The sequence below is a fragment of the Curtobacterium sp. MCLR17_039 genome, assembly GCF_003234745.1.
Taxonomy (GTDB): Bacteria; Actinomycetota; Actinomycetes; order Actinomycetales; family Microbacteriaceae; genus Curtobacterium; species Curtobacterium flaccumfaciens.
This window is the reverse complement of the sequence record NZ_QKTF01000015.1, coordinates 1-55,979: the sequence shown is the minus strand read 5'-3', so window position 1 is coordinate 55,979 and position 55,979 is coordinate 1. Positions and strand designations below refer to the sequence as shown.

Below are 55,979 nucleotides of genomic sequence, written 5' to 3'. Positions count from 1 at the left end.
TGGTGTTGGGGCCGGATCACCCGAGGGCGCCGCCCCAGAAGTTGCCACCGCCGAACACGACCTTCACCGGCACGGCCTGCGCTCGGTCGGTCACGTACCGGTACGCGCCGCCCGGACGTCCGAGCCACAGCACCTGCGCGGTCGTTGTGGTCGTCGCGACGGTCCGGAGCTCCACCACGTACTGCCCGGAGGGGATCTGGAACTGCGCCGTCTGCTCGCTGTCGAGCAGCGTCGAGAACCGGGTCGAGAACGACGCACCGGTCGTCGCGTTCGTCACCGTGACGGTCGCGCCGCTCAGTTGCACCGACGGGCTGCGGGACGCCGAGGCCGCGTAGACGACCAGGTCGTAGTCGCTGTGTGCGTAGTGCCGTGACAAGGTGACTCGGGAAGCCGGGAGCGTTCCTCGCTGCTGGTACACCCGGGTCTTCCAGACGGCGGGAGACGCCGTTCCGCTGGCGTAGGCCTCGATACGGTACTTCCCGGTGCTCAACCCGACGAACCGGTACTGGCCGGCGCTGTCCGAGGTCGTCCGGAACACCTGCGAGGTGTCCTCGTTCCAGGCGTACATCAGGCGCCCAGCGGCGGGTCCCGTGGGGCCGACCACACCGCCCTGCACGGTGGCGCCGATCACGAGCGGCACGGTGACCGCGACTGTGGAACCGCCACGGACGGCGATGCCCGAGCGGAGTCCGGGGGCGTAGGTCTCCGTTCCGTGCGGTGGGAGCTGCCGCGTCGTCACCGTGACGGTGTCCGGTGCGGGGATGCCGGTGAACGTCGCGGTGCCGTCATCGTCGGTAGTGGCGTTCCCGACGACGACGTCGGTGCCGATCGCTGCGAGTTCGACGTCCGCCAGCCGGATCGCGGTGCCGTCGGGCGTTGTGAGCTGCACGGTGATCGTTCCGGATCCGGCCGCAGTCGCTGGTGGCGCGAGGCCGATCAGCGCACCTGTTGCCAGCGCAACGGCCAGCGTCATCCTCGTGATCAGTCGCATCGCGTTCCCCGATGGTTGGCCAGCCGTGCGTTGCCAGGGACTGTACGCGCACGGCGGGCGAGCGGTGGGGCAGGCACATCGCAGCAGCGGTCACGCGGAAGCCGTCTCGGCTTCGACAGGCGTCACGAGGTGCGGGTCGCACCGATCGCCCAGACGCGGGGCGGTTCGGCACCGTTGACCGCGTGGTCACCGATGATCCGCGCCTTGAACACCCACGGGTTGTGGCTGCCGGCGGTGCGAGCGTTCCGCCAGTGCCGGTCGAGGTTCTTCGTCGTGCTCACCCCGGACGCCGCGAGCGCGTCGAACAGGTGCGAGGTCGCCGTCGTCGCCAGGGTGGTCAGCGCCACCTGGGCCTGCGCGGTCGCGAGTTCGGCGCGGTCGTTGCGGCGCTCGTCTTCGGCTGTGTCGAGCCCGGCTCCCTCGTACGCGCCCTGCAGGGCCGCGGCGGCCCGGTCGACGATCGCCGTGGCGGCGAACCCGGCCGCCGACACCTCGCCGACGACCTGCAGGATCTGCGGGTCTGCCGCGAACGTGTCGGCGTTGCCGTGGGAGAAGACGCGGGTGCGGTTGCGGACCTCGCGCGCGATCTCCCGCTCGGCTGCGAGGACGGACCCGGCGAGGACGCTCAACAGCACGCCCTGGTAGAACGCCGTCTGGTACTTGAACCGCTCGTCGAAGGGGATCACCGCGTCGGCCTGCACGACGGCGTCGTCGAAGGTGCTGGTGCCGGACCCGGTGGTGCGCTGCCCGAACCCGTCCCAGTCGTCGGTGTGGGTGACCCCGGGCTGGTGCGCGTCGACGATCGCGATGACCCGCTCGCCGGTGTCCGTGCGTTCGGCGTAGGTGTCGATCCAGTCGGCGAAGATGCTGCCGGTCGAGTAGTACTTCTGCCCGGTGATCCGGAACGTCCCGTCCGGCTGCGGGGTCACCTTCGTGATCACATCGCCCATCTGCACCGATCCGACCTCGGTCCACAAGTTGCCGGCGATCTCACCGCGGCCGAAGCGGTCCAACCACCCCTCACGTTCCCCGGACCGGGCGACCAAGCGGTCCTCCACCAGTGCGAAGTGGCCGCGGAGCGCCTGGGGGATGTTGCTGTCAGCGGCGGCGAGTTCGGTCAGCAGGCGGAACAGCTGGGGCAGGGTCGCCCCGGCTCCGCCGTGGGCGACGGGGACGCGGACGGCGCCGAATCCGGCGGCGGCGAGTTCGCCGATCTCCTCGAACGGGAGGCGGTGGTCGCGTTCGCGCTCAGAGGCGCCGGCAGCGATGCGGTCGAAGATCGGACGGAAACGGGCGAGGAGCTCGTCGTCGGCGCCCTCGTCGATCGTGCTGTCGGCGGTCTGGTTGCTGATGGTCACGAGGACTCCTTCGTGGTCTGGGCTGCTACCTGTCGCGTGGTGTCGCGTGGTGTGGCGTCGTCTGGTGTCGATTCGTCCGATGTGGGCGGACAACCCGACCAGATGTGCGCCATCGCGAGACTGTGGCATCGCCGAACGCCCGCGAGAAGGGTTGTGTCGATGTGTGTCGGAGGGTGACTTCCCATGACACGTGACCACGCTGCGATGAGGTGGGGGTTCGCAGCAGCCCTTTCGCGGTGCTGCGCGTGTGCGGTGGCCGCGGAGCCCGTCGGACGAAGACAGGCATGCTCCTCCGAGAAACCCGCGTCGGCCACGCTCACAGGAGCGCGAATCATCGAGGGAGCGCGCACCCGCCAGAGGACTGGCCACTGCCTGGCTTGGTGTGGGCGAAAGCCGTGGTCTCGGCGTCGTTCGCTCCGGTGACGTTCAGGCCGGCGGGGTCGTCCCTGCGCCTTCGGTGTCGTCCGCGCCCGCAAGACCTGTCCCAGCCTGGTCGAGGTTCTCGTGTGGGTCGCCCATGTCCCCGGTTGCAGCACCGGTGCGGGACAGCCCGAAGTGTTTGCGGACGGCGTTCGCCTCGGCGGGGGACAGGGTACGTCCGGCTCCGAGGGACGGCGCGTCCTTGATCGCGTCCTTCGTGTACCCGACGTGCACGTCCGTACCGTCGAACGTGGCGTCGTCGGCGGGGACGAGCGCCTGGAGTCGCCCGAGCAGGCCGGTTGCGACACAGACGTAGGCCGCACTGCCGTCCTCGTCGGAGGGGAACACCTGCACGACCTTGCCGACTGATACGCCGTTGCGATCCCGGACAGTCGCACTCTCGACCTGGTGGATGACGCCCTTGGTGATCATGAACGTAGTCAACGCCCTCGAGTTAGACGCTTCGCAGACGCCGTCCTCCAGGCCGGGGTGAGGACTTGTCCTTCGGGGTCCGAGGCCGCGGTGGTCCGGTCAGTTCCCTTGGGCGTTCGGCCGGCTACTGGGAAAGCTCGGTGTTGCGGACCTCGGGGCTGCCCAGTTGCGACCCGTGTCGCTGGCGAAGTCGAGTTGCCCGCAAAACGCACGCCGCGATCAAGAGCGCCATGACGACCCATCCGGTGATGGCGAGCGGCCCGACAAGGCGTTCGTCGAAAGGCGGGAAGAGGATGGACTGGTACGAGGCGAAGCTGTTGAGTGCCGCATGGGCGAGCACGCAGGGCAGAAGCGATCCACTCGCAAGCCGGAGCCAGCCGATCAGCACGCCCGCGCCGACACAGCCGATCATCATCATGATGACCCCGAGGGGATTGCGTTCCTCGTAGTTCAGGCCGAGCAGGATCGCGGGAGCGTGCCAGAGACCCCAGATCGCGCCGCTGACGCTCAGCGCCCATCCGGTGCCGAGTGGCAGCAGTTTCGGGAGGAGCCAGCCGCGCCAACCGACTTCTTCGCCGGTCGCAGCGATCGCGGTGATGGCAATCCCGATCGGGAGGTTCAGCAGCTGCAGCAGCGCCAGGAGTGCCATCGGCATCGGCGGTTGCTCGCCCGTGACTCGAACGATGAGTTCTTTCGCGACGGAGTGTTCGGGGTCGAGCTGCACCCACCCGAACAGCATCCCGAGGCCCCAGCTGCCGGAGATCAGCAGAGCAGCTCCGGCGATGCCTGCGAGAGCGAAGCGCCAGCCTTGACGCGTGAAGAACCCCGTCAGCCCGAGTGCAACCAGGATCGCCTTCCCGCGGCGGCCTTCGAGCGTGATCGCGACCAGCAACGCAGCCAAGCCCGGTGTGAACATCATGGCCACGGTTGCGATGTACGCACCGGGGTTCCCGGCTGGGTCTGAGAGGTCCGCGTTCACCTGGATCGCTGGCCAGAGCAGCGCCCACGCCGCACCGTACGCCAGCAGGACGAACATGCCGACCGCACTCCAGCGGACACCCCGCGGGCTTCCCAACATGTTCTCCCCCCCGTTCGCTTGAGTGGGCCGCGCATCACGGCAATCGGCTCCCTTGCCTAGGCGGAGGAACCTGAGTGCCTGCGGATCAACCTACTGAAACAATCACCTGGAAGGCAACATATCAAGCTTCGGACGCCCCTGAGGGTGGTGCGAGACGCGGTGTCGTTATCCGTCCCCTGGCGTCAACGGCGGGGTCGAGGGCCGCGCACGCGGAGGGCGCAACGTGACCGAGGGCTCTCTTTCACTCGGAAGAGAGTCGCCGGGGTGTACCGCGATGACCATGGGTCGACGGGAGCGCCGTGTCGACGATTTCAGCTCGCACGATGTCTTCTTCCGCAGATGGCGCGGGTGCACCTGGTGTTGCAACGATGCCCTCGAGGTCCCACTGTTGTGTGAAATACACGCTTCGGCGCTGCTTCGGGTAGAGTCAGCATTCGGACCGGGGTGGGCCTGAGGGGGACGTCATGGGGAAGATCGAGTTCGACGCGGCGGCGGCAGACGCCGTCGTCAGAGCGGCCACGTCGGCGAAGGACGAGCTCCGGGCTCAGTCTGGGGCTCGTCGGTCCGCCGTCGAGGAAGCAGCGGCTGACTTTTCCGGAGCCTACGCGGACCGGTTCACCGAGTCCGCCTCGACGGAGTCGACCGACCGGGGCAAGTTGGCGTCCGTCCTGGATGACCTCGTCGGTCAGGTGCGCGACGCCAAGTCCTCTGCGCAGGCTGAGGAGGAACGGCTGAACGCACTCGACGCTTGGAACGAAGCCGAACACGAACGCCAGCATGCCGCGGCGACGTCCCTGCTCACGACGACCACCCTGCCCCCAATCGCAATCCGTGCACCAAAACCGTCGGAGGTCGCGATCCGACCACCGTCGATCCATGCGGCGTTCACGCCCCGGGATCGCAGGCGGTCCGGAGAGGGCACAGGACACGGTCGAAGCTCGGCAGACCCGGCAAGGCTGCGCGACTTCAGCACCGTCAGCCGGGCGAACGACGAGACTGCGGAGGCGAAGGCCACAATGCTCGCCAGCGCATGGACGGCGTTCACCGCTTCGTGTTCCTGGGTGCTGATCGAGGGGTGCACCTTCGTGACTGGGTTCGATCGCTTCCTCGAGGAGAACCGAGCCGATGCCGCATGGATCGACCGCATCGCGGACGCGTTCGAGCAAGCCGGGAGCGGCGGATCGCTGGCGAACGCCAGGATCGACACGGCGACCGACGACGAGCTCGTCCGCGATGTTCAGCGGCTCTTCGCCGACGACTTGACCCCGACCCAGGTCGCGGCGATGTGGGCGGATCTCGGTCTGACGAGGGCGGACGCTGCGGACCTCGCACTCCTCCCGACCTCGGTGCTGACCGCTCTGGGGAATCTCGAAGGGGCGCCGTACTGGGCGCGCGGAGCTGCGAACGTCGCTGTACTCGACCGCCGGATCGCGTCCGCTGAGCAGTTCCTCGACGACCTCGGTCGTCCGGACCGCGTCTACAGCGCCGAAGGGCGCAAGAACGCGGAGGACCTCTCCGCACTCGAATCGATCAAGGCTTCTCTCAGCGCCGGCGGTCCGAGTGCACCGCGCACGCTCACCGTGCTCAGCGCTGACCACCCGCCCCTGGCTGCGGTGTCCATCGGTGATCTCGACGAAGCGACCAACGTCACGTGGGCGGTGCCCGGGATGGGGTCGAGCACGGGCAGCATGGTCGACTGGACGGATGCCGCGCAGAACGTCTACAGCGAGCAGGCGAAGACGGTCCCCTCTGGGCGCGGCACGACCAACGCTGTCGTGGCGTGGATGGGGTACGAAGCACCGCCCGTCCCGCCGGCGAGCACCGCCGTGTTCGGCAGCGATTACGCGAAGGCCGGCGGCGAGAAGCTGGCCGCGTCGATCAAGGGCCTCGATGCGACGAGAGCCGGTACGATGCCGACGGTCAACGTCCTCGGACACTCGTACGGCACCACGACCGCGTCCTACGCGCTCACGTCCGAGGGCGTGCACGTGGATTCGTTCACCACCATCGCGTCGGCCGGGATTCCGGACAGCATTCACGGAGCGGACGAGATCCACGCCGATGCGGTGTACGCCGGACAAGCGGAAGTGGCGAAGCCGATCATCGAACACTGGGGCGGCGACGAATGGGCCGCAGTCGGCCGGGACTTCAGTTCGGACCATCATCAGGACCCGACCGCACCTGGATTCGGTGCGACGAGCTTCGGCGCCGACGGAGCGCCAGGCCTCAAGCCCGTTCGCGATCATGGCGTGCACACCTCGTACGGCGGCGGTTACCTCGACGAGGACACACAGTCGCTGCAGAACGTCGCGTACGCCACGACCGGCCAGCCCGAACGATTGACGAACTGATCATGCCGATTTCGCAGAAGCGAAGTGGTCTGGAAGGAACTCCCAGATGAAGAAACCCTGGCGGAAAGCCGCCTCCGTTCTCCGGTCGACGGGAGCAGTCCTGCTCGCGGTCGCCGTTCTCACTGGTTGCAGCGAAGGGTCTGGCATGAACACGAAAGAAGCGAAGCAGTCGATCGTCACGTTCGTCGAGGGTTCGACGGACGTTGTCGGTGACGGTTGGGAACCCAACGACGGTCCACGGCTGGGGAAGTGTGGACTCGGCCTCGGGACGGGCGGCATCCAGTACGTCTACGCCATGGTCCGCTCCGCGAGCGCTGACCCGAAGGCCGACGTCGAGGCGGTGGAACAGCACTGGAAGGAGCTCGGGGTCACGACCGAGCGCTACCAGACCGGCGGCGACGACCCCATCCTCGGCGTCCGCGGCAGGGGCGGCCCGGTGAGCTCGTCCGACTTCCGCGCGGATCCCCGCGGCTACACGATCGACGGCAGCTCGCAGTGCGTCGCGGGGGACTTCGAGAAGATGAGCCTCGACAGTCAGGAGTGACGACCGCGACCTGACCACCGGAACCGAGCCGCGCCTCCAGCCCGGCCCGCGACCAGGGCGCCTGCCGGACGCGACACCAAGGACGGCCCGCCCCGTTGTCGAGGCGAGCCGTCCTGTGCAGCCGAGCCGCTAGCGCGATACCGGCACGGCGACGCTGGCGAGCTCGGCCCGCACGATGTCCGCACCAGCCGACAGCGCACCGAGCTTGTCCAGCGCCGCACCCCGCGCCAGGGGAGCCATCCCGCAGTTGGAGCTGGGAATGAGCTTGTCGGCATCGACGAACTCGAGCGCCCGACGGAGCACCTCCGCGACCTCCTCCGGGGTCTCCACGGTCTCGGTCGCGACGTCGATCGCCCCGAGCATGACCTTCTTGCCGCGGATCAGCTCGACGAGCTCGAGGGGAACGTGGGAGTGGATGCACTCGAGCGAGACGATGTCGATCGAGGACTGCTGCAGCAGGGGGAAGGACTGCTCGTACTGCCGCCACTCCGCGCCGAGCGTCTCCTTCCACTTGTTGTTCGCCTCGATGCCGTAGCCGTAACAGATGTGCACGGCGGTCTCAGCGTGCAGGCCCTCGGCCGCGCGTTCGAGCGCGGCCACGCCCCAGTCCTGCACCTCGTCGTGGAAGACCGTGAAGGCGGGCTCGTCGAACTGGATGATGTCGACGCCGGCGTCCTGCAGTTCGCGTGCCTCTTGGTTGAGGATGGTGGCGAACTCCCACGCCAGCTTCTCGCGGCTCTTGTAGTGCTGATCCGAGAGGGTGTCGATCATGGTCATCGGGCCGGGGAGCGCCCACTTGATGGGGCGATCGGTCTGAGCCCTCAGGAACGCAGCGTCCTCGACGAAGACCGGCTTCCGACGGCTCACGGCACCGACGACGGTCGGGACGGCCGCGTCGTACCGGTCGCGGATGCGGACGGTCTCCTTGCGGTCGAGGTCGACCCCGTCCAGGTGCTCGATGAACGTCGTGACGAAGTGCTGGCGGGTCTGCTCGCCGTCGCTGACGATGTCGATGCCGCGGCGCTCCTGCTCGTGCACGGCGGAGCGCAGGGCGTCCTGCTTGCCCTCGGTCAGGGCGGCACCCTCGAGCAGCCAGGGGGACCAGAGTCGCTCGGGCTCGGCGAGCCAGGACGGCTTCGGCAGGCTGCCGACGATCGAGGTGGGGAGGAGAGAACGCATGGGTGTGACGGTCCAGTCAGTCGAAGGGCAGAGGAAGTCAGCGCGCGAGGGCGGGGTCAGCCCACCGGGCGAGGAGTGCGTGGTGCGGCCGCACCAGGTGCTCCTCGGTCCACCGGCCCTGCGTGATCCCGAGGCGGCTTCGCTCCTCGCGGTCGTAGGTCACCGGGGTGGGCGTGAAGTCGGTGTGGTCGAGGGTGGGGCGGTAGGTGCTGCCGGCCGGGGTGTTCGCGGCGTAGACCTCCGGGCGGTAGATCTTCTGGAAGGTCTCCATGGTGGCGATCGTGCCGATGAGCTGGAGGTCCGTGTAGTCGCCGGTCAGGTCGCCGCGCGTGTAGAACGCGAGCGGGGCAGCCGCTCCGGCGGGCTGGAAGTACCGGACCCGCATGCCCATCCGGCCGAAGTAGTCGTCGGTGAGCGAGGAGTGCTCGTGCTCGTACTCGGCGCCGAGGACCGGGTGGACGTACCCGGTGCGGCGGTAGGTCTGGCTCGTCGAGACGCTGATGCAGACGACGGGCTCGGCACTGAAACTCGAGTGGAACGCGGATGACTCCAGGAAGCGCTGGAAGAGCGCCCCGTGCAGCTGTCCGAAGTCGGATGGGACGCCGGACGACGCCGAGGGCAGCAGGACGGAGAAGTCGTAGTCGCGCAGGTACGACGAGAAGTTGTTGCCGAGGATCCCCTGGTGGCGCTCGCCGGTGTGCTCGTCGAGGATCGTGACGTCGAGCATCTCGAGCAACGGGAACTCGGCGTCCGAACCACCGTCGGAGAACTCCAGCGCGACCGAGACGATGTCGAGCTGCAGACGGTAGCGGTCGTGTGCCGCGGCCAGCTCGTTCGCGCGCCCGTCGATCATCGCCAGCGCAGCACAGAGGTTCTGCTGACGGTGCTCGCCGCGCGCCAGGTTGGCGAAGTTCGTGGTCAGCCGGGAGCTGTCGGCGGGGGAGTAGTCCTCGTCGAACCGGGTCCGGGTGATGCTGAAGGTGAGGTCGTTCGCCATGGTCGGCAATCTGTTCGTCGAGCGGCCCGTGGGCACGATGGGCGGGATGCATCGATCATGGCGGGAATGGTGAGCCATCAGGTAATACCGAGACGCTATGCACCGGTATAGCCTCGGCCTATGGCCCGGGTCTCGAACGACATCACCCTGCAGCAACTCCGGTACTTCATCGAGGTGGCGACGGAGGGCTCGATCAGCGCAGCGGCCGATCTGCTCTACGTGTCCCAGCCGACGATGTCCGCGGCGATGAAGGACCTGGAGACGCGGATCGGGCGCCCGCTGTTCACCCGCTCGGCCCGAGGCGTCGTGCCCACCGTCGACGGCGTCGAGTTCCTCGGGTACGCCCGGCAGGTCGTCGAGCAGGTCTCCCTCCTCGAGCAGCGGTACGTCGGCGGCCAGCGGTCGCGTCGGCTGCTCGGGGTGTCCGCGCAGCACTACTCGTTCGCGGTGGAGGCCTTCGTCCGGATGGTCGAAGCGGCAGCTGCGGACGAGTACGAGTTCTCGCTGCGCGAGACGCGCACCTGGGACATCATCGAGGACGTCCGCACCCTGCGCAGCGAGGTGGGCATCCTCTACCGCAACGACTTCAACAAGCAGGTGCTCGGCAAGCTGCTGCGGGACGCCGGCGTCGTGTTCACACCGCTGTTCGTCGCACAGCCGCACATCTTCGTGGCGAAGCGGAACCCGCTCGCGTCACGGGAGCGTGCGACCCTCGAGGACCTCGCGGACCTGCCTCGGCTCACGTTCGACCAGGGTGCGAACAACTCCTTCTACCTGGCCGAGGAGATCCTGTCGACGATGTCGAGCAAGCGGGAGATCCGGGTGTCGGACCGGGCGACGATCTTCAACCTCATGATCGGCCTGGGTGGGTACACGATCTCGACCGGGCTGATCAGCGACGACCTCGACCCCGAGATCGTCGCCATCCCCCTCGACGTCGACGAGCGCATCGAGATCGGCTGGATCGCGCACGCTTCGGTTCCCCTCACCGTGCAGGCGCAGACGTACCTGGACGAGTTGCGCGCGGTGGTCAGCAGTTACGGCGTCGAACCGCTCGGGTAGGAAGGCTGCGATGACACCGCGGAATCACTCTTGACTACGTAGACAATCCCGTGGTTGTCTTGCTCCCACACCCGGCCCCGGCCGGTCCCACGGAGCAGCGAAGGAGCTGACGATGAGCGGCAACGCATCGGTTCATCGCCTCCGTCCGGCCTCCATGACCGACGTCGCGAGCCTGGCCGGCGTCTCCCAGAAGACCGTCTCCCGCGTGGTGAACGACGAACCGCACGTCACCGAGGCGGTCCGCGCCCGGGTCCTCGAAGCGATCGACGAACTGGGTTTCCGCCCGAACGCCGCTGCCCGCTCCCTCAAGTCGCAGCGCTCCCGCCGGATCGGTCTCATCACCATCGGCACGAACCTGTACGGCCCGACCGCCATGCTCACCGGCGTCGAGCAGGCGTGCCGCACGAACGGGTACAGCCTGGCCATCGTCCGGACCGTCGCTGCGACCGCATCCGAGCTCCAGCCGGCGGTCGACTCGCTCGTCGGCCAGGACGTCGAGGCGATCGTCTTCTCCGAACCGGTCGAGAACCAGATGGACCAGCTCCGCCTGCCCCAGGGCGTGACGGTGCTGACGCTCGGGCCGCCGGACGTCGCCGACCGAGAGAACACCCTGGCGGTCGGCCTGGACGAGAGCGGCGCTGCGTTCGCGGCCACCGATCACCTGCTGGCCCTCGGGCACGAGACCGTGTGGCACATCGCGGGTCCGGCGGACTGGACCTCGAGTTCGCGCCGGCTGGCGGGGTGGCGGGCGGCGCTGCAGGACGCCGGCGTCGCCGAGCACGCACCGGCCGAGGGGGACTGGTCGCCGCAGAGCGGCTACGAGGCCATGCGCTCGTTGCTCGGCCGCCCGGACCTGACGGCGGTCTTCGTCGCGAACGACCAGATGGCGATCGGCGCGATGTCCGCCATCCAGCAGCACGGGTTGTCCGTGCCGGGTGACGTCAGCATCGTCGGCTTCGACGACATGCCGATCTCGGCGTACCTGCCGACGCCGCTCACGACCATCCGTCAGGACTTCGACGAGGCCACCCGCCTCGCGATGCACCGCCTCTTCCGCACCCTCGACGGCCACCCGCCCGCCGAGCGCCACCGGATGCTGCCCGGCCAGCTGATCACGCGCGCCACCAGCGCGCCGCCGTCCGCTGAGCGGCGTCACCTCCGCCCCGCCGACTGAACCCCCGAACGGGAGGCGCGGTGTGCGTCCGTCCCGTGAGTGAGCGCTCACGCGCGCTCGCCGCCACTTCCGCACGCACCTCGACGACGACGTCAGGAGACCTCCGTGACCCCAGTACCCAGGCGACTTTCCCCACCTGCGCCACCCGTGCCTCCAGGCCGTGGGCCGAGCCGACGCGACCTGCTCCGGTGGGGCGCCGCCGCTGGCGGCAGCATCGCCCTCGGCGCGCTGCTCGCCGGCTGCTCCCCGCAGTCGACGGCCGCCGTCCGTTCCGGACGCGCCGACCTGTCCTTCTGGACCCACGACCCCGGCTACGAGAAGTTCTTCACCGAGGCGTTGCCGGTCGCCGACCGGAAGTCGGACTTCGACTTCGCGCTCGACATCACCACGATCGCAGCGGCGGACATCCCGACCAAGCTCATCGCGCAGGCCGTCGCCGGCACGGGGACGCCGGACGTCGCCGGGCTCGAGATCGGGGCGTTCTGCCGGATGCTCCGCGGGGACATCGCTGCCGAGCTGCTGAGCGACCTGTCGCCGTCGGTGGCGTCGCGCAAGGACGACCTGATCGCTGCACGACTCACGCCGTTCTCGAAGGACGGGCACCTCTACGCGCTCGACTCGGACACCCCGTTGTGCGTCTACTACCACCGCGCGGACCAGTTCGAGGCCCTCGGCATCCCCGACGACCTGACGACGTGGGAGGAGTACATGGACGTCGGCGCGAAGCTCAACAAGAGCAAGGGTGTCTCGCTGCACGCCGTGGCGGTCACCGATCCGGGCGGCACGCTGCAGAGCTACCAGATCCTGCTGCTCCAGCGGGGCGGCGACCTGTACGACGAGGACGGCGGCATCGCCATCCAGACGCCGGAGGCCGAACGCACCCTGCAGTTCCTGGTCGACGGTGTGCAGTCCGGGGCCATCGCCACGGTCGCCGACATGTACGGACCGAGCCTGCAGTCCGGGCTGAAGGGCGGCACGATCCTGGCCGTCGACATGCCCTCCTGGTACGCCAGCTACGGCATCAAGCCGAACGTGCCCGAGCAGAAGGGCAAGTGGAAGGTGCGGAACCTGCCCCGGTTCGCGGGTGGTGGCAGCACGACGAGCGTCGGCGGCGGCACCGGGTTCTCGGTGCTCCGCGACAAGCCGCTCACGAAGGCCGGGATCGACCTGGTGCTCGCCGCGTACCTCGACCCGGACCAGCAGGTGAAGCGCTACCAGGACCTCGGTTACCTGCCGACGCTCCGCTCGGTCTACGACGACCCGCGGCTCGCGGCGCTGAGCGACCCGTACTTCGGCGGACAGCAGCTGTTCGGCGTCTACAAGTCGGTCGTCGACGACGTGCCCTCGCAGCACCAGAGCGCCGATGCCTCGATCCTGCAGACCGTCCTGAGCGGCTACCTCATCAAGGCCTACAAGGGCCAGATCTCCCCGAAGCAGGCGCTCGACGCCGCTGCGGCCGACTTCCGCGGCCAGACCCGCGCCTGAGGAGGACGACGTTGTCCACATCAACCGCCACCGGCATCCCGGTGTCCGCCACCACGACCACCACCGATCCACCCGATCGCCGTCGCCGCCGCCTGAACACGAACGGTGGCAGCGCGCCGTACCTCTTCATCGCGCCGTTCTACGTGCTGTACGGCCTGTTCATGATCGTGCCGGTGCTCGCCGCCGTGTACCTGTCACTCACCGAGTGGGTCGGCCTCGGCACACCGAACTGGATCGGCCTGTCCAACTACGCGAACCTGTTCCGGGACACCAGCTTCGGCACAGCCCTGGTCAACTCGTTGATCTACACACTCATCGCCGTGTTCGTCATCGTGCCGTGCTCGCTCCTGGTCGCGCAGGCACTCAACGCCAAGGGACTCCGCGCCCGAGACCTGTTCCGGGTGACGTTCTTCATCCCGATGGTGCTGTCGCCGATCGTCATCGCGCTCATCTACAGCCTGGTGTTCGACACCAACTACGGCCTGCTCAACGCCACGCTCAAGGCGCTGTTCGGCCTGCCGAACACCGACTGGCTCGGCGACCCGACGCTCGCGAAGGTCGCCATCGGCTTCGTGCTCCTGTGGCGCACGGTCGGGTACCTGACGATCTTCTTCCTGGCAGCACTGCAGAACGTTTCGCCCGAGCAGTACGAGGCCGCGTCGCTCGACGGGGCAGGAACCTTCCGGAAGTTCACCAACGTGACGCTCCCGGCGATCCGACCGGTCACGGCGTTCGTCGTGGTGACGAGCTTCATCAGTGCCGCGCAGCTGTTCGACGAGCCCTACCTGCTCACCAAGGGCGGTCCGGGCGAAGCCACGCTCTCCGTCGCCATGTTCATCTACCGCGCCGCCTTCGAACGGCAGCAGTTCGGGTACGCGGCAGCCGCCGGTGTCGTGCTGTTCGTCGTCGTGTTCGGCGTCAGCCAGATCCTCAACCGCGCACTCGCCATCGGGAGGGACGCATGACCGCCACCACCGACCGCCCGGACACCCGGGCCGTCACGACCGCCGGAAGCCGGGCGCCCCGGTCCGGCCCGCCCCGCACCAGGGGCTGGATCGCTCGCCGCGGCCTGCTCTACGCCACACTCGTGGCGCTGCTGCTGGTGTTCGTGTTCCCGCTGCTCTGGGCGCTGTCCGGCTCGTTCAAGCAGCGTGGCGACATCTTCGCGACACCGCCCACGCTCATCCCGAGCCCGGCGACGGGGGAGAACTACACGAACCTGCTCGCCACCCAGCCGTTCTGGGCCTGGTTCGGCATCAGTGTCGGCACCGCCCTGATCGCGACCGTCGTGTCCGTGTTCGTCTGCGCGATGGCCGGGTACGGGTTCGCGAAGTTCCGGTTCCGGGGCAAGCGGATCCTGTTCGCGGTGATGTTCTCGTCGCTCTCGGTGCCGTTCGCGGTGATCCTCGTACCGCTCTTCATCCTGGTGGTGAAGTCCGGGCTGACGAACCCGTGGTTCTCGCTCGTCGTCCCGTGGGTGGCGCCGGCGTTCGGCATCTTCATGATGCAGCAGTTCATCGTGCAGGCGATCCCCGACGAACTCATCGAGGCGGCCCGCATCGACGGCAACTCCGAGTTCGGAACGTTCCGCCGGGTCGTGCTCCCGCTGCTCCGGCCGTCGCTCGGCGCCCTGGCGGTGTGGAGCTTCCTGCAGAGCTACAACTCGTTCCAGTGGCCGTTGGTCCTGCTGTCCGACTCGAGCCAGTACACGCTGCCCCTCGGCCTCAACGCGATCTTCGCGTCGGAGAACCGGTCGTACGACCTGGTGCTCGCCGGCGCCGTGCTGGCGAGCGTGCCGACGATCCTCGTGTTCCTGCTCCTCCGCAAGCAGCTGCTCGACGGGCTGACCGCGGGGGCGGTCAAGGGATGACCGACACCCGCACCCACCACCGATCCTTCTCGAACGGAGCACCCAGCACCATGCAGCACGACCGCGTCCTTTTCGGCGCCGCCTACTACCACGAGTACCAGCCGACCCCTCGACTCGACGAGGACATGCGCCTGATGCAGGAGGCCGGCTTCTCGGTCATCCGCGTCGGTGAGTCCGTCTGGAGCACCTGGGAGCCGGAGAACGGCCGCTTCGACCTGGAGTGGCTCGCACCGGTGCTCGACGCCGCCCACGAACACGGAATCCGGGTGATCCTCGGCACACCCACGTACGCCGTGCCGATGTGGCTCGCCCGCATCGTGCCGGAGATCAACGTCCGCCGCCGTACCGGCGGCGAGGCGATGGGCTGGGGTGCCCGGCAGGAGATCGACTACGCCCACCCGGCGTTCCTGTTCCACGCCGAGCGGGTCATCCGGAAGATCGTCGCCCGCTACGCCGAGCACCCCGCCGTGATCGGCTACCAGGTCGACAACGAGCCGGGCAACGAGCTCATCGCGAACCCCGAGGTGTTCCAGCGCTTCGTCGACCACCTGCGTCACACCTACGGCAGCGTCGAGCGGTTGAACGAGGAGTGGGGCCTGACCTACTGGTCCCACCGGCTGTCCACCTGGGCAGACCTGTGGACGCCGGACGGCAACGCGCAGCCGCAGTACGACCTGGCTTGGCGCCGGTTCCAGGCCTCGATCACGACGGACTTCATCGCCTGGCAGGCATCGGTCGTGCGGGAGTACTCGCGTCCGGACCAGTTCGTGACCACGTGCATCGCCTACGAGCGGCCGACCGTCGAGGACGAGGTGCTCACCCGGACGCTCGACGTCACCGCTGGCAACCCGTACTACCGGATGCAGGACGCCCTCGAGCTGCCGAGCGCCGAGGAGCCCGCACAGTTCTGGACCTCGTCCGGTGCCTGGTCGATCTTCGCCTCGGGCGACCGCATGTACGGGTCGAAGCAGGCACCGTTCCTGGTCACCGAGACCAACGCGCAGGCCATCGGGTTCTCGTGGATGAACGAACCGGCCTACGAAGGGCAGTGGCGACAGGCCGCCTGGGCCCTCGTGTCCCGAGGCGCGTCGATGATCGAGTACTGGCACTGGCACACGCTGCACTACGGCGTCGAGACGTACTGGGGTGGCGTCCTGCCGCACTCGCAGCAGCCCGGTCGCACCTACGAGGAGATCGCCCGGATCGGAGCGGAGTTCGCGCACGCCGGGGACCGGGTCGCCGGCCTCCGCCCGCACGCCGACGTCGCCCTGCTGTTCTCGAACGAGTCGAAGTGGGCGCTGAACGAGCACCCGGCGCTCGGCGACGGCATGGAGCCCGACCGGCGCTCGTGGCAGACGATCTACGACGCCTACGCCCGAGGCGTCTTCGATGCCGGACTGCAGGCGAACACGGTGCATCCGTCGCAGGTCTCCGACCGTGATCCGGCGTCCTTCGCCGCGGAGCGTCCGGTGCTCGTCGCTGCCGCGTTCACCATCGCGACCGACGCCCAGCTGCAGTGGCTCGCCGCCTACGCCGAGGCAGGCGGACACCTGGTCGTCGGCATCCGCACCGGGTACGAGGACGAAGAAGCCCGTGCGCGGCTCGAACGGAAGCCCGCGTTCCTCGACGTGCCCGCCGGCGTGCACTACGACGAGTTCAGCAACCTCGGCCGACGCATCCCGGTGTCCGCCGGGGCCGCTGCCGCTGAGCACGGGTTCACCGTGCCGGCCGGGGCGACGGCCACCCGGTGGGCGGACGGCCTGCTCGTCGACGACGCCGACGTGCTCGTCGGGTACGACCACCCGCACCACGGTCGGTTCGCAGCGGTGACCACACGGTCGCACGGAGCCGGTCGGGTCACCTACGTCGGGACCGTCCCGGATCCGGCGCTCGCCGCAGCGATCACGGAGTGGGCGGTCGCGCAGGGCAGCGGGTCGCCGAGCTGGCAGCCGCAGGCCGACACGCAGTCGGTCGCGAGCTCGGTCAACGGTCGCGGAGAAACGGTGCACGTCATCCACAACTGGTCGTGGGAACCGAGCACGTACGTGGTGCCGGTCGCCGCGGAGGACCTGTTCGAGGGCACGGCACTCGACGCGGACGCCGTGCTCGAGCTCGGGCCGTGGGACGTCCGGGTCGTCGTCGTCGCGTAGCGAGACCGGAGCAGGCGGGCCGTCGGGTCGGACGGTCCGCCTGCTCCTTCTGTGCAACGGTGGCACCCGGACAGCGGTCAGGCCGCGGCCCGGAACGCCTCCGTCGCCGCTCGGGCCTCCGCCGACGAGGCGAGCGAGACGGAGTGGCTGCCGATGCCCGTCGCCAGGGACAGTGCGACGGCGGCGGCACCGACCTCGGATGCCGAGACCCACTCCGGCTTGCCGCCGACGAACCGAGTCCGCACCGGCCCGAGCACGAGCGCGTGGACACGGTTGTCCGGCGACTCCGCCGAGAGGACCCGCTGCATCATGAGCACTGCGGCCTGCTCCATGCTCACGAGCCCGCTGCCCGGCACCGGGAACTCGGCCGACTGCCCGACGATCACCGTGTAGGCGCCGGCGCCACTGAGCCTCGGGACGATCGCCCGCGCCAGCGCCATGTGCGCCGTGGCGAGCCCGGTGAACGCTGCCGCCCAGTCGTCCTCACCGATGGTGGTCAGGGGCCCGCCCTGCCACCATCCGCCAACGGGGACGACCACGTCGTCGATGCCGCCGAGCCGCTCGGTCATCTCGGCACCGAGTGCTTCCGCCCCGGCGAAGGACGTGTAGTCGTGCGTCGGCAGGTGCAGCAGCTGGGACGTGCCGATCGTGCCGAGCGCGGCGCGGAGTTCCGACCCGCGCTCGTCGGAACGCGTGGGGACGACGACGTCGGCACCAGCGTCGAGCCAGGCGCGCACGACGCCTTCCCCGACACCGCCCGTGCCGCCCGGCACGAGGACTCGACGGCCTGAGAGGTCAGGGGTGATGGGATCTGCGGACATGTTCGACTCCTTGGTGGGACCAATGTTGGTTTAACCAACGATACGCATAAATGGTTGGTCGTGCCAACTGATAAGCTTTCGACATGTCCGACGAACCCACTCCGCCCAAGGCGCTCCGGACGCTCGTGAGCTGGCAGGTCGGGCGACTCGCGACGATCGGCGCACGCTTGACCGGCGCCCGGATGCCGCTCGAAGCGCGGTCCGACTTCGCGGTCCTGGCGTTGCTCGACGAGAACGGCGCACTGAGTCAGGCCGAGATCGGCCGGGTGCTGGGTCTGGACCGCAACAACGTCAACGGCATCGTCGTCCGGCTCGAGGGGGACGAGGCCGTGACTCGGGAGCCTGACCTGTCTGACCGCCGGCGGAACGTCGTCACGATCACGCCCGCCGGACGGCGCAGGCTCGCCGAGATCCAGGTGCTCGCGGATGCCGTACAGGACGAACTGCTCATTGCGTTGTCGACGAACGAGCGGAACGACCTCATCCACCTGCTCGACCGGGTCCTCGCCGGTCACGGAGGTCAGTCCGCCTGACCCACAGGCGACGCCGCAGGGCCGACCCAGGGGTGACGGCGGTGATCCGCGCTGCTATGTTTGCGCGCACAACAAATCCCAGACGACGATGTCGGAGGACGCGCGATGACGCACGCAACAGAGCACCGCTTCGGTGAGACGACCCTGACGGTCGTCGATGCCGAAGGCAATCCCATCCGCGATGCCGACATCACCGTCGAGCAGACCCGCCATGCCTTCGCCTTCGGCAACATCGCCTTCGACTTCATCGGACTCGCCAACGGCGAAGCGACCGGTGTGGCCAACGGCGAACCGACCGGCGAAGCCAACGCCGATGCGCAGGACGAAGCAGGCACCGAGCACCTCGCCGACCTCTACGCCGACGTCTTCAACACCGCGACGCTCCCGTTCTACTGGGGCCGCTTCGAGCCCGAGCGCGGAGCCCCGGACACCGCCAGACTCCTGACGACGGCGCAGTGGTTCCGCGACCGGGGCATCGCCCTCAAGGGCCACCCGCTCGTCTGGCACACCGTGCAGCCCGATTGGCTGCTGGGGCTCCCGCTGGACGAGGTCGAGCGGCTCCAACGGGAGCGCATCCGACGCGAGGTATCCGCCTTCGCCGGCACGATCGACACCTGGGACGCCATCAACGAGGTCGTCATCATGCCGGTGTTCGACAACGGCGACAACGCGATCACCCCGCTCGCCCGGGCCAAGGGCCGCATCCCGACGATCCGGATGGCCTTCGAGGAGGCCCGCGCCGCCAACCCGCACGCCACCCTGCTGCTCAACGACTTCGACCTGTCGAGTGCGTACGAGTGCCTGATCGAGGGCGTGCTCGAGGCCGGCGTGCAGATCGACGCCATCGGGCTGCAGACCCACATGCACCAGGGCTACTGGGGCGAGGACACGATGCTCGCGATGGTCGACCGGTTCGCCCGCTACGGCCTGCCGCTGCACCTGACCGAGACCTCGCTCGTCTCCGGTGACCTCATGCCCGCGCACATCGTCGACCTCAACGACCACCAGGTGGCCTCGTGGCCGTCGACGCCCGAGGGCGAGGCGCGCCAGGCCGACGACCTCGAACGGCACTACCGGAGCCTCGTGGGGCACCCCTCCGTCGAGGCGATCACCTACTGGGGGATCACCGACGCCGGCGCCTGGCTCGGCGCCCCGATCGGACTCGTCCGCGCCGACGGCGCCCCGAAGCCGTCGTACGACGCGCTCCGCCACCTGGTCAAGGAGGAGTGGTGGCTCGGCCCGACGGTGCTGCGCACCGACGACCGCGGTCAGGTGCAGATCCGCGGCTTCCGTGGCGACTACCGCGTCGACGTGCGTGGCGCGTCCACGGCGATCGCCGTCACCGACGTGCCCACGCAGGTGCAGATCGTCGCGTGACCACCTGACGGACTGGAGGCCCGGTGCGGCCCCGCCCCTCCCGTCCGTCACCTGGTCGCGCGTCGTGCGGCCTCCACGCCCCAGAGGGCTCCACCGACGAGGATCGCGGCGCACGCGACGAACGCGGGAACGTCGTCGGCGCGTCCGAGTGCGATGTAGACCAGGCTCACGACCACCGTCGCGCCGCCGGCGATGCTCGTCGGGACGACCGCTGCTCGGTGGCCGAGGATCCAGTTCTCGTCACTGCGCATCGTCGCCCGGGTGCGGATGCCCACGAGTCCGTTCCTGCCGATGAGGCCCCGCGCCGGCAGTGCGACGAGGACGATGGTCAGGACGGCGGCCGCCGTCTCGATCGCGATCACGTGGTCTCCTTCTGGGTCGGTCATCGCGCTCGTGCGCGCAGTGAGGCTGCGCGGAGCGTGTCAGACCGAACCTGCCGGTATCCGGTGAAATACGCAAGGGCAACAGGGCCCGCTACCGCCGCACGTACCGGTGCTCCGGCCGCCCCGCAGCCCCGTACCGCAACTGCATCGCCACCGTCCCGTCCGCCGTGAGCTGCGCCAGGTACCGCTGCGCCGTCGCCCGCGACACCCCGATCGTCGCAGCCACCTCGGCGGCGGATCGTTCCTCACCGGCGACGAGCTGCTCGAGCACCAGCGCCGCCGTGGCCGCCCGGGACGGCGACGCCCCAGCGCTGTCGCCGGCGTGCAGGATCCGGAACGCCCGCTCGACGGCCTCTTGATCGAGGGTCGACCGCTCGTCGAGCACGTTCCGCGACCGTGCGTACGCCTGCAGCCGCTCGGCCAGCACCCCGGCCGTGAACGGCTTGATCAGGTAGGCGAGTGCCCCGCTGCGCATCGCCCGCCGAACGGTGCCCGAGTCCGACGCAGCACTCAGCACGAAGGCGTCGGCGTCGGTGTCGATCGACCGCAGCAGGTCGAGCCCGCTGCCGTCGGGCAGGTACACGTCGACGAGCACCAGGTCCACGGTCCCGCTCGACAGCGCGGCGCGGGCGGCCGCGAGGGTCCCGACGGGTTCGAGCGCCCGGAACCCCGGTACCTCGTCGACCTGCCGCCGGTGCAGGTCGGCGACGTGGAAGTCGTCGTCGACCACCAGCACGGTGAAGACGGAACTCACGACACCACTCCTTCCAGTCGGGCGCAGAAGACCGCGCCGTGGTCGTCACCGCCGGGGGAGGCGAGCCACACGTCGCCACCGTGCCGTCGGGCGATCTCCCGCGACAACGGCAGCCCGATCCCGAGCCCGTGCACCTGCGAGACGTCCTCCGACGCAGGAGCAGCCGCCGGCCCGCGGACGAACAGCGAGTCCGCGGCGTCGACCGGCACCCCCGGCCCGGAGTCCATCACCGACAGGTGCAGGGTCGCGCCGTCGTCGAGCACCTCGACCTCCACCCACGGGGATCCGCCGTCGCGCGTTCGCTCGTCGCCGCCGAGCGCCGCCGAGACCGCGTTGTCGACCAGGTTGCCGAGCACGGTCGTCACGTCGCCCGGTTCGGTGATCGTCCCCTGAACGAGCGTCTCCGCCCCGATCCGCAGCAGCACCCCGCGCTCGGCGGCCTCGACGCCCTTCGCTCCGAGGAACGCCTGCAGGTACGGCTCGGTCAACCGGTCGGCGTGCTGCACCGGGTAGCGCAGCGGCCCGCGCTCCTGCACGTCCGCCAGGTAGGCGCGTGCCCGCGTCGTCTCGCCGATGTCGAGCAGCCCCGAGATCGCGTGCAGCCGGTTCGCGAACTCGTGGCGCTGTGCGCGGAGCGCCGTGCTCATCGCCCCGACGGCGTCGAGCCGTCGGGTCAGGGCCTCGACGTCGGTGCGGTCGCGCAGGACGGCGACCCGGCCCAGGTCGCGTCCGTCGCGGAACACCGTGCGGACGTCGACGAGCAGCACCCGGTGCCCGGCGACGATCGTGGCGCTCGCCGGAGCCGCGGTGGCCACGGCGAGCATCGACCCGAGCGGCGCGGGCAGGTCGAGGGAGGCCACCGGACGGCCGACCGGGTCGGTCAGCCCGAGCAGTCGCACGGCTTCGGGGTTGCAGACGGTGACGACCCCCGACGGGCCGATCGCGATGACGCCTTCACCGACGCCGCCCAGCACGGCCTGGTGGTTCTGCACGAGCGTCACGAGCTCCTCCGGCTGCAGCCCGAGCGTCAGCCGCACCAGTCGCCGCCGGATCAGCACCGAGGCGATCACCGCGAGCAGGACCGCCGCCAGCCCGGCACCGATCACCGGCATGCTGTCCTCGACCAGGGTGTCGTAGACGCGTGCCCGGTTGAACCCGACGCTCACCTCACCGACGACGGCGGACTGCCGGGAGGTCCGGCTCGTCTCCGCCCCGCCGGCTGCGGGCGCGGAGACGGGCACCTTCGCCCGCGCCGACTCACCGAGGGTGCCGCGCGCCCAGGACACGGTCTCGCGGCCGGCGAGTGCGGCGTCGGGGGAGGTGCTCACCATCTCGCCGATCCGGTCGGTGTCGGGGTGGGCCAGCCGGATGCCCCGGTCGTCGGTGACCACGACGAAGAGTGCCCCGGTCCGACGCTGGGCCGCGAGTGCCGCACGCTGGACGGGCCCGTCGGCGAGGACCGCGGGGTCGAGGTCGGTGCCGTCGACGCTGAGCCGGGCGACCGCTGCCCGGACGTCGGACTGCGCGGCGACGCTCTGTGCGATCGCGAGGGCGGTCCCCTCGGCAGCGCGCTCGAGCCGGGTGACCTCGATCCGGACGAACACGGCACTGGTCAGGGCGACGACGGCGACCACCACGGCGAGCTGCAGTACGAGCACCTCGGTGGCGAAGCGGAGCCTGGGGCGCCGTGAACGGTCGTCGGTCACGACCCCAGCGTACGGAGGGCGAGCCGACCTGCCTGCGCACAATGCGCAGAAAGCGGTCAACGCGCGATGGTGCGCCAATGTGCAGAAGCGCGCCGCGCCTCCAGGCCGGGTCGTAGCGTGCCCGGACTGCCAGACACGGACGAAGGAGTCCTGATGCTCGTCATCCTCGGGTACGCGATGGTCCTGACCTTCATGGTCCTGATCATGACCAAGCGCATGTCGCCCATGCTCGCGCTGATCATCGTGCCGACCGTGTTCGGACTGTTCGCCGGGGCAGGTCTGGGACTCGGCGACATGGTGACCGAGGCGATCGGCACGCTGGCACCGACGGCCGCGCTCCTGATGTTCGCGATCATGTACTTCGGGCTGATGATCGACGTCGGCCTGTTCGACCCGCTCGTCCGGTTCATCCTGCGGGTGACCGGCAACGACCCGGCGAAGATCGTGCTCGGCACTGCTCTGCTGGCCGGTGCGGTCTCGCTCGACGGGGACGGCTCGACGACGTTCATCGTGGTCACGGCGGCGATGCTGCCGATCTACCTGAAGCTCGGCATGAGCCCGGTCGTGATGACGTGCGTGGCCGGGCTGACGAACGGCACGCTCAACATCGTGCCGTGGGGCGGTCCCACCGCCCGTGCCGCGGCCGCGCTGAAGATCGACCCGACGGACATCTTCGTGCCCCTCGTGCCGTCGCTCGTGGTGGGGCTCCTGCTGTGCTTCACGTTCGCGTGGACGATGGGCCTGCGGGAGCGCAAGCGCCTCGGCATGATCGAGTTCACCGAGGCCTCACGGGGCGCGCGGGTGCCGGAGCGGGCGAACGCCCGAGCGGGGTCACGGGTGCTCGCGGCGGTCGGCGGGACCGGCGGCGGGATGTTCACGAGCCCCACGGTCGCGCTCGGACTGCGCGGTGGGAAGGCCGACGGCCGGCGTGCGGACGGCGAGGGCGTGGACGGCACCGGGGCGGGGGACGACAGCACGGGGACCGGCACCATGGCCGAGACGATGCTCGACCCGAACCGTCCGAGCCTGCGACCGAAGCGGATCTGGTTCAACCTGGCGCTGACCGTCGCGGTGATGGTGGCGCTCGTGCTCGGGCTCCTGCCGCTGCACTTCGTGTTCATGATCGGCACGGCGATCGCCCTGCTCGTGAACTTCCCGCAGCTCAAGCAGCAGACCGCGCAGATCGTGGCGCACGCCCCGAGCATCGTCGGTGTCGTGTCGATGGTGTTCGCCGCCGGGGTGCTGATCGGGGTGCTCGACGGCACCGGGATGGTCGCGGCGATGGCCGACTGGCTCGTCGCGGTGATCCCGGACTCGATGGGCCCGTACCTGGCGGGCATCACCGGTGTGCTGAGCATGCCGCTGACGTTCTTCATGAGCAACGACGCGTTCTACTTCGGGATCCTGCCGGTGCTGTCCGAGAGCGCCGCGGCGTACGGGATCACGCCAGCCGAGATGGCGCGGGCCTCGGTCGTCGGGCAGCCGGTGCACATGCAGAGCCCGCTGGTCCCCGCGATCCTGCTGCTGGTGTCGCTGGCCAACGTGAACCTCGGCGACCACCACCGGAAGGTGCTGTGGCGGGCGGCCGTGGTCGCGATGGCGATGCTCGTGGTGGCGATCGTCGTGCGGGTCATCCCGTTCGGCTGAACCGACCGCCGGTGCCGACTCGGCGCGCGCCCGACCGGGCCGGGGCCGACCGGCTCAGGCGGCGTCGAGCTCCCGCGTCAGCGCCGCGACGAAGTCGTCGATGTCCTGCTCCGAGGTGTCGTAGGCGCACATCCACCGCACCTCGTTGCGGCTGGCGTCCCAGTCGTAGAACCGGAAGTGCTTCCGCAGCCGGTCAGCCACCCCGGCGGGCAGGGTCGCGAAGACCCCGTTCGCCTGGGTCTGCTGGCTGAAGCCGACACCGCGGATGCTGCCGTCGGCGATGCCGGCCTCCAGCGCACCGCGCAGTCGGGCGGCCATGGCGTTGGCGTGCCCGGCGGAGCGCAGGTACAGGTCGTCGCTGAGCAGGGCGATCAGCTGGGCGGAGACGAACCGCATCTTCGACGAGAGCTGCATGTTCATCTTGCGCAGGTAGTGCAATCCCTCGGACGCCGAGGGGTTCAGCACGACGATCGCTTCGCCGTAGAGCATGCCGTTCTTCGTGCCGCCGAAGCTCAGCACGTCGACACCGGCGTCGGTGGTGAAGTCGCGCAGGGGCACCCCGAGGGACGCCGCGGCGTTCGAGATGCGGGCGCCGTCCATGTGCAGCTTCATGCCGAGCGAGTGGACGTGGTCGGCGATCGTCCGGACCTCGTCCACCGTGTAGGCGGTGCCGAGCTCCGTGGTCTGTGTGATCGACACGACGAGCGGCTGGGCGCGGTGCTCGTCGCCCCAGCCCCAGGCCTCGCGGTCGATGAGCTCGGGCGTCAGCTTGCCGTCGGGCGCCTCGACCGGCAGGAGCTTGATGCCGGCGACGCGTTCGGGCGCACCGGCTTCGTCGGTGTGGATGTGCGCGGTCGCGGTGCACACGACGGCTCCCCACCGCGGCAGCATCGACTGCAGGCCGACGACGTTCGCGCCGGTGCCGTTGAAGACCGGGAACGCCTCGGCCTGCGACCCGAAGTGCTCGCGGATCACCTCGTTGAGACGTGCGGTGTAGACGTCCTCGCCGTAGGCGATCTGGTGGCCGTCGTTGGCCGCGGCGATGGCGGCGAGGATCTCGGGGTGGACGCCGGCGTAGTTGTCCGAGGCGAAGCCCCGCAGGTCCAGGTCGTGCAGTCGGAGGGTCACTCGTTCATCCTAGGTTCGAGGGATCAGGAGCCGTGAGCGGGATGCGGGCACCGTTGACGTCGGCCGGTGGCGTGTCCCAGAGCCGGACGACCTCGGCGCCGAGCTGCGCTTCGAGGCCGGACAACGCGCCGACGACGAACACGGCGGCCGCGGCGGTCTCCGGCGCCTCCTTCCGGAACCCCTGCGCGACGGCCCGGACCCAGGCGTCGGACGCCGCCTTCGCCGCCGCGTAGTTCGCGGCGCCGGCGGTGGGGGAGTCGACCGCGGTGGACGACACGAACGCGAGCCGTCCGGCAGGGGACGCCACCAGGTCGTCGTGGAAGACCCTGGTCGTGTTCCGCAGGGTCCGGAAGGCGCGGTCGAAGAAGTCCCAGTCCGCGTCGGACTGGCCGACGATGCTGCCACCGCCGCGCCACCCGCCGACCAGGTGGACCAGTCCGTCGACGCGGCCGGCGTCCGCGTGGACGTCGTCGGCCAACGCGGTGACCGCACCGAGGTCCGACAGGTCGCACGTGCGGGTCGTGACGCCCGGGACGGACGCGCGCAGGGCCTCCAGGGCGTCGGGTCTGGTGCCGACCGCGACGACGGCCGCACCGGCGGCGGTGAGTGCGCGCGCGACAGCCGCGCCGCTGGCACTGGTCGCACCGGCGATCAGCACCAGGCGACCGGCCACCGAGCCGTCGGTCACGCGGCGGCCTCGCCGACGAGCTCGGCGTCCGTGGTGCCGGTGATGCCGGCGGTGGACGCGATGACGGTCGCCATCTTCTTGTCGAGGGCCTCGTAGAACATCGACAGCGGGAACTCGTCGTCGAGCACCGCGTCGGTGTAGCCGCGTGGCGGTCCGGCGAGCGTCTCGTCGGGAAGGCCACGCGCCCACTTCGACGCCGGGTGCGGCGTGAGCGTGCGGGTCAGCATCCCGTACGCGGCGAGCCAGTGCGCCGACTTCGGTCGGTCGATCGAGCGCCGGTAGAGCTCGTTGATCTCGTCACTCAGGGCGATGATCACGTCCGGCACCTCGGGCCAGTCGATCGTCAGCTGCGTGTCCGTCCAGTGCAGGACGCCGTGCTGGTGCATCCAGGCGAACAGCAGCTGGCCGCCGAGCCCGTCGTAGTTGCGGACGCGGCTGCCGGTGATCGCGAAACGGAAGATGCGGTCGAAGACGACCGCGTACTGCACCAGGCGCGCGTGGTCGCGGATGGCGCGCTGCGCGTCCTGGAGGCCCGCGTCGGGTCCGGCGGACAGCTCGCGTTCCAGACGCACGGACTCGCGGAACGCGGTCAGGTCGCAGCGGAGCTCCTCGAGCGAGTAGAGGAAGAACGGCATCCGCTGCTTGATCATGAACGGGTCGAAGGGCAGGTCCCCGCGCATGTGCGAACGGTCGTGGATGATGTCCCACATCACGAAGACCCGCTCGGTCAGCTGCTGGTCGTCGAGCATCGCAGCGGCCTCGGCCGGCAGCTCGAGCTTGGTGACGTCGGCGGCGGCACGGACGACCCTGCGGTAGCGGGCGGCCTCGCGGTCCTGGAAGATCGCGCCCCACGTGAAGGCGGGGATCGTGCGCATCGCGACGGTCTCGGGGAACAACACCGCCGAGTTCGTGTCGTACCCCGGGGTGAAGTCGACGAACCGCAGCGCGACGAACAACGCGTTGCCGTGGTCGCCGGCCTCGAGCTCGGCGATGAACTCCGGCCAGATGACCTCGACCAGGACCGCCTCGACGAACCGCGAGGTGCTGCCGTTCTGCGTGACCATCGGGAACACGACCAGGTGGCCGAGCCCGTCGACGCGGTGCTGCTGCGGCTGGAACGCGGTGAGGGAGTCGAGGAAGTCGGGGACGCCGAAGCCCTGCTCCTGCCAGCGAGCGAAGTCGTGCTGCAGCACCTGCAGGAACGCGGCATCGTGCGGGAAGTGCGGTGCGAGCTCGGCGACGGCCGGCACGATCACCGCGACGTGACCGGCGGCAGCGGCGTGGTCGGACGGTTCGGGGACGGAGCCGTCCCGCGTCTGCAGGGCCTGCAGGGCGACGACTGCACGCTTGAGCCGGAGCCAGGCGGGATGGGCGGCGATCTCGCGCACCGACAGGTGGTCCTCGACGACCTCGGGCTCTCCGACGATGGCGTCCTGCGAGATCTTCTGGACGAACTGGGACATGTCGAACCTCCCGTCATTGGGGTCGGCCGCGGATCTGCGGACGAGTGGTGCGCGTTACCGGATCGTCTCGAGCCTAGGGAAGTTCGGGGGACGCAAAGTTGCCCATCTCCGGTGGAATCGTGCGTCGTCACGGCGCTCGCGCGGGCATCCACGCGAGCCGCGCACGGAACCGTCGCTCCGCGTGGCTGGGATCTCCGGAAGGGACCGAGGAGTGCTGTCGACTGGCCTCGGGGCAGGGCTGCTGCGCGCGCTGGTCCGCATCGACGGCTCGGCTGCCGTGTGATCGGTACGGTGGTGGCCATGGCCCGATTCACGCCCCCAGCCGCTGACGCGATGCGCGCCCGGCTCCTGCTCGCCGCGCGGGACGAGTTCGCCGCGGTCGGACTGGCCGCCGGCAGGGTCGAACGGATCGGTGCCGCAGCGTCGAGCAACAAGGCGCAGGTCTTCCACTACTTCGGCAGCAAGGAGGGGCTGTTCGACGCCCTCGTCGCCGACACCGTGACCGAGACGTTCGCCGAGGCCCCGCTCGACACCGCCGACCTCACCGCATGGGCCGGCCGGGTGCACGACTCGTACGTCCGTCGCCCCTGGGCCCAGCGGCTCGCGACGTGGCACCGGCTCGAGCGCGCCGACGTCCCGCTCGAGTCCGTCACGACGAGCTACGCCGACGCGGTGGCCGAGGTCGAGCACGCCCAGCGTGCCGGGGTCCTGCCGCGGGCGTTCCGTCCGGCGGTGCTGCTCGGGCTCGTGCTGCACACCGCGGCGTTCTGGAGCGCGACCGCTCCGGAGTACGAGCCGCTGGTGCAGGCCGTGACGCCGCCGCGGCGTCGCCAGGTCGTGGTGGACGCGGTCGCCGCCCTGCTCGGCGGGAAGTCCTGACCGAAGGGGCCGCGAGCACCAGCGTGAGGGCGCTGGGGCCGAGCGTGCGGGACGGGGCCGCACCGGGCCTCCTGGCCGCCCCTCAGTCGGCTGCGCCGGCGGCGACCCGCAGCGTCCGCTCCGCGTCGTCGAGGTAGTCGGCGAGCAGCGCCGAGGCGGCGTCCTGGTCGCCACCGCGCAACGCGGACACGATCGCGTCGTTGCGTTCGACGAAGTCGGCGTGGAACGAGGCCGGGTCCGCGGTGGTCAGGAAGGCGAGTCGCATCTCGGCGAGCAGGCCGTCCATCAGGGCGTGGATCCGCTCGCTCGGCACCGCGCGCACGAGCTCGGAGTGGAACCGGATGTCGGCGGTCCCGACCGCACCCCAGTCGCCCGCGGACGCTGCTGCCCGGGCGTCGGCGACCGCTGCGGCGGCCTCGGCGAGTGCCGGTGCGTCGGGGGTGCAGGCGCGGACGGCTGCCTCCTCGAGCACCCGCCGAGCCGCGTAGAGATCGGTGACGTCGGCGGCGGAGAGCCGGCGGACGAAGACCCCGCGGTTGAACACGTGCTCGACCAGACGGTCGCGGGCGAGCAGCCGGAAGGCCTCGCGCAGGGTGTTCCGTGACACCCCGAGCTGGTCGCTCAACCGCTCCTCGGACAGCTGCGCCCCAGGGGAGAACCCACCCGACGCGATCATGGTGCGCAACCGCGTGGCCGTGGAGTCAGCGCCGCCGACGGTTCGGGTCATGGCACCGATCCTGGCACGGGTGGCGTTTGTGAAGGGCGTGTTACAGAGCGGAACCGGCTCTTGCGATTGTTGAACAATGCGGTCCAGACTGTCCCGCATGTTCGTCCTCATCGGCGTCGCCGTCGTCATCGTCGGCTTCGCGTTGCGCATCAACGCGCTCCTCGTCGTCACGGTCGCGGGCATCGTGACCGCGGCCATCGGCGGGATCGGTCCCGTCGGCATCCTCGACGCGTTCGGCAACGGGTTCGCCTCGAGCCGGTCCGTCACGACCTTCGCGCTCGTCCTGCCCGTCATCGGTCTGATCGAGCGCTACGGCCTGCAGGACCAGGCGAAGCGCCTGATCGCGAAGCTCGACAAGCTCACGACCGGTCGCCTGCTCGCCGGATACCTGGTGATCCGGCAGGTCACCGCTGCGGTCGGCCTGACCAGCATCGGTGGGCCGGCGCAGACGGTGCGCCCGCTGGTCTACCCGATGGCCGAGGGCGCGGCGACCAAGAAGTACGGGCGGATCGACGACCGCATGCGCGAGAAGATCAAGGGCTACTCGGCGTCGTCCGACACCGTTGGTGTGTTCTTCGGCGAGGACGTCTTCGTCGCGGTCGGCTCGATCCTGCTCATCACGACGTTCGTCGACTCGACCTACGGGCTGTCGCTCGAACCGATCGACCTGGCCCTGTGGGCGATCCCGACGGGCATCGCGGCGCTCATCGTGCACGGCGGACGCCTGCTGCTGTTCGACCGCCGACTCGACAAGATGGCGGCGGACGCCCGTGCCGACGCCCCGACCCTGGGGGCAGCAGCGTGATCACCAGCGAATGGCTCTACTGGCTCATCGGCGCGTTCTTCATCGCCGTCGCCGTCCTGATCGTCACCGACACCGCGCACGCGAAGCGCCTGGGCAACGCGGCGTTCTGGGGCATCCTCGGGCTGTCGTTCTTCTACGGCACCTTCGTCGCCGCCGGCACCGTCCCGGCCTGGACGCTCGGGATCGCCGTCCTCGTGATGGTCGCGCTCGCCGGACTCGGCTTCACCGGCACGACGAGCCGCACCCGGGTCGCGAGCATCCCCGGCGCGGGCACGGGTGCCGAGACCGGCCCCGCCGAACCCACCGGCGTGACGCAGAAGATCACGAACGCCGGCAGCGGAAGCACGAGTGTGCTCGCCACCACCAGTCCGGACGAGCGCGCCGCCTTCGCGACGAAGTACGGCAACCGGCTCTTCATCCCGGCCCTCGTGGTGCCGGTGGTCGCGGTGCTGGTCGCGACGCTCGGCCCGCTCGTCTCGTTCGGTGTCGAACCGCTCCTCGCCGAGGGCAGTGCGACCCTGACCGGTCTGGGCATCGGTTCGGTGCTCGCCGTGGTCGTGGCCGTGTTCGTCCTGCGCCCGCCGAAGATCGCCACCCCGATCCGCGAGGGCGGTCGCCTGCTGCAGGCGATCGGCTGGGCGGCGCTGCTGCCGCAGATGCTCTCGACGCTCGGCATCGTCTTCACCCAGGCCGGGGTCGGTGACGCCGTCGGCACGATCATCAAGTCGGTCCTGCCCGACGGCTCGCTGCTCGCCGCCGTGGTCATCTACTGCCTGGGCATGGCCCTGTTCACGATCATCATGGGCAACGCCTTCGCCGCCTTCCCGATCATGACGGCCGCGATCGGCTGGCCGGTGCTGGTGCAGGGCTTCGACGGCAACCCTGCGGCGATCTTCGCGATCGGCATGCTCGCCGGCTTCTGCGGCACGCTCGTCACCCCGATGGCCGCGAACTTCAACCTGGTGCCGGCCGCCCTGCTCGAGATGCGGGACAAGTACGGCCCGATCAAGGCGCAGATCCCCACCGCCGCCATCCTGCTCGTCGTCAACATGGGAGTCATGTACCTTGTCGCATTCTGATGCCGCCCCGATCGACCTGACCCGGGCCGCGTGGGCCGATCGCTTCGCGGCCGTCGCCGCGGACAACACGACCCGCGAGTACCCCTACGCCGCGCACCACGCGACGTCCGGGCCGGACGACCGGGCACTGCCCGTCGAGCTCCACCCGGCCTTCGCCACGTCGTACGACTGGCACTCGTCGGTGCACATGCACTGGCTCGCGGCACGCCTGGTCGCGCACGGCCTGCCCACCGACCTGGAGGCCCGGCTCACCTCGATCCTGCAGGCGCACCTCACGACGGATCACCTGGCGACCGAGGCGGCCTACCTGCGTGGGACGCCGCACTACGAGCGCCCCTACGGCTGGGCCTGGCTCGCGCGGCTCGCCGCCGAGGTGTCGGCGTCCGAGGCGCCCGCCGTCCGGGCACTGGCGCCGGGCTTCGCGCCCGTCGTCGACGTCCTCGAAGACCTGGTCGTCCGGTGGATCGACGGCGCCGCGCACCCGGTCCGGCACGGCGTGCACTCGAACTCGGCGTTCGGGCTGCTGCTCGTGCTCGAGGCCGCCCGGTCGCTCGACCGTCCGGCCCTGGCGGCGGCGGTCGAGGGGGCTGCGAAGGACTGGTTCGGCGCGGACGCCGGGTGGCCGTTCGCCTGGGAGCGGAGCGGGCACGACTTCCTGTCCGCGGGCCTCGCCGAAGCCGACCTGATGCGAGCGGTGCTGCCCGCCCCGGAGTTCACCACGTGGGCGCGCGGCTTCTTCGCCGCGGTGCAGCCGGGCGACGCGATCCTGCGGTCGACGGTGGTCCGTGACGAGAACGACCCGCAGCAGGTGCACCTGTTCGGGCTCGACCTGTCGCGGGCGGGCTCGGCCCGGCGCATCGCGGACGCACTCCGCGCCGACGGTACGGACGACTCCGGCACCGGGATCGCCGACCTGCTCGACGACGCGGCCGATCGGCTGCTGGCCTCCGGGCTCGCGGCGAGCGTGGGCGAGGAGTACTACTCCACCCACTGGCTGGCGAGCTTCGCCTGGGACGCGATGGAGGCCCGGGAGCACGCCGCCCGCTGATCGTTCGTCGGGAGCGCTGGTCGTCTCCGGACACGTCGAGGATCCGGAGGTACCTTCGGGCCCATGAGCGATCCGAAGGACGACGAGACCCTCGACGACTTCCGCGAGGCGCAGGAGACCGACTACGAACCGGAGCCGACCGTGCTCGACCCCGACGACCTGCCGATGGTCGACGACGCGGACGACGAACTGCTCCCGGACGACGACCGACCGGTGCCGCTCGACACCGACGACGACACGATCTGAGCGATCGCGCCGGCGTCGTGCCGCGGCGTCAGCACCGGCGTTGGCGTCAGCTTCGGTGTCGGTATCCGCTCAATCGAGCGGGAGGGTCCGCGCGAAGGTGCGGGTGACCGGAGTGGCGGCGAGGAACGGTGCCATCGCCGGAGCGCCCTCCGGCGTCGCACGCCAGGCCACGTAGGTGTCGTGGTCCTCGGCGGTCGTCCACGACTCGACGACGACCATGCGCGCCGGGTCCTCGTCGTCGACCAGGACCTCGAGCGACTCCAGGCCGTGGAACGACGCGGTCTGTTCGAGCGTCTCGCGGATCGCACCCCGGAGTGCGTCGTCGGGGGCATCGCTCTGGAACTGGACCTCGAGCAGGACGGTCATCGACATGGGGAACCTTTCGTCAGCGGTGTCCAAGCCAACCCCTGACCCCCTGCGCTTGTTCCGGGTCGGTCAGTCGACGATGCGGAACCGGAGCGGATCGCCCGGACGGAGTTGCGCAGCGAGGTCGATCGACGACGGTGTCAGGACCGCGACGACCGGGTAGCCGCCGGTCACCGGGTGGTCGGCGAGGAACAGCACGGGGAAGCCCTCGGGCGGCACCTGCAGTGAACCGGTCTCCACGCCCTCGCTCGGCAGCTCGCGTGCCACGGAGCGGGCGAGCGGCGTCTCGGCCGTGGTGCGGACCCCCACGCGGTCGCTGTCCGCGCTGACGGAGAAGTCCTGACCGGTCAGGGTCGCACGCCAATCCGGGGTGAACCAGTCGTCGCGCGGTCCGGGCACCACGTCGAGCACGACCGGCTCGTCGGGCCACCGTGGCTCGGGCTGCGGCACCGCGTCGACGATCGGCCACGACACCCGGGCGTCACCGACGGGCAGGACGTCACCGGCGGACAGCGGCGGCGGACCGAGGCGCGCGAGGGAGTCCCACGAGCGACTGCCGAGCACCGGGTCGACCGCGAAGCCACCGAGGACCGCGACGTAGGCGCGCAGGCCGACGGTCGCGGTGCCGACCCGGAGCATGTCGCCCGGAGCCAGCAGCAGCACCTCGTGTGACGCCGCCCCGCGGACCGACCCGTCCGCCCGCTCGACCTCGACGGGGCAGGCCGCGCCGGTGGTGGCCGCGACCACGTACGCGTCGGCGCGCAGCGTGACGGAGCCGAGCAGGGCCTCCAGGACGGCCGCGTCGGGACGGTTGCCGACCAGCCGGTTGGCGAGCGCTGCGGACCCGCGGTCGGCGGCTCCGGCCGCGCCGAGGCCCATGTCGCTGAAGCCCGGGCGCCCGAGGTCCTGCGTGGTCGCGCCGTAGCCGACCTGCACGACGGTCAGCGCGGTCATGCCGCACCCGCCACGACGAAGCGGACGAGCGTGCCGGCGGGGGCGAGCGCCGGGAGCGTGCGGTCGAGCGACCACATCGGGACGTCGGTGCGGCCGATGAGCTGCCAGCCGCCGGGGGAGGTCCTCGGGTAGACGGCGCTGAACTCGCCGGCCACCGCGACGGCCCCGCTCGGGACGGCCGTGCGGGCGGTGCTGCGGCGGGGCAGGTCGAGCGGCCGATCGCTGCCGGTGAGGTAGCTGAAGCCGGGTGCGAAGCCGCAGAACGCGCTCGTCCAGAGCTGCCCGGTGTGCCACGCCACGAGCTCGTCCCGCCGCATGCCGGTCAGCTCGGTGACGGTGTCGAGGTCCTCGCCGTCGTAGGTGACGGGGATGACGAGCGGGTCGGCGTCGTGCGCTTCGCGCGTGGCGCTGACCGGGCTGACCGGGCTGACCGGGCTGACCGGGCTGACCTGCGTGAGTTCCGCGCGGAGCCGCCCGGCGTCCGTCGTGGTCGGGTCGAACCGGAGCAGCAGTGTCCGGGCGCCGGAGACGACCTCGGTCAGCCCCGGCAGGGCGGCCTGCGCGAGTCCGGCGCGGAAGGCGACGACGTCGGCGAGGGAGTCGAACGTGGCGAGGAGTGCGGTGCCGCCCGCGGAGCGGACCTCCGGACCAGTCACGGTGCGAAGGGCGCGATCGTCACGCCGTGCTCGGTCAGCAGCGCTCGGATGGCACGGGCCATCGCGACCGCGTCCGGGGAGTCGCCGTGGACGCAGACCGAGTCGGCACGCACGGCGATCTCGGACCCGTCGACAGCGGTCGCGAGCCCGTCGGTGACCATGCGGAGCACCCGGGCTGCGACCTCGTCCGGGTCGTGCAGCACCGACCCCGGCTGCTTCCGTGACACCAGCGAGCCGTCGGGTTCGTAGGCGCGGTCGGCGAAGGACTCGCTCACCGCCCGGAGCCCGTGCCGCTCGGCCGCCAGCAGCAGCTCCGAACCGGGCAGCGCGAGCACCGCGAGGGACGGGTCGACGTCGGCCACGGCGCGGACGACGGCCTCGGCCTGCACCGGGTCGGCGCAGGCGGTGTTGTACAGGGCGCCGTGCGGCTTGACGTAGGTGACGGCCGTGCGGGCGACGTGCGCCGTGGCGGCCATCGCGCCGAGCTGGTGGACGACGTCGGCGTACAGCTCGTCGGGGGTGACGTGCACGGGTCGGCGGCCGAACCCGATCAGGTCGCGGTAGGCCACGTGTGCCCCGACCGCCACACCACGCTCGGCGGCGGCGCGGGCGGTGGTGAGCATGATCGTCGGGTCGCCGGCGTGGAACCCGCACGCGACGTTGGCGCTCGAGACGACGTCGAGCATCGCGGCGTCGTCGCCCATGGCCCAGGCGCCGAAGCCCTCGCCCAGGTCGCTGTTCAGGTCGATCGTGGTCACGGGTGCTCCCTGTCCTCGCGGGTTGTTGAACAATCTACCGATCGTCCCGGTCCCTGTCATCCGTTGCCTCCGGGTGGACGGCGGTTTCCGAGGTGCGCCACGTACTGTCCGAGTCCTCAGTACCACCGGCGGCAGTGCTGCCGGATCGATCTCTGCACTGGAGCAGCTCATGACCGACAGTGACAACACGCAGGACGCCCCGAAGAACGACTCCGAGGGCACCGAGAAGCCGGGCGGCCTCGGCGACGACAACACCATCCCGAACAACCCGGACGGCCTGGCCGCGGGCCACACGGGTGACGACTCGCACTTCAACCCGGAAGAGGACGGCGAGCACTAGCGGCTCCTTTCCGGCCTGCGGGTCGATGCAGAACGACACCGTCGTTGTCCTCCGACAACGGCGGTGTCGTTCTGTGTCGGCACGCATCCGTCCGCCCCCGACGAAACATGCGTCACAAAACCTTCCGGCACGAGGTTTCCGGTGCTACAGTCCCGATCACCTAGCAGCACTAGGGATTCAGCGGGCGCCGAAGCCCCCTGTGACTCAAGGAGGAGTCATGTCGACACCGACGTCGAAGGAAGAACCCACGCGGGGCATCGCCGGGACCGCGTCCCCAGCGGTCACCGCAGCCGCCGGAGCCACTGCCACGGACGCCGCGGCGTCCCGAGCGTTCTCGGTCGAGGGCATCACGCAGTCCGTCAGCACCGTCCGGGTGGGCCGCGGCTACCTCTGGGGCCTCAGCTTCGCCCAGTTCGGCCTGTTCGTCGCCCTGCTCACGCCCGTCTTCGTGAGCATGTCGATCAAGGCGACGGAGCTGAACCCGACGAGCCCTGAGACCGTCGTCGGCTCGGTCCTGCCGTTCGGCGCGCTCGGCGCTCTGTTCGCCAACCCGCTGTTCGGCGCGCTCTCCGACCGCACCCGCACGCGGTGGGGACGTCGCCGCCCCTGGATGGTCGGCGGTGTCGTCGTCTTCGTCGGTTCCCTCGCCTGGCTCGCGTTCTCGCCCGACGTGCTCCAGCTCACCCTGGCCTGGGTGCTGGCGCAGGTCTCCGCCAACGCCGTCCTGTCCACGCTCACGGCGAGCTTCGCTGACAACGTGCCGGAGTTCCAGCGCGGCAAGGCGTCGAGCGTCATCGCCCTGGCCCAGAACATCGCGATCCTCGCCGGGCTCTACCTGGCCGTGTACCTGGTCGGCAACCTGCCGGTCCTGTTCATCGCACCGGGCGTCCTGGCGATCATCGCGGTCCTCGTCTACTCGTTCGTCGCCCGTGACGACCTGCCGACGACGCCGGTCAAGCCCTTCAGCTGGATCAACCTGATCAGCTCGTTCTGGACGAACCCGATCAAGCACCGCGACTTCGGGCTCGCCTGGTGGGGCCGCTTCCTCATCACCTTCGGCACGTTCATGTTCACGACGTACCGACTCCTCTACATGCAGGACCGCATCGGACTCCCGCAGGCCGAAGCGGTCGGCGCCGTGGCGTTCGGTGTGCTCCTGTACACGATCGCCCTGCTCGTCAGTGCGGCCGTCTCCGGCTGGGTGTCCGACCGGATCCAGCGTCGCAAGGTCTTCGTCTGGGGTTCGACGGCCATGACCGCCGTCGGCCTGGTGATCCTGGCCCACGTCGACAGCGTCGGCGGGTTCTACTTCGCCGAGATCGTCCTCGGTTTCGCCTTCGGCATCTACGCCGCCATCGACACCGCCCTGATCGTCGACGTGCTGCCCGACCCGGAGCGCCCCGGCAAGGACCTCGGTGTCATCAACATCGCGAACGCCCTGCCGCAGTCGCTCGCCCCCGCCGTCGGCCTGTTCCTGCTCGGCATCGGAGGCGGCCAGAACTACACGCTCATGCTCTGGGGTGCCGGCGTCGCCGTCATCCTCGGTGCCCTCGTGATCCTGCCCATCAAGTCGGTCCGGTGACCGACGCGACCGCCTGGAGGCGCGACCTGCGTCCGCAACGCACGCCGCGCCTCCAGGCAGTCACCTGCACCGCAGGTGACCGCTTCAGCGGGCGCCGTGCTGGCGCAGTGCGACGACGACCTCGTCGAGGAAGTCGTCGACCTGCCCCTGGTCGTACCCCTCGCGGAACTTCGTCGGCTGGAACCGGACCGCTGCGACCTGCTCCGGTGTGAGCGGGTCGACGGGGCGTCGCTGCTCGTACCCGGCCAGGGTGGTCTGGATCCGGTCGAGGAACGCGTCGACCTCGCTCTGGTCGTACCCCTCGCGGAACTTCGTCGGCCGGAACCGCTTGTCCGCCACCTCTCGTGCGAGCATGTCCTCCCCCTTCTGCTGGCGCCTCTCGTGGCCCTGCCATCGTGTCACGGGCGGGTTGCCGGGGGTCAGAGCTGCGGTGTGCGCCTGCCGAACAGCGCGTCGAGGAACCGCGAGAACCGCGACTCCGGTTCGTGGGGCGTCTCGATCGAGCGGGTCGGGGAGCGGAACGCCAGGTCGTGCAGCATGTTCCGCTTCGATCCGTCCCAGTTGGCGAACAGGTAGGTCCCGCCGATGAAGGACATGCTCCGGACCGGCGTGCGCTTCCACGAGTCGGCAGCCACGTAGTAGCCCGCGTGGCCGGCGCGGATGTGCTGGATCACGGTGTCCACGTCGATGACACCGGTCGGTGTCACGACGGCGGTGATGCCCGTGCGGTCGCGGGCGACGTACTCGATGAGGTGTTCGGTCACGATGGAACTCTTCGTCACGGTGGTGAGGCGCCACGGCAGGGAGCGTGGCGAAGGGGATTCGGAACCGCCGTTGCTTCCGTTTCCAGAGTACGTCCGCGGTGGGCGTGCCGTTCCCGGATGTCCGCCGTTCGCAGGCGGATGAGCGTTCAGCGGATGGCGGTCCCGGTGGCCCACTCCGCGATGCGTTCGATCGTGTCGTCGAAGTCCCGCGTGCCGGGTCGGTTGAGGAACGCGTGACGGCTGTCCGGCAGGACGTGTCGTTCGACCTCGCTGCCCGCGGCCTCGAGCTCGTCCGCGAAGCGTTCGCCCGAGGCGCGCATCACGTCCCGCTCGGCGTCGATCACCAGGGTTCGGGGGAACCTGTCGAGGTCGTCGGACGCCGGGTAGACCGCCGTGGGGTGGCCACCCGCGTACGCCCGGTTGCTCAGGTCGAGCAGCAGCGGCGCGTGCGTGAGACGCCGGTGCCCTCGGACGAGTCGCTGCACCGCCCGGTCACGGGGGAGCCGGGCGTGGAAGAACCCGTAGGTCAGCACGAGGCCGGCCAGCGGCGGGGCGGCCGCGACCGCGGACGCCGCCAGGCACGCACCGGCGCTCGCCCCGCCGAGCAGCAGGCCGGACGGTGCCTCGTCGTGCAGGTGGCGGAGCACGGCGACGATCTCGTCCCGCGCGTACGGTGCCCGTCGTCGCCCACGTGGTCCACGCCGGCCGAGCCACGGCAGCCCGGGCAGCGGTCCGAGGCGGTAGTCGACGGTCACGACCGGCAGCCCGCGCTCGGCGAGTGCGCGTGCGACGGCGTCGGACTCGGGCAGCTCGAGGTCGCCGCGGAAGAAGCCGCCGCCGTGCACCCAGACCAGGGTCGGGGTCCCCGTGCCGCCGCTCCGTTCCAGGGGTCGGTAACGCCTGATGGGGACCGGCCCGTGTGGTCCGTCGATCCGTTCATCGGCGACGTCGATCGTGTCCTGGTGCTTCCCCCGCATGGGAGCAGTGTCGCAGCACGCCGCACCACCGCAACCTTCACCTGGAACGACGAGACCGGCCGGGTCGAGATGACGGGCGACACCCCCCGCTCAGTGACGGTCAGCTGGCGCGGAAGCCACACCGAGCTCCCGCTGCAGGGTGCGGAGGACCCGTACGAGGGTGTCGAGCTTGTCCGGTCCGGCCTCGAACCCACGTCCGAGGGCAGACCGCGGCTGCACGACCACGTCGTCGCCGTCGGTCGTGCTGATCCAGACGCCGAAGTCGGCACGCTGGCCGCGGGACTCCCTCGTCGCGACGGAGAACCGCCGGATGCGCGCCCACGGCAGGTCGAACACCGGCGCGTCCCGTGACGGTGCCCACGCGTGCAGGCCGAACTCGTCGACGGTCCAGACCTCGGGGCGGGGCTTCGGGAAGTCGTCGGAGGTGCGCAGGCCGGACGTCAGCACGGGCAGGTGGAACCGGGGTGCCCGCCTCGCTCCGATGCGCGCGAGCGTTCGGCGGTCGCCTCGCCCGGCGGACAGCGTCGAAACGGCCAGCAGCAGCCCGAACCCCGTGACCACGATCGGCCACAGCACGAACGACCCCTGCGTCCGGGCACTGTCGATGCCGCGCAGGAAGTCCGGGAACGCGAACTCGGCGACGAGCGCGGCGAGCCCCACCGCCGTGGTGACGACCGCCGCGAGCAGCACCGGCCCCCGCTTCGGCATCTCCCCGTCGCGCAGCTGCTGCACCCACCGTTCCCCGGAGTACTCCACCGTGCCATCCTGCCCGTCGCGGCCACCGATCCGCCGCGGGCGCGACATGCTGTTCCCATGCAGTCCGTCCGTGCCGCCGCACCCGGTGTCGCCCTCGCCGTGGCGATCGGCATCATCGCCACCCTCGTCGGGCGGGTCGTCCCGGTGGTCGGCGGTCCCGTCCCCGCCGTCCTGATCGGTGCCGTCGTGGGGTGGATCGTCCGGCGTCGCACCGGTGGCACGCTCGCCGCGCTGGCTCCCGGCGTGAAGTTCTCGTCCAGCCGGGTCCTGCAGTTCGCGGTGGTCCTGCTCGGCGCGCAGCTGTCCATCGGCGAGGTCCTGCGCATCGGCGGTGAGACCCTGCCGGTGATGCTCGCGACGCTCGTCGTCTGCCTGGTGGCCGCGTGGGGGATCGGCCGACTGCTCCGGGTCTCGGGCGCACTCCGCACCCTGATCGGGGTCGGGACCGGCATCTGCGGTGCCTCGGCGATCGCCGCCGTGACACCCGTCATCGGCGCGGTCAGTGCGGACGTCGCCTACGCGATGTCGACGATCTTCCTCTGCAACATCGCGGCCGTCTTCGCCTTCCCGCTGCTCGGACACGCCCTGGGCCTCAGCCAGCACGCCTTCGGCGTCTTCGCGGGCACCGCCGTGAACGACACGTCGTCCGTCGTCGCCACAGCGACGGTCTACGGCCGCCAGGCGACCGACACCGCGGTCGTCGTGAAGCTGGTGCGCACCCTGATGATCATCCCGATCGTCATCGGGCTGGCCGGACTGGAGGCCCGCCGCGCCTCCCGCGAGCAGCTCGCCCCCGCCTCGGGGCCGGGTCGCGGGTTCCGGGTGTTCCGGTTGGTGCCGTGGTTCCTGATCGGGTTCCTCGTGGTGGTGCTGCTCCGGACCGTCGGGGTCCTGCCCGCGTCCGTGGCGCCGGGGTTCGCGACGGCCGCCTCGTTCCTCATCACGGTGGCGCTCGCCGCGATCGGCTGCTCGACGGACTTCGCCGCGCTCCGCCGTGCCGGGTTCCGGCCGATGCTGCTCGGCATCGCGCTGTGGGTCCTGGTGGCGGGGACGAGCCTGGGCATGCAGGCGGCCTTCGGTCTGCTCTGAAGAAGGCCCGCCCGATGTGAGCTGATCTGCTCACGCTGGGCGGGCCTCCTGGCCGTACCTGACGGGCCGGCGGCGTCAGCCGCGCAGCGCCTCGGACAGCTTCACGCGACTGCCGGTGCGGAGCAGCGCGTTCTCGTAGACGCGGGCGCCGATGACCACGACCGCGACGACCGAAGCGGCGACGATGACGAGCGACAGGATCGGCTCCCACCACTCGGCGGTCCCCAGGAAGATCCGCATGGGCATGCCGATCGGGGCGCTGAACGGCACGTACGACATGATGCCGAGGATCGTCGGGTTGTCGTACGCGACGATGATCAGGAAGTACGGGATCATCACGAGCATCATCACCGGGGTGGTGACGCTGCCGACGTCCTCCTGGCGTGACACCAGCACGGCCGCCGCGGCGAACAGCGACGCGAGGAGCACGAACCCGATCGCGAAGAAGCCGATGAACCACAGGATGCTCGGGCCGAGCATCGCGAACATGTTGTCCTGCCCGGTCACCGCCAACGTGACGATGGCGGCGACGGCCACCGCGACGATCTGGGCGAAGGCCATGATGCTGTTGCCGAGGACCTTGCCCGCGAGCAGTGCTCGGGCCGGGATCGCGGACATCAGGATCTCGACCACCCGGGTCGACTTCTCCTCGACGACGCTCTGCGCGATCGACTGGCCGAACGTCACCGCCGACGCGAAGTACACGACGCCGAACGCGATGGCGATGAGGTACACCAGCCCACCCGGCAACGCGTCCGGGTCGAGCAACTCGATGCGCGGGGTGACGCTCAACGCCGAGACGACCTCGGACGGGGCCTCGTCGAGTCCGACGACCTTGTAGCCGAGCGGGTCGTCCGACGGCACGATCGCCGCGTCGACGTCGCCCTTGGTCACGAGCCGTTCGGCGTCGGCGACCGATGCCGACTCCGTGACGTCGAGCCCACCGGTGGTCGGCAGCGAGACGCCGTCGACGACCGCGACCGGGGTGGTGTCGTCGGCGGTGGCCTTGCTCACGATCCCGCCGACGACGATCGATGCGACGACCATGCCGATCAGGATGAGCGCCGAGACCACGAAGGCCTTGCTGCGGATGCGTGCCTGGATCTCACGTGCGGAGACGAGCCGCACGGCCTGCACGAAGGAGTTGTTCATCGGACGACCTCCCGGAAGACCTCGCTGAGCCGCGGCACCCGCGGCGAGAACGACCCGACGGTGCCGTGCTGGACGGCACGCTGCAGGACACGCTGGGCGGTGGCGGCGTCGGCCTCGAAGACCGCGTACCCGCCGTCGAACTCCCGTACGGCCACACCCGGCTCGTCGCGGAGCCAGGCGACGTCCCCGTCGACCAGCAGCTCCCACGCGGCGGGCCCGGCCTGCTTGCGGAGTTCCTCCTGCGGACCGGCGGCGCGGATCGTGCCACCGGCGATGACGACGACGTCGTCGCAGAGCCGCTCGACCACGTCGAGCTGGTGGCTCGAGAACAGCACCGGGACGCCCCGGGCCGCGGTCTCGCGCAGGACGCCGAGCACGGTGTCGACAGCCATCGGGTCGAGGCCCGAGAACGGCTCGTCGAGCACGAGCACCTCGGGGTCGTGTGCCAGCGCCGCGGCGATCTGCACGCGCTGCTGGTTGCCGAGCGAGAGCTTCTCGACGGGGTCGCCGGCATGTGCTGTGAGTTCGAGGCGTTCGAGCAGCTCGCCGGTGCGGGTCGTCGCCGCGCGCTTGTCGACGCCGTGCAACCGGGCCAGGTAGGTGATCTGCTCGGCCACCGGCATCTTCGGGTACAGGCCGCGTTCCTCGGGCATGTAGCCGAAGCGGCGGCGGTCGGCGGGGCGGACAGCGGTGCCGTCGATCGAGACCGTGCCGGCGTCGGCCTGGAGCACGCCGAGCATGATGCGCATGGTGGTGGTCTTGCCGGCACCGTTGCCGCCGACGAAGCCGGTGAGGCGGCCGCTGCCGACCGTGAACCCCACGTCGTCGAGCACCCGGCGGTCGCCGAAGTGCTTGGTCACCCCTTCGATGGTGAGCATGTCGTTCCCCTTCGTCGCGACGCTGGTCGTCGCTGCGTCCGACGCTATTGGCCGGGAGGCACGCCCCGCCTCCGCCGCCAGGCGGGACTTGGTCAGGTGGTCGGCTCCACCGCGCGGGGGAGGACCGCGCGTCGGCCCGGCTCGGTCAGCCGGCGACGCCGTGCTCGAACGCCCACACGACGGCCTGGATGCGGTCGCGCAGTGCGAGCTTCTGCAGCACGTTCGACACGTGGGTCTTCACGGTGGCGTCGCCGACGTAGAGCTCGGCGGCGATCTCCGCGTTGCTCAGGCCTCGGGCGAGGAGTCGCAGCACCTCGGTCTCCCGCTCGGTGAGCCCAGCCGCGGCGAGCGCGTCGTCGCCCGTCGTCGAAGGTGTCGCGGTCGTGGTGGTCGCCGAGGGCTGCGCCGCAGCCGACGCCGTCGCCCGGCTGATCACCCGGCGCGTGACGTCCGGCGCGAGCAGGGCGTCCCCGGCTGCGACGGTCCGGACCGCGTCGATCAGCCGCTCGGGGGAGGCGTTCTTCAGCAGGAACCCGCTCGCTCCCGCCTCGAGCGCCTGGAACAGTGCGTCGTCGCTGTCGAACGTCGTGAGGATGAGCACCGCCGGCGGGTGCGGCAGCGCCGCGATCCGTCGCGCGGCCTCGAGCCCGTCGACACCGGGCATCTGCACGTCGAGGCAGACCACGTCGGGACGGAGCTCCTGCACGGCCTCGACCGCCCCGGCGCCGTCCGCGGCCTCGCCCACGACCCGGAACCCCGGCTCGGACTCCAGGATCACGCGGAACCCGGCGCGGACGAGCTCCTGGTCGTCCGCGAGCACGATCGTCAGGTCGGTCGTCCCGTTCACGTCGTCGGCAGCCATGCCCGCACCAGGTAGCCTCCTCGGGCTCGTGGCCCGATCTCGATCCGTCCGTCCACGGCGGCGACGCGTTCCCGCATCCCGACGTGTCCGAGGCCGCTGCCGGAGGTGCTCCGGGCGGCACGGGCACCGAGCCCGTCGTCCGTGACCTCCACCTCGACGCCGTCGTCCAGGTACCGCACCCGGACGTCGGCGCGGGCGGTCGGGCCGGCGTGCTTGAGGATGTTCGTCACCGCTTCCTGCACGATTCGGTACGCCACCGCGGCCACCGTCGGCGGCACCGGGCGCTCGTCGCCCACGACGACGTACTCGGCGGGGTGGCCCGCCACCCGGGCGGACTCGGCAAGTTCGGCGATCCGCGTGATGCCCTCGGTGCTCGGGCCGTCGCCACCGGCCGCCCCGAGGCCGTCCGCGTCGTCGTCGGAGCGCAGGGTGCCGAGCATGCGCCGGAGTTCCTCCACCGCGGTGCGGGCGCTCTCCTCGACCACCCCGAGCGAGGCGGTGGCCTGCGCGGGGTCGCGGTCGATCACGCGCCGTGCAGCACCCGCCTGCACGCCCATCAGCGAGACGTGGTGGGCGACCACGTCGTGCAGCTCGCGGGCGATCCGCACCCGCTCGATCGTGACGGCCTGTGCCGCGGACCGCTCCCGCTCGGCGGCGAGTTCGGCGGTGCGTTCCGCGAGCTCGTGTCGTGCGACCGCGGAGGCCCAGGCGCGGTTGCCGGCGTACCAGGCGGCGCCGAAGTAGATCACGTTGATGACGATGTTGAGCAGCGAGATCGCGACGTAGGGCGCCACGGGGGAGTCGGTGTCGTTCGGCAGAGCGTTCGGTGACGCCCACCCGAACGAGATCGCGACGAACAACCACGCGAACATGCCGCCGATGACGACCCAGCGCACCGCTTCGGCCCGCACCCGGTCGGAACACCACGCACCCACCGTGTACAGCGCGATGAAGAGCGTGAAGTTGACGAGGAAGACCTCGGGCACCTGGAGCAGCTGCGTCGCGGCGAACGCCACCGCCGACACCAGGGCCACCGACATCGGGAACCGTCGGCGGAACGCGATCGGTGCCGCGTTCGCGACGATCATCAGCGCGGAGACCCACCACTCGGCCTGGTCGTCACCGTACGTACCGGCCGACCCGTACAGGAACGTCGTGACGGCGAGCCCGCCGGCTAGCACCACGGCGAGCACCGTGTCCTGCCGGTACTCGTGCCGCCCCACCGGCAGTCGCGACCACTCCGCCGTCGTCCCCATGCAGGAAACGCTACTGGGTGCGCTCGACCTGGAGTAGCCTCCCGCCAACGAGCAGGGGAGACGCCATGCAGTTCCTCGTCAACGTCATCGACGACGGCCAGGCCGCCGCCGTCGGCAACACGTACTCCGCGACCGACGCCGAAGTCGCCGCGGTCGATGCCTTCAACGAACGGATGGCCGACGCGATCGTGTTCGCCGCCGGGGTCTCCGCACCGGCAGACGCCACCGTGGTCGACGCCCGCGGGGGCGCGGTCGACACGACGAACCGGCCCGACCCCGACGAGTACGTCGCCGGGTTCTGGGTCATGGACCTCCCGGACGCCGAGACGGCTGCCCGGGTGGCGCACCAGGCGTCGCAGGCGTGCAACCGGAAGATCGAGCTCCGCCCGCTGCTCTGACGGCGCGGACCCCACCCGGCCGACGGGCCACCGCGGGGACGGCGCTCGCCGCGGTGACGACCGCCCCGACCACGAACGTCGCGACGAACCCGGTCGCACCGACGAGCGCTCCGGCAGCCGCGGCGCCGACGGCCTGCCCGAGCACGAGTGCGACGAACAGCATCGACGTGCCGGCCGACGACCGCTCGGCATCGATCTCGGTCGTCCACGCGATCAGCGCCCCGGTCGCCGCCGTGTAGCCCCAGCCGAACACGGCACACGCCAGCAGTGCCGCGACCGTCGACTGCGGCGCTGCCCCCAGCACCACGACGGCGACGGCGACCGACCCCGCCGTGACCGCCCAGAGCGTCCGGGCGCGCAGTCCGTTCGTCCAACGCGCGGTGACCACGACGGCCGCTCCGCCGATCCCGAGCGCGATCCAGGCCGACACCGAGACGACGACCGACGCGCCGGCCTCCACCAGCGCCGAACGTCCGTAGGTCCAGACGACGGCGGACCCGGCCCCGAACAGCAGGGCCAGCACGAGCACCCCTCGGTGCGCCGCGAACCAGGGAGCGCCGGGCAGCGGTGACCGGGACGCGGCAGTCCCGCCGCGGGACACCACGAGCAGCAACGCTCCGACGGCCAGGGCGAACGCCCCGGACACCGCCCAGGCCGCCCGCCAGTCGGGCAGCAGCACGAGTGCGAGCACGCCGGCGCCCACCAGCCCGGGGCCGGTGCCGGCGTTCACGATCGCCTGCGCGCGGCCCTGCAGCGCCTGGGGCACCTGCGCCGCGACGATCCGGACGAGGGCGGGCGACGCGAGTCCGGCGCCCGCCGACGCGACCACGGCGCTGATGCCGAACGCCGGCGCCCCGCCGGCCGTCGCCATGGCGATCGCACCGGCTCCCGCCACCAGGGTCGCGACCGTGACGAGCACGCGGGGCATCCGTGCGGCGAGCAGGAACCCGGCCACCGCACCGACGCAGTACAGCGCCGAGGCACCCGATGAGACCCACCCGGCGGCGTCTGCCCGGAGCCCCAGGTCCCGCTGCACGTCGGGCAGGAACAGTCCGTACGCCAGGCGCACCAGGCCGTAGGTGGCGGCGATCAGGCCGAGTCCGCTCACCAGGAGCAGTCGATGTCGTAACGAAAACGATCGTTTCACTTTTCAGAGCCTAGGGTGCTCTCATGGTGATGCGCCCAGGGACCGAGCAACGGCTGCTCGACGCCGCCGAGGAGCTCTTCTTCTCACAGGGCATCGCCGCCACCCCGATCGACGCGGTCCTCGAACGGGCCGGGGTCTCGACGGCCACCCTGTACCGCGGCTACGCGAGCAAGGAGTCCCTGGTCGCCGCGGCCCTCACCCGTCGTCACGAGGACTGGATCGCCACCTGGGACCGTGCGGTCGCCGCCGAACGGGACGACCTGGGCCGACTCCTGGCGGTGTTCGACGCCCTCGACGACTACCGCTCGACGCCCACGGGCTCCCGCTGGTGCGCCTTCCTCGGCACCGCCGCCGAGTACGCCGACGCCCCCGCCGAGGTCCGGCAGGTCCTGGACCTCGAGACCACCACCCTGCGCCGGCGGCTCGTGGCACGGGCGGTGCCGGTGGTCGGTCCCGGTGCCGAGGTCCTCGCCGACCAGCTGCTCCTCATCGTCTCCGGTTACCTTGCGATGCGGTTGCGCGACCCCGCGCTCGACACGACGACGGCACGGTCCGTCGCCGCGTCCCTCATCCGGGAACACACCCCAGACGGAACGGCGCCCACCACATGACCCGATCGCGTGCTGCCACGATCACCCGCCGCTCCCTGCTGATCGGTGGCACGGGCGTCGTCGCCGCGGGAGCCGTGGCCGAGGGGATCAACCTCGGCCTGCTGCCCGGACGCTCGACCCTGTACCGGGTCCTCGGTCTGGACGGCGCCGACGGCACGGTCCCCGACGTCGAGGCGGTCCCCACCGCCTCCGGCACCTTCGTCTCGACCGCTCGGAACGGCCGCACCGTCGGGTGGACGATCGCGGCCCCGGCATCCGACACCCCCTTGCCCGTGGCGGTCGCCCTGCACGGCTACGGCGACGACCACACCTCGTTCTTCGGGCGGAGCCTGGGCTACGACCGGTTCCTCGCAGCGCACGTCGCCGACGGAGGAGCACCGTTCGCGATCGCCTCGATCGACGGCGGCAACCGCTACTGGCACCCACGAGCCGACGGGGACGACCCCGCCGCGATGGTCGTCGACGAGTTCCTGCCCCTGATCGCCCGCCGCGGCTTCGACACGGACCGCCTCGCCCTGACCGGCTACTCGATGGGTGGCTTCGGCGCTCTCCGGCTCGGCGGAGTCCTCGGCGCCTCGCGCGTCCGGGCCGTTTCGGCCATCAGCCCCGCGCTCTGGAAGTCGGCCGCCGACACCGCTCGCGGCGCCTTCGACGACGCTGCGGACTTCCGCGCGAACACGGTCCTCGGGCGGCAGCGCGCCCTGGACGGGGTCGCCGTCCGCGTCGACTGCGGCAACGGCGACGGGTTCGCGCCGGCGGTGCACGCCTACGTCGACGGCTTCGCCACGCCTCCGGCCGGAGGCTTCGCACCCGGCGCCCACACGCACGGCTACTGGCGCCGCCTGGCGCCGCAGCAGCTCGCCTTCCTCGGCCGCCACCTCGGTCACTGACCGGGCCCGCGCCCTGGCCGCGCGTCGAGGCGGACGGGAGGCCCGTGGCGGCCCCGCACCGCGCCTCCAGGCCGTCGGCCGGTCACCGCGACGGCCCGTGCCGCGTGACCGGGCGCGCTCAGGCGCGACCGCGGTTGCGGCGCCGGATCTCCTTCGGAGCCCGCCCGGCCATGAAGGACCGTGCAGGATCGACGAGGAAGCCCTGCCGGAGCGCTTCGCGACCGACGAGCATCCGGAACCCCATCTGGTCCCGGTTGCTCAAGGTGACCTCGGACTCGACGACCTGCCCGGCCAACGCGATCCGCGTGCGGACGACGATGCGCTCCTGGGTGTGCCCGGTCGAGCTGCGGACGATGCGGCGGTCGTGCACGTCGCACTCGATGGTGGAGGCGTCGGCATCGGTGTCCTGCCAGGGGTGCAGCGAGAACCGGACCCGCTCGCCGGGCAGTTCCTCGAGGTCGAAGGCGTGCAACGCGGAGCTCCGGGCGCCGGTGTCGAGCTTCACCTTGATCCACGGCACGCCGAGGTCCGGCAGTCCCGCCCACTCCCGCCACCCGGCGACGACGAGCCCGCTGTCGGAGGACTTCGGAGCTCGGGCCATGTGCCCATCCTGTCGCATGCTCCGTGGCCACGTCCGCATGCTTTGATGGAGCGTCGCCGTCGATCCGACCCAGCGGAGAACCCCTCGATGAAACTCGCCATCCTGTCGCGCGCGCCCCAGGCGTACTCGACCCAGCGCCTCCGCGCAGCGGCACTCGACCGCGGTCACGAGGTCAAGGTGCTCAACACCCTGCGCTTCGCGATCGACCTGTCCGGCGATGATCCGGACCTGCTCTACCGCGGCAAGCTGCTGAGCGACTACGACGCCGTGCTGCCGCGCATCGGCAACTCGATCACCTACTACGGCACCGCCGTCGTGCGGCAGTTCGAGCAGATGGACGTCTACACGCCGAACACGGCGAACGGCATCACGAACTCGCGCGACAAGCTCCGGGCGAACCAGATCCTGTCGCGGCACGACATCGGCATGCCGGCGACGACCTTCGTGGCCGGCCGCAACGACGTGCGCGGGGCGATCGAACGGGTCGGTGGCGCGCCCGTCGTCATCAAGCTCCTCGAGGGCACGCAAGGCATCGGTGTGATCCTGGCACCCGAGGCGAAGGTGGCCGAGTCGATCGTCGAGACCCTGCACTCCACCAAGCAGAACGTCCTGATCCAGCGGTTCATCGCCGAGAGCCGCGGTCGTGACATCCGGGCCCTCGTCGTCGGTGACCGGGTCGTGGCGGCGATGCGCCGGACCGCCTCGGGCGACGAGTTCCGCTCGAACGTGCACCGCGGCGGCACCGTCGAGAAGGTCACGCTCTCGCCCGAGTACGAGGCCGTTGCCGTGCGGTCGGCGCAGATCATGGGCCTCAAGGTCGCCGGCGTCGACATGCTCGAGGGCAACGACGGGCCGCTCGTGATGGAGGTCAACTCCTCGCCAGGACTCGAGGGCGTCGAGCGCGCCACCGGCCTCGACATCGCCGGTGCGATCGTCGACTTCATCGCGAACCAGGTCGCGTTCCCCGAGATCGACGTCCGCCAGCGGCTGTCCGTCTCGACCGGCTACGGCGTCGCCGAGCTCCTCGTGCACACCAACGCCGACCTGGTCGGCAAGACGATCAAGGAGTCCGGGCTCTGGGACCGTGACATCACGGTCCTCACGCTGCACCGCGGCTCGAACGTCATCCCGAACCCGCGCAGTGGCGTCGCCCTCGAGCCGGGGGACCGCCTGCTCTGCTTCGGCAAGCTCGAGGAGATGCGGTCGATGATCCCTGAGCGCCGCAAGCGGCGCGCGAAGGTGCGGAAGCTGCCGAAGGAGCCGTTGCAGACCGAGGGCTGAGCGCTCGGGCGCTGCAGCGCCGTGACAGCCGGGAGGCCCGGATCGCGTCCCCTCGTCGGGTACGTGATCCGGGCCTCCAGTCCGCAGTCCGGGGGTCAGTCGCCGCGCACGTCGCCTTGGCGTCGGCGCGCGAGCAGGCGCAGGACGGCGCCGAGCCCGAGCGCGGTCAGCGCGGCGGCGAGCCAGCCGCCGAGCTCGACACCGGTGAAGGCGAGCTCACGGTTGGTGGTGGCGGTGCCGGTGGTGTGGGTCCCGTCGGTTTCCGGAGCGGGTGCGGAGCGGTCGTCGGTCGTGCCGACCTGCGTGCCCGTGCCCGGGGTCACGATCACCGGGAACGCGATTCCCGTTCCGGCCCCGTGGTCGTTCTCGGCATCGCCATCGTCATCGCCTTCGCTCTCGGGGACGAGCGTGACGAGCATGCTCGAGCCCGGTGAGACGTGGCCGAAGCGGTCCACGGCGACGACCGACAGCAGGTGTGCTCCCGGCTCCAGGGGAACCGTCGTCCGGAAGGCGAACCGCCCGTCGGAGTCGGCGGTTCCACGGCCGATCTCGCGGCCGTCGGCGTCGCGGATGACGACCGTCGAGCCGGGCTCGGCGGAGCCCCGGACGATGCCGGTGCCGTCGACGATGTCGTCGAACGCCTCGAGGACGGGTGCCGCCGGGGCCTCGGTGTCGACGTCGACGGTGGTCTTCGTCGGGTCCGACTCGTTGCCGGCCTTGTCCTGCGCGATCAGTTCGAGGTCGTGCGCCCCGTCCGTGAGCGGCTCGTCGAGGACGATCTCGAAGTCGCCGTTCTCGTCCGCGGTGTCGCGGCCGAGTTCGTTGCCGTCCTCGTCGCGGATGATCACGGTGGAGCCGGGCTCGGCGGTCCCGCTGATCGGGCCCTTGCCGTCAGCGAGGTCGGACGGGCTGGTGACGACGGGTGCGGTCGGTGCCTTCGTGTCGATGTCGACGGTGGTCTTCGTCTCTTCGGAGTTGTTGCCGGCGTCGTCCTGGGCGACGAGTTCCAGCTTGTGCTCGCCATCGGTCAGCGGCTCGTCCAGCTCGATGCTGAAGTCCCCGTCGTCGTTGGCTTCGCCGCGGCCGATCTCGGTGCCGTCTTCATCGCGGATGATCACGGTCGCGCCGGGCTCGGCGGTGCCGGTGATGGGGCCGGTGCCGTCGCTCAGGTCGGACGGGCTGGTGACGACGGGCGCCGTCGGTGCCTTCGTGTCGACGTCGACGGTGGTCTTCGTCTCTTGGGAGGTGTTGCCGGCGTCGTCCTGGGAGATGAGTTCGAGCTTGTAGTCGCCGTCGTCGAGCGGCTCATCGAGTTCGATCGAGAAGTCGCCGTCGTGGTTGGCCTCCCCGCGGCCGATCTCGTTGCCGTCCTCGTCGCGGACGATCACGGTGGAGCCCGGCTCGGCGGTGCCGGTGATCGGGCCCTTGCCATTGTCGAGGTCGCTGGGGCTGGTCACGACCGGGGCCGTGGGCGCTTCGGTGTCGACGTCGACGATGGTCTTCGTCTCATCGGAGTTGTTGCCGGCGTCATCCTGGGCGATCAGTTCGAGCTTGTGCTCGCCGTCGGTCAGCGGTTCGTCCAGCTCGATGCTGAAGTCGCCGTCGTCGTTGGCTTCGCCGCGGCCGATCTCGTTGCCGTCCTCGTCGCGGATGAGCACGGTCGAGCCGGGTTCCGCGGTACCCGTGATGGGTCCCTTGCCGTCAGCGAGGTCCTTGGGGCTGGTCACTACCGGGGCCGTGGGGGCTTCGGTGTCGACATCGACCGTGGTGTCGGTCGGGTTGGACTCGTTGCCGGCCTTGTCTTCGGCGATGAGTTCCAGCTTGTGGCCACCGTCGTTGAGCGGTTCGTCGAGTTCGATCGAGAAGTCGCCGTCGTCGTTGGCTTCGCCGCGGCCGAGTTCGTTGCCGTCCTCGTCGCGGATGATGACCGTGGAGCCGGGTTCGGCGGTGCCGGTGATGGGGCCCTTGCCGTCGCTCAGGTCGGACGGGCTGGTGACGACGGGCGCCGTCGGTGCCTTCGTGTCGACGTCGACGGTGGTCTTCGTTTCCTCGGAGTTGTTGCCGGCGTCGTCCTGGGCGACGAGTTCCAGCTTGTGCTCGCCGTCGTCGAGGGGCTCGTCCAGCTCGATGCTGAAGTCGCCGTCGTCGTTCGCTTCGCCGCGGCCGATCTCATTGCCCTCCTCGTCGCGGATGATCACCGTCGAGCCCGGCTCGGCGGTCCCGGTGATCGGGCCCTTGCCGTCAGCGAGGTCCTTGGGGCTGGTGACGACGGGTGCGGTCGGTGCCTTCGTGTCGACGTCGACGGTGGTCTTCGTCTCTTCGGAGGTGTTGCCCGCCTTGTCTTCAGCGATCAGTTCGAGCTTGTGCTCGCCGTCGTCGAGGGGCTCGTTGAGTTCGATGGACAAGTCGCCGTCGTCGTTGGCTTCGTCGCGGCCGAGCTCGTTGCCGTCCTCGTCACGGATGATGACCGTGGAGCCGGGTTCCGCGGTACCCGTGATGGGTCCCTTGCCGTTGTCGAGGTCCTTGGGGCTGGTCACGACCGGTGCCGTGGGGGCTTCCGTGTCGACATCGACGGTGGTCTTCGTCTCTTCGGAGGTGTTGCCGGCGTCGTCCTGGGAGATGAGTTCGAGCTTGTGGTCGCCGTCGTCGAGCGGTTCGTCGAGTTCGATCGAGAAGTCGCCGTCGTCGTTGGCTTCGCCGCGGCCGAGTTCGTTGCCGTCCTCGTCGCGGATGATCACGGTGGAGCCGGGCTCGGCGGTTCCGGTGATGGGGCCCTTGCCGTTGTCGAGGTCGCTGGGGCTGGTGACGACGGGTGCGTCGGGTGCTTCGGTGTCGACGTCGATGGTGACCGGGGTGGGGGTCGAGATGTTGCCGGCCTTGTCTTCGGCGATGAGTTCGAGCTTGTGCTCGCCGTCGTCGAGGGGCTCGTCGAGTTCGATCGAGAAGTCGCCGTCGTCGTTGGCCTCACCGCGGCCGATCTCGTTGCCGTCCTCGTCACGGATGATGACCGTGGAGCCGGGCTCGGCGGTCCCGCTGATCGGGCCCTTGCCGTCGCTCAGGTCGGACGGGCTGGTGACGACTGGCGCCGTCGGTGCCTTCGTGTCGACGTCGACGGTGGTCTTCGTTTCCTCGGAGGTGTTGCCGGCGTCGTCCTGGGCGACGAGTTCGAGCTTGTGCTCGCCGTCATCCAGGGGCTCGTCGAGTTCGATGGAGAAGTCGCCGTCGTCGTTGGCTTCGCCGCGGCCGATCTCGTTGCCGTCCTCGTCGCGGATGATGACCGTGGAGCCGGGCTCGGCGGTCCCGCTGATCGGGCCCTTGCCGTCGCTCAGGTCGGACGGGCTGGTGACGACGGGCGCGTCGGGCGTTTCAGTGTCGACGTCAACCGTGGTGTCGGTCGGGTCGGACTCGTTACCGGCCTTGTCCTGCGCGATCAGTTCGAGCTTGTGCTCGCCGTCGTCGAGGGGCTCGTCGAGCTCGATCGAGAAGTCGCCGTCGTCGTTGGCCTCCCCGCGGCCGATCTCGTTGCCGTCTTCATCTCGGATGATCACGGTGGAGCCCGGCTCGGCGGTCCCGCTGATCGGGCCCTTGCCGTCGCTCAGGTCGGACGGGCTGGTGACGACGGGTGCGTCGGGCGTTTCAGTGTCGACGTCAACCGTGGTGTCGGTCGGGTCGGACTCGTTACCGGCCTTGTCCTGCGCGATCAGTTCGAGCTTGTGCTCGCCGTCGTTGAGCGGCTCGTCCGGCTTGATGCTGAAGTCGCCGTCGTCGTTGGCTTCGCCGCGGCCGACCTCGTTGCCGTCCTCGTCTCGGATGATCACGGTCGAGCCGGGCTCGGCGGTCCCGGTGATCGGGCCCTTGCCGTCAGCGAGGTCAGAGGGGCTGGTCACGACCGGTGCGGTCGGTGCCTTCGTGTCGACGTCGACGGTGGTCTTCGTCTCCTCGGAGTTGTTGCCGGCGTCGTCCTGGGCGATCAGCTCGAGCTTGTGCTCGCCGTCATCGAGCGGCTCGTCGAGCTCGATCGAGAAGTCGCCGTCGTCGTTGGCCTCACCGCGGCCGATCTCGTTACCGTCCTCGTCACGGACGATCACGGTGGAGCCGGGCTCGGAGGTCCCGGTGATGGGACCCTTGCCGTTGTCGAGGTCCTTGGGGCTGGTGACGACGGGCGCGGTCGGTGCTTTCGTGTCGACGTCGACGGTGGTCGTCGTCTCTTCGGAGGTGTTGCCGGCCTTGTCTTCGGCGATGAGTTCGAGCTTGTGCTCGCCGTCGTTGAGGGGCTCGTCGAGCTCGATCGAGAAGTCGCCGTCGTCGTTGGCTTCGCCGCGGCCGATCTCGTTGCCGTCCTCGTCGCGGATGATCACGATCGAGCCCGGCTCCGCGGTACCCGTGATGGGCCCCTTGCCGTCAGCGAGGTCCTTGGGGCTGGTGACGACGGGTGCGTCGGGTGCTTCGGTGTCGACGTCGATGGTGACCGGGGTGGGGGTCGAGATGTTGCCGGCCTTGTCTTCGGCGATGAGTTCGAGCTTGTGCTCGCCGTCGTCGAGGGGCTCGTCGAGTTCGATCGAGAAGTCGCCGTCGTCGTTGGCCTCACCGCGGCCGATCTCGTTGCCGTCTTCATCTCGGATGATCACGATCGAGCCAGGTTCCGCGGTCCCGGTGATGGGTCCCTTGCCGTCAGCGAGTTCGGTCGGACCGGTCACGATCGGTGCGTTCGGAGCGTCGTCGTCCACGTCCACCGTGACCGGCGTCGGGGACGAGACGTTGCCGGCCTCGTCCTGCGCGACGAGCTCGAGGTCGTGCGCGCCGTCGTCGAGCGGCTCGTCGAGCACGACGGTGAACTGCCCGTCGTCGCGGGCCTCGGTACGGCCGAGTTCGTTGCCGTCGGCGTCGCGCACGATCACTGTCGAACCGGGTTCGGCCGACCCGGTGAAGGGGCCGGTGCCGTCGGCGAGGAACTCGGGGGTCGTGCTGATCGGTGCGTCGGGTGCGGTGACGTCGGGTGCGGTGACGGTCACGGGCGAGGGAGCCGACTCGTTGCCGGCGTCGTCCTGCGCGACGACCTCCAGGCCGTGGTCGCCCTCGGTCAGTGGCTCGTCCAACTCGACCGAGAAGTCGCCGTCGTCATTGGCTTCGCCGCGCCCGATCTCGTCGCCGTCCCGGTCGCGGATGATCACGATGGAGCCGGGCTCGGCGGTGCCGACCACCGGGCCGGTCGGGGTCGCGAGGTCCTGGCGCTCGACGACCGGAGCATCGGGCGCGGTGGTGTCCGGGACGACCGCGGTCGCGGTCGCCGGGCCGGACTCGTTGCCGACCGCATCGGCGGCGACGACCACGAGGTCGGTCGCACCCTCGGGCAGCGGTGCGTCGAGACGGACGGAGAAGTCGCCGGCCTCGTTCGCACGATCGCGGCCGAGTTCGTTGCCGGCGGGGTCGCGGACGATGACGATGGCGCCTGGCTCGGCGGTGCCGGTGATGGGTCCGGTCGGGTCGGCGAGGGTGCCGGGGTCGTCGACGATCGGGACGTCGGGGGCGGTGGCGTCGACGTCGAGGGTCGCCGTGGTCGGGTCGGCGGTGAAGCCGTTGCGGTGCTGCACGGCGGTGACGGTGACCGACCCCTCCGACAGCGCCTCGGTGACGGGGAGCGACCAGGTGCCGTCGTCGCCGACGGGGACGTTCACCGGCGCCCGGTCACCGACGGCCACGTCGACGGTGCCACCGGGGACGCCCTGGCCGGTGATGGTCGGCTTCGGCCCGACGGCTGCGGTCGGCTCGTCGATGACGGCGGCGGTCAGCGGGATGGTGACCTTCCACGTCGATGTCGTCTGCTCGCTCGAGTTCACGTAGTCGGTGGCGGCGTTCGGGGCGAACGAGCCGTGCACCGTGATGACGTCGCCCGGCAGAGCGGAAACGTCGACGGTGATCGGCACCCGGATGTGGTTGAAGTTCGCTCCTCCGGTGTTGAGTGGCTGGGGGTTCCCGCCGAGGCAGTCGGTCTGCGTGGAGGACGTGAACGTGCAGTTCGCGACGTTCGCCGTGCCTGAGTTCGCCACGGAGAACGGCGGTCGTCCGCGTGTGAAGGTCGCGGGGCCGGTGATGGTCCAGTGGAAGTCGAGCGAACGGCTCGGGATCGTGAAGCCACTCACGTTCTTGACGTTGAAGATCGACGTCTCGAACCGCTGTCCCGGCTGACCGATCGCGTCCGCGGCTCCATCGACGTACACGTTGATCGGCGTCTCGTTCGGCGTGGCCTCGTCGGTCGTGGGCTGCGCCTCGGGGGTGGGGGTCGGGG

At 70.4% G+C, this 55,979-nt stretch carries 51 protein-coding genes and 2 pseudogenes; 23 read left to right on the top strand and 30 right to left on the bottom strand.

What is annotated here, in order from left to right:
* Positions 1-16: 16 nt before the first annotated feature.
* The 4 genes from DEJ00_RS15325 to DEJ00_RS15310 form a co-directional block, all read right to left on the bottom strand.
* Positions 17-889: a carboxypeptidase-like regulatory domain-containing protein gene (locus DEJ00_RS15325; RefSeq protein WP_181440204.1), complete on the bottom strand. Its 873-nt coding sequence runs from the start codon at positions 887-889 to the stop codon at positions 17-19.
* 224 nt (positions 890-1,113) lie between these two features.
* On the bottom strand, positions 1,114-2,349 hold the full coding sequence (locus tag DEJ00_RS15320) for an acyl-CoA dehydrogenase family protein (protein WP_111057940.1): 1,236 nt from the start codon (positions 2,347-2,349) through the stop codon (positions 1,114-1,116).
* A gap of 426 nt (positions 2,350-2,775) precedes the next feature.
* Complete coding sequence (locus tag DEJ00_RS15315; RefSeq protein WP_111057939.1) at positions 2,776-3,201, bottom strand: hypothetical protein; 426 nt, start codon at positions 3,199-3,201, stop codon at positions 2,776-2,778.
* A gap of 124 nt (positions 3,202-3,325) precedes the next feature.
* Positions 3,326-4,237, bottom strand: coding sequence for a CPBP family intramembrane glutamic endopeptidase (locus DEJ00_RS15310; RefSeq protein ID WP_181440203.1), 912 nt, complete (start codon positions 4,235-4,237; stop codon positions 3,326-3,328).
* A gap of 506 nt (positions 4,238-4,743) precedes the next feature.
* Here DEJ00_RS15310 and DEJ00_RS15305 point away from each other — a divergent pair.
* Positions 4,744-6,630 carry an alpha/beta hydrolase gene (locus tag DEJ00_RS15305; protein WP_111057937.1) on the top strand — a complete coding sequence of 629 codons (1,887 nt, stop codon included), beginning with the start codon at positions 4,744-4,746 and terminating at the stop codon, positions 6,628-6,630.
* A 145-nt stretch (positions 6,631-6,775) separates the two neighbouring features.
* Entirely contained in the window at positions 6,776-7,174 is a 399-nt protein-coding gene (locus DEJ00_RS15300; RefSeq protein WP_111057936.1) for a hypothetical protein, read from the top strand.
* A 129-nt stretch (positions 7,175-7,303) separates the two neighbouring features.
* Here the strand turns inward: DEJ00_RS15300 and DEJ00_RS15295 are convergent, their stop codons facing one another.
* Positions 7,304-8,353 (bottom strand): methionine synthase, encoded by a 1,050-nt coding sequence (locus DEJ00_RS15295; protein ID WP_111057935.1) that lies wholly within the window; start codon positions 8,351-8,353, stop codon positions 7,304-7,306.
* Positions 8,354-8,390: 37 nt separating this feature from the next.
* Positions 8,391-9,350 carry a putative oxygenase MesX gene (locus DEJ00_RS15290; protein WP_111057934.1) on the bottom strand — a complete coding sequence of 320 codons (960 nt, stop codon included), beginning with the start codon at positions 9,348-9,350 and terminating at the stop codon, positions 8,391-8,393.
* A 120-nt stretch (positions 9,351-9,470) separates the two neighbouring features.
* On the opposite strand from DEJ00_RS15290, the gene DEJ00_RS15285 reads away from it, so the two are divergent.
* The 6 genes from DEJ00_RS15285 to DEJ00_RS15260 all read left to right on the top strand — a co-directional run bounded on the left by DEJ00_RS15285 (position 9,471) and on the right by DEJ00_RS15260 (position 17,091).
* Positions 9,471-10,412 (top strand): LysR family transcriptional regulator, encoded by a 942-nt coding sequence (locus tag DEJ00_RS15285; RefSeq protein ID WP_111057933.1) that lies wholly within the window; start codon positions 9,471-9,473, stop codon positions 10,410-10,412.
* Between the two features lie 112 nt (positions 10,413-10,524).
* Positions 10,525-11,586 carry a LacI family DNA-binding transcriptional regulator gene (locus DEJ00_RS15280; protein WP_220038885.1) on the top strand — a complete coding sequence of 354 codons (1,062 nt, stop codon included), beginning with the start codon at positions 10,525-10,527 and terminating at the stop codon, positions 11,584-11,586.
* A 147-nt stretch (positions 11,587-11,733) separates the two neighbouring features.
* On the top strand, positions 11,734-13,071 hold the full coding sequence (locus DEJ00_RS15275) for an ABC transporter substrate-binding protein (protein WP_110864172.1): 1,338 nt from the start codon (positions 11,734-11,736) through the stop codon (positions 13,069-13,071).
* Positions 13,072-13,082: 11 nt separating this feature from the next.
* On the top strand, positions 13,083-14,036 hold the full coding sequence (locus DEJ00_RS15270; RefSeq protein WP_209136492.1) for a carbohydrate ABC transporter permease: 954 nt from the start codon (positions 13,083-13,085) through the stop codon (positions 14,034-14,036).
* Positions 14,033-14,941 (top strand): carbohydrate ABC transporter permease, encoded by a 909-nt coding sequence (locus DEJ00_RS15265; RefSeq protein ID WP_110864171.1) that lies wholly within the window; start codon positions 14,033-14,035, stop codon positions 14,939-14,941. Before DEJ00_RS15270 ends, DEJ00_RS15265 begins: the two co-directional genes overlap by 4 nt.
* The gene (locus DEJ00_RS15260) at positions 14,938-17,091 is read left to right on the top strand and encodes a beta-galactosidase (RefSeq protein ID WP_258373707.1); all 2,154 of its coding nucleotides are present in this window, start codon (positions 14,938-14,940) and stop codon (positions 17,089-17,091) included. Before DEJ00_RS15265 ends, DEJ00_RS15260 begins: the two co-directional genes overlap by 4 nt.
* Positions 17,092-17,168: 77 nt before the next feature.
* On the opposite strand, the gene DEJ00_RS15255 is transcribed toward DEJ00_RS15260, so the two are convergent.
* Positions 17,169-17,912, bottom strand: a complete 744-nt coding sequence (locus DEJ00_RS15255; RefSeq protein WP_111057931.1) for an SDR family oxidoreductase — start codon at positions 17,910-17,912, stop codon at positions 17,169-17,171.
* Positions 17,913-17,995: 83 nt separating this feature from the next.
* Between DEJ00_RS15255 and DEJ00_RS15250 the strand changes: the two genes are divergently transcribed.
* Both DEJ00_RS15250 and DEJ00_RS15245 read left to right on the top strand, forming a co-directional pair.
* Positions 17,996-18,445, top strand: a complete 450-nt coding sequence (locus DEJ00_RS15250) for a MarR family winged helix-turn-helix transcriptional regulator (RefSeq protein ID WP_111057930.1) — start codon at positions 17,996-17,998, stop codon at positions 18,443-18,445.
* 105 nt (positions 18,446-18,550) lie between these two features.
* Complete coding sequence (locus tag DEJ00_RS15245) at positions 18,551-19,822, top strand: endo-1,4-beta-xylanase (protein ID WP_111057929.1); 1,272 nt, start codon at positions 18,551-18,553, stop codon at positions 19,820-19,822.
* 47 nt (positions 19,823-19,869) lie between these two features.
* Here DEJ00_RS15245 and DEJ00_RS15240 read toward each other — a convergent pair whose 3' ends face one another.
* The 3 genes from DEJ00_RS15240 to DEJ00_RS15230 form a co-directional block, all read right to left on the bottom strand.
* Positions 19,870-20,208, bottom strand: coding sequence for an SdpI family protein (locus DEJ00_RS15240; RefSeq protein ID WP_111057928.1), 339 nt, complete (start codon positions 20,206-20,208; stop codon positions 19,870-19,872).
* Between the two features lie 88 nt (positions 20,209-20,296).
* Positions 20,297-20,959 (bottom strand): response regulator, encoded by a 663-nt coding sequence (locus DEJ00_RS15235; RefSeq protein WP_111057927.1) that lies wholly within the window; start codon positions 20,957-20,959, stop codon positions 20,297-20,299.
* Positions 20,956-22,665 carry a sensor histidine kinase gene (locus DEJ00_RS15230; protein WP_111057926.1) on the bottom strand — a complete coding sequence of 570 codons (1,710 nt, stop codon included), beginning with the start codon at positions 22,663-22,665 and terminating at the stop codon, positions 20,956-20,958. Before DEJ00_RS15230 ends, DEJ00_RS15235 begins: the two co-directional genes overlap by 4 nt.
* Before the next feature lie 153 nt (positions 22,666-22,818).
* On the opposite strand from DEJ00_RS15230, the gene DEJ00_RS15225 reads away from it, so the two are divergent.
* On the top strand, positions 22,819-24,312 hold the full coding sequence (locus DEJ00_RS15225; RefSeq protein WP_111057925.1) for a CitMHS family transporter: 1,494 nt from the start codon (positions 22,819-22,821) through the stop codon (positions 24,310-24,312).
* Between the two features lie 54 nt (positions 24,313-24,366).
* Here the strand turns inward: DEJ00_RS15225 and DEJ00_RS15220 are convergent, their stop codons facing one another.
* The 3 genes from DEJ00_RS15220 to DEJ00_RS15210 are packed head-to-tail and all read right to left on the bottom strand — an operon-like array spanning position 24,367 to position 27,591.
* Positions 24,367-25,440, bottom strand: a complete 1,074-nt coding sequence (locus tag DEJ00_RS15220; protein ID WP_071245082.1) for a low specificity L-threonine aldolase — start codon at positions 25,438-25,440, stop codon at positions 24,367-24,369.
* 4 nt (positions 25,441-25,444) lie between these two features.
* Complete coding sequence (locus DEJ00_RS15215; RefSeq protein WP_258373706.1) at positions 25,445-26,128, bottom strand: SDR family NAD(P)-dependent oxidoreductase; 684 nt, start codon at positions 26,126-26,128, stop codon at positions 25,445-25,447.
* On the bottom strand, positions 26,125-27,591 hold the full coding sequence (locus DEJ00_RS15210; RefSeq protein WP_111057924.1) for a DUF6421 family protein: 1,467 nt from the start codon (positions 27,589-27,591) through the stop codon (positions 26,125-26,127). The genes DEJ00_RS15215 and DEJ00_RS15210 overlap by 4 nt, the downstream gene beginning before the upstream one ends.
* A gap of 300 nt (positions 27,592-27,891) precedes the next feature.
* Between DEJ00_RS15210 and DEJ00_RS18615 the strand changes: the two genes are divergently transcribed.
* Positions 27,892-28,470, top strand: a complete 579-nt coding sequence (locus tag DEJ00_RS18615) for a TetR family transcriptional regulator (RefSeq protein WP_181440202.1) — start codon at positions 27,892-27,894, stop codon at positions 28,468-28,470.
* Between the two features lie 82 nt (positions 28,471-28,552).
* On the opposite strand, the gene DEJ00_RS15200 is transcribed toward DEJ00_RS18615, so the two are convergent.
* Positions 28,553-29,197 (bottom strand): GntR family transcriptional regulator, encoded by a 645-nt coding sequence (locus tag DEJ00_RS15200; RefSeq protein WP_111057923.1) that lies wholly within the window; start codon positions 29,195-29,197, stop codon positions 28,553-28,555.
* 97 nt (positions 29,198-29,294) lie between these two features.
* Between DEJ00_RS15200 and DEJ00_RS15195 the strand changes: the two genes are divergently transcribed.
* The 4 genes from DEJ00_RS15195 to DEJ00_RS15180 all read left to right on the top strand — a co-directional run bounded on the left by DEJ00_RS15195 (position 29,295) and on the right by DEJ00_RS15180 (position 32,375).
* Positions 29,295-30,002 (top strand): DUF969 domain-containing protein, encoded by a 708-nt coding sequence (locus DEJ00_RS15195; RefSeq protein ID WP_027465970.1) that lies wholly within the window; start codon positions 29,295-29,297, stop codon positions 30,000-30,002.
* Positions 29,999-31,081 carry a DUF979 domain-containing protein gene (locus DEJ00_RS15190; protein ID WP_111057922.1) on the top strand — a complete coding sequence of 361 codons (1,083 nt, stop codon included), beginning with the start codon at positions 29,999-30,001 and terminating at the stop codon, positions 31,079-31,081. The genes DEJ00_RS15195 and DEJ00_RS15190 overlap by 4 nt, the downstream gene beginning before the upstream one ends.
* Complete coding sequence (locus tag DEJ00_RS15185) at positions 31,068-32,129, top strand: DUF2891 domain-containing protein (protein ID WP_258373705.1); 1,062 nt, start codon at positions 31,068-31,070, stop codon at positions 32,127-32,129. The genes DEJ00_RS15190 and DEJ00_RS15185 overlap by 14 nt, the downstream gene beginning before the upstream one ends.
* Before the next feature lie 63 nt (positions 32,130-32,192).
* Complete coding sequence (locus DEJ00_RS15180; RefSeq protein ID WP_111057921.1) at positions 32,193-32,375, top strand: hypothetical protein; 183 nt, start codon at positions 32,193-32,195, stop codon at positions 32,373-32,375.
* A 69-nt stretch (positions 32,376-32,444) separates the two neighbouring features.
* On the opposite strand, the gene DEJ00_RS15175 is transcribed toward DEJ00_RS15180, so the two are convergent.
* The 4 genes from DEJ00_RS15175 to DEJ00_RS15160 all read right to left on the bottom strand — a co-directional run bounded on the left by DEJ00_RS15175 (position 32,445) and on the right by DEJ00_RS15160 (position 35,109).
* A complete protein-coding gene (locus DEJ00_RS15175) occupies positions 32,445-32,747 on the bottom strand; it encodes a putative quinol monooxygenase (RefSeq protein ID WP_071245078.1) in 303 nt (100 codons plus the stop codon).
* 63 nt (positions 32,748-32,810) lie between these two features.
* The gene (locus DEJ00_RS15170; RefSeq protein WP_111057920.1) at positions 32,811-33,695 is read right to left on the bottom strand and encodes a biotin-dependent carboxyltransferase family protein; all 885 of its coding nucleotides are present in this window, start codon (positions 33,693-33,695) and stop codon (positions 32,811-32,813) included.
* A complete protein-coding gene (locus tag DEJ00_RS15165; protein WP_111057919.1) occupies positions 33,692-34,351 on the bottom strand; it encodes an allophanate hydrolase subunit 1 in 660 nt (219 codons plus the stop codon). Before DEJ00_RS15165 ends, DEJ00_RS15170 begins: the two co-directional genes overlap by 4 nt.
* The gene (locus DEJ00_RS15160; protein ID WP_111057918.1) at positions 34,348-35,109 is read right to left on the bottom strand and encodes a LamB/YcsF family protein; all 762 of its coding nucleotides are present in this window, start codon (positions 35,107-35,109) and stop codon (positions 34,348-34,350) included. Before DEJ00_RS15160 ends, DEJ00_RS15165 begins: the two co-directional genes overlap by 4 nt.
* Before the next feature lie 169 nt (positions 35,110-35,278).
* Between DEJ00_RS15160 and DEJ00_RS18610 the strand changes: the two genes are divergently transcribed.
* A complete protein-coding gene (locus DEJ00_RS18610) occupies positions 35,279-35,449 on the top strand; it encodes a hypothetical protein (RefSeq protein ID WP_173035184.1) in 171 nt (56 codons plus the stop codon).
* 217 nt (positions 35,450-35,666) lie between these two features.
* On the top strand, positions 35,667-37,031 hold the full coding sequence (locus DEJ00_RS15155; protein ID WP_071245075.1) for an MFS transporter: 1,365 nt from the start codon (positions 35,667-35,669) through the stop codon (positions 37,029-37,031).
* 99 nt (positions 37,032-37,130) lie between these two features.
* Here the strand turns inward: DEJ00_RS15155 and DEJ00_RS18730 are convergent.
* The 5 genes and pseudogenes from DEJ00_RS18730 to DEJ00_RS15135 form a co-directional block, all read right to left on the bottom strand.
* Positions 37,131-37,280, bottom strand: a pseudogene (locus tag DEJ00_RS18730) (DivIVA domain-containing protein); the annotation flags it as partial.
* A pseudogene (locus DEJ00_RS18725) lies at positions 37,278-37,385 on the bottom strand (DivIVA domain-containing protein); the annotation flags it as partial. The pseudogenes DEJ00_RS18725 and DEJ00_RS18730, both read right to left, overlap by 3 nt.
* A gap of 65 nt (positions 37,386-37,450) precedes the next feature.
* Complete coding sequence (locus tag DEJ00_RS15145) at positions 37,451-37,795, bottom strand: hypothetical protein (RefSeq protein WP_110864146.1); 345 nt, start codon at positions 37,793-37,795, stop codon at positions 37,451-37,453.
* A 146-nt stretch (positions 37,796-37,941) separates the two neighbouring features.
* Positions 37,942-38,772, bottom strand: a complete 831-nt coding sequence (locus DEJ00_RS15140; RefSeq protein ID WP_111057917.1) for an alpha/beta hydrolase — start codon at positions 38,770-38,772, stop codon at positions 37,942-37,944.
* Between the two features lie 90 nt (positions 38,773-38,862).
* Positions 38,863-39,528, bottom strand: coding sequence for a hypothetical protein (locus DEJ00_RS15135; RefSeq protein ID WP_146247990.1), 666 nt, complete (start codon positions 39,526-39,528; stop codon positions 38,863-38,865).
* Positions 39,529-39,585: 57 nt separating this feature from the next.
* Between DEJ00_RS15135 and DEJ00_RS15130 the strand changes: the two genes are divergently transcribed.
* Positions 39,586-40,617 carry a YeiH family protein gene (locus DEJ00_RS15130; protein WP_111057915.1) on the top strand — a complete coding sequence of 344 codons (1,032 nt, stop codon included), beginning with the start codon at positions 39,586-39,588 and terminating at the stop codon, positions 40,615-40,617.
* Between the two features lie 75 nt (positions 40,618-40,692).
* On the opposite strand, the gene DEJ00_RS15125 is transcribed toward DEJ00_RS15130, so the two are convergent.
* From DEJ00_RS15125 to DEJ00_RS15110, 4 genes are all read right to left on the bottom strand, one after another.
* The gene (locus tag DEJ00_RS15125; RefSeq protein ID WP_027465983.1) at positions 40,693-41,769 is read right to left on the bottom strand and encodes an ABC transporter permease; all 1,077 of its coding nucleotides are present in this window, start codon (positions 41,767-41,769) and stop codon (positions 40,693-40,695) included.
* On the bottom strand, positions 41,766-42,647 hold the full coding sequence (locus DEJ00_RS15120; protein WP_071245065.1) for an ABC transporter ATP-binding protein: 882 nt from the start codon (positions 42,645-42,647) through the stop codon (positions 41,766-41,768). The genes DEJ00_RS15125 and DEJ00_RS15120 overlap by 4 nt, the downstream gene beginning before the upstream one ends.
* Before the next feature lie 145 nt (positions 42,648-42,792).
* The gene (locus DEJ00_RS15115; RefSeq protein WP_111057914.1) at positions 42,793-43,509 is read right to left on the bottom strand and encodes a response regulator transcription factor; all 717 of its coding nucleotides are present in this window, start codon (positions 43,507-43,509) and stop codon (positions 42,793-42,795) included.
* Positions 43,491-44,765 carry a sensor histidine kinase gene (locus DEJ00_RS15110; protein ID WP_111057913.1) on the bottom strand — a complete coding sequence of 425 codons (1,275 nt, stop codon included), beginning with the start codon at positions 44,763-44,765 and terminating at the stop codon, positions 43,491-43,493. Before DEJ00_RS15110 ends, DEJ00_RS15115 begins: the two co-directional genes overlap by 19 nt.
* A gap of 65 nt (positions 44,766-44,830) precedes the next feature.
* Between DEJ00_RS15110 and DEJ00_RS15105 the strand changes: the two genes are divergently transcribed.
* Positions 44,831-45,163, top strand: a complete 333-nt coding sequence (locus DEJ00_RS15105) for a YciI family protein (protein ID WP_111057912.1) — start codon at positions 44,831-44,833, stop codon at positions 45,161-45,163.
* On the opposite strand, the gene DEJ00_RS15100 is transcribed toward DEJ00_RS15105, so the two are convergent.
* On the bottom strand, positions 45,069-46,271 hold the full coding sequence (locus DEJ00_RS15100) for an MFS transporter (RefSeq protein WP_220038884.1): 1,203 nt from the start codon (positions 46,269-46,271) through the stop codon (positions 45,069-45,071). The genes DEJ00_RS15105 and DEJ00_RS15100 overlap by 95 nt on opposite strands.
* A gap of 62 nt (positions 46,272-46,333) precedes the next feature.
* On the opposite strand from DEJ00_RS15100, the gene DEJ00_RS15095 reads away from it, so the two are divergent.
* Positions 46,334-46,921 (top strand): TetR/AcrR family transcriptional regulator, encoded by a 588-nt coding sequence (locus DEJ00_RS15095; protein WP_111057910.1) that lies wholly within the window; start codon positions 46,334-46,336, stop codon positions 46,919-46,921.
* The gene (locus DEJ00_RS15090) at positions 46,918-47,811 is read left to right on the top strand and encodes an alpha/beta hydrolase family protein (protein WP_111057909.1); all 894 of its coding nucleotides are present in this window, start codon (positions 46,918-46,920) and stop codon (positions 47,809-47,811) included. The genes DEJ00_RS15095 and DEJ00_RS15090 overlap by 4 nt, the downstream gene beginning before the upstream one ends.
* A gap of 118 nt (positions 47,812-47,929) precedes the next feature.
* Here the strand turns inward: DEJ00_RS15090 and DEJ00_RS15085 are convergent, their stop codons facing one another.
* Complete coding sequence (locus DEJ00_RS15085; RefSeq protein ID WP_027465989.1) at positions 47,930-48,412, bottom strand: RimK/LysX family protein; 483 nt, start codon at positions 48,410-48,412, stop codon at positions 47,930-47,932.
* 87 nt (positions 48,413-48,499) lie between these two features.
* Here DEJ00_RS15085 and DEJ00_RS15080 point away from each other — a divergent pair, with 87 nt between their 5' ends.
* The gene (locus DEJ00_RS15080) at positions 48,500-49,693 is read left to right on the top strand and encodes a RimK family alpha-L-glutamate ligase (RefSeq protein ID WP_027465990.1); all 1,194 of its coding nucleotides are present in this window, start codon (positions 48,500-48,502) and stop codon (positions 49,691-49,693) included.
* Between the two features lie 95 nt (positions 49,694-49,788).
* Here the strand turns inward: DEJ00_RS15080 and DEJ00_RS15075 are convergent.
* Positions 49,789-55,979 (bottom strand): Ig-like domain-containing protein (locus DEJ00_RS15075; RefSeq protein ID WP_220038883.1); only part of this gene is annotated, 6,191 nt, incomplete at its 5' end.

What these genes read in the sequence shown, in the direction of transcription:
- DEJ00_RS15315 (WP_111057939.1), bottom strand. Translation starts at nt 3,201, where the DNA reads ATGATCACCAAGGGCGTCATCCACCAGGTCGAGAGTGCGACTGTCCGG.
- DEJ00_RS15310 (WP_181440203.1), bottom strand. Translation starts at nt 4,237, where the DNA reads ATGTTCGTCCTGCTGGCGTACGGTGCGGCGTGGGCGCTGCTCTGGCCA.
- DEJ00_RS15305 (WP_111057937.1), top strand. Translation starts at nt 4,744, where the DNA reads ATGGGGAAGATCGAGTTCGACGCGGCGGCGGCAGACGCCGTCGTCAGA.
- DEJ00_RS15300 (WP_111057936.1), top strand. Translation starts at nt 6,776, where the DNA reads ATGAACACGAAAGAAGCGAAGCAGTCGATCGTCACGTTCGTCGAGGGT.
- DEJ00_RS15295 (WP_111057935.1), bottom strand. Translation starts at nt 8,353, where the DNA reads ATGCGTTCTCTCCTCCCCACCTCGATCGTCGGCAGCCTGCCGAAGCCG.
- DEJ00_RS15290 (WP_111057934.1), bottom strand. Translation starts at nt 9,350, where the DNA reads ATGGCGAACGACCTCACCTTCAGCATCACCCGGACCCGGTTCGACGAG.
- DEJ00_RS15285 (WP_111057933.1), top strand. Translation starts at nt 9,471, where the DNA reads ATGGCCCGGGTCTCGAACGACATCACCCTGCAGCAACTCCGGTACTTC.
- DEJ00_RS15280 (WP_220038885.1), top strand. Translation starts at nt 10,525, where the DNA reads ATGAGCGGCAACGCATCGGTTCATCGCCTCCGTCCGGCCTCCATGACC.
- DEJ00_RS15265 (WP_110864171.1), top strand. Translation starts at nt 14,033, where the DNA reads ATGACCGCCACCACCGACCGCCCGGACACCCGGGCCGTCACGACCGCC.
- DEJ00_RS15260 (WP_258373707.1), top strand. Translation starts at nt 14,938, where the DNA reads ATGACCGACACCCGCACCCACCACCGATCCTTCTCGAACGGAGCACCC.
- DEJ00_RS15255 (WP_111057931.1), bottom strand. Translation starts at nt 17,912, where the DNA reads ATGTCCGCAGATCCCATCACCCCTGACCTCTCAGGCCGTCGAGTCCTC.
- DEJ00_RS15250 (WP_111057930.1), top strand. Translation starts at nt 17,996, where the DNA reads ATGTCCGACGAACCCACTCCGCCCAAGGCGCTCCGGACGCTCGTGAGC.
- DEJ00_RS15245 (WP_111057929.1), top strand. Translation starts at nt 18,551, where the DNA reads ATGACGCACGCAACAGAGCACCGCTTCGGTGAGACGACCCTGACGGTC.
- DEJ00_RS15240 (WP_111057928.1), bottom strand. Translation starts at nt 20,208, where the DNA reads ATGACCGACCCAGAAGGAGACCACGTGATCGCGATCGAGACGGCGGCC.
- DEJ00_RS15225 (WP_111057925.1), top strand. Translation starts at nt 22,819, where the DNA reads ATGCTCGTCATCCTCGGGTACGCGATGGTCCTGACCTTCATGGTCCTG.
- DEJ00_RS15210 (WP_111057924.1), bottom strand. Translation starts at nt 27,591, where the DNA reads ATGTCCCAGTTCGTCCAGAAGATCTCGCAGGACGCCATCGTCGGAGAG.
- DEJ00_RS18615 (WP_181440202.1), top strand. Translation starts at nt 27,892, where the DNA reads ATGGCCCGATTCACGCCCCCAGCCGCTGACGCGATGCGCGCCCGGCTC.
- DEJ00_RS15200 (WP_111057923.1), bottom strand. Translation starts at nt 29,197, where the DNA reads ATGACCCGAACCGTCGGCGGCGCTGACTCCACGGCCACGCGGTTGCGC.
- DEJ00_RS15195 (WP_027465970.1), top strand. Translation starts at nt 29,295, where the DNA reads ATGTTCGTCCTCATCGGCGTCGCCGTCGTCATCGTCGGCTTCGCGTTG.
- DEJ00_RS15180 (WP_111057921.1), top strand. Translation starts at nt 32,193, where the DNA reads ATGAGCGATCCGAAGGACGACGAGACCCTCGACGACTTCCGCGAGGCG.
- DEJ00_RS15175 (WP_071245078.1), bottom strand. Translation starts at nt 32,747, where the DNA reads ATGTCGATGACCGTCCTGCTCGAGGTCCAGTTCCAGAGCGATGCCCCC.
- DEJ00_RS15170 (WP_111057920.1), bottom strand. Translation starts at nt 33,695, where the DNA reads ATGACCGCGCTGACCGTCGTGCAGGTCGGCTACGGCGCGACCACGCAG.
- DEJ00_RS18610 (WP_173035184.1), top strand. Translation starts at nt 35,279, where the DNA reads ATGACCGACAGTGACAACACGCAGGACGCCCCGAAGAACGACTCCGAG.
- DEJ00_RS15155 (WP_071245075.1), top strand. Translation starts at nt 35,667, where the DNA reads ATGTCGACACCGACGTCGAAGGAAGAACCCACGCGGGGCATCGCCGGG.
- DEJ00_RS15140 (WP_111057917.1), bottom strand. Translation starts at nt 38,772, where the DNA reads ATGCGGGGGAAGCACCAGGACACGATCGACGTCGCCGATGAACGGATC.
- DEJ00_RS15130 (WP_111057915.1), top strand. Translation starts at nt 39,586, where the DNA reads ATGCAGTCCGTCCGTGCCGCCGCACCCGGTGTCGCCCTCGCCGTGGCG.
- DEJ00_RS15125 (WP_027465983.1), bottom strand. Translation starts at nt 41,769, where the DNA reads ATGAACAACTCCTTCGTGCAGGCCGTGCGGCTCGTCTCCGCACGTGAG.
- DEJ00_RS15120 (WP_071245065.1), bottom strand. Translation starts at nt 42,647, where the DNA reads ATGCTCACCATCGAAGGGGTGACCAAGCACTTCGGCGACCGCCGGGTG.
- DEJ00_RS15115 (WP_111057914.1), bottom strand. Translation starts at nt 43,509, where the DNA reads ATGGCTGCCGACGACGTGAACGGGACGACCGACCTGACGATCGTGCTC.
- DEJ00_RS15110 (WP_111057913.1), bottom strand. Translation starts at nt 44,765, where the DNA reads ATGGGGACGACGGCGGAGTGGTCGCGACTGCCGGTGGGGCGGCACGAG.
- DEJ00_RS15105 (WP_111057912.1), top strand. Translation starts at nt 44,831, where the DNA reads ATGCAGTTCCTCGTCAACGTCATCGACGACGGCCAGGCCGCCGCCGTC.
- DEJ00_RS15095 (WP_111057910.1), top strand. Translation starts at nt 46,334, where the DNA reads ATGGTGATGCGCCCAGGGACCGAGCAACGGCTGCTCGACGCCGCCGAG.
- DEJ00_RS15090 (WP_111057909.1), top strand. Translation starts at nt 46,918, where the DNA reads ATGACCCGATCGCGTGCTGCCACGATCACCCGCCGCTCCCTGCTGATC.
- DEJ00_RS15085 (WP_027465989.1), bottom strand. Translation starts at nt 48,412, where the DNA reads ATGGCCCGAGCTCCGAAGTCCTCCGACAGCGGGCTCGTCGTCGCCGGG.
- DEJ00_RS15080 (WP_027465990.1), top strand. Translation starts at nt 48,500, where the DNA reads ATGAAACTCGCCATCCTGTCGCGCGCGCCCCAGGCGTACTCGACCCAG.